The organism is Frigoribacterium sp. AP1 (genome assembly GCF_056680555.1).
Genome location: NZ_CM155288.1, coordinates 1,406,528 through 1,463,617, shown reverse-complemented (window position 1 = coordinate 1,463,617; position 57,090 = coordinate 1,406,528). Strand labels below are relative to the sequence as shown.

Sequence of the window (57,090 nt, the reverse complement as noted above, 5' to 3'; positions counted from 1 at the left end):
GAGGACAGCCACTTCGAGCCCGAGAGCGACGAGTACCTCGCCGAGCTCATCGCCGAAGACAAGCGACGCCGTCGCCGTCGCCGCATCACCTGGCTGACCGCCCTCGTCGTGGCGGTCGCCGCGCTCGTCGCCGGGCTCGTGCTGACCTACCAGTGGACCCAAGACCACTACTACGTGGGAGAAGAGCGGGGCACGGTCGTCATCTACAAGGGCGTCCAGCAGAGCCTCGGGCCGATCGGCCTCTCGAGCGTCTACGAGACCACCGACGTCCAGGTCGACGACCTGCCGAACTACACGCAGACCACCGTGGAAGACACCATCAACGCCGGCTCCCTCGCGGACGCCCGGGCGATCGTCGAGAGGTTGGCCGATGCCAGCAACCCCTGACGCACCCGGCGGTGACGCGACCGAGGTCATCGGTCGCGTAGGAGGCGCGCGCAAGCCGTCCGCGAAGGCGTCCCGTCCCACGAACATGACGCAGGCGATCACGTTGCGCCTGCGTGAACCTGCCCGTCTGCGCAACCTCGAACTGCTGATGCTGCTGATCGCCTGCGGCGTCGCCGCCGGAGCGATGGTGCTGGTCCAGCTCGGCGCGACCGGCGAGGTCGACCCGACGGTGCTGATCGCGGGCTCGATGGTGCTCGGCCTGGCCCTGATCTTCCACGTCGTCCTGCGCGTCGTCGCCCGCGAGGCCGACCCGTTCGTCATGCCGATCGCCGTCACCCTGAACGGCATCGGCATCGCCATGATCTACCGACTCGACCTGGCAGAGGGCCGCGAGGGCTGGGGTGCCCTGGGCATCAAGCAGATGGTCTGGACCGTCCTCGCCATGGTGATCTCCCTCGCCGTGCTGCTCGTGATCCGCAACTACCGGGTGCTGTCCCGCTACCGCTACATCGCGATGTTCGTGTCGATCGTGCTGCTGCTGCTGCCCCTGCTGCCGGGCATCGGGCGCGAGGGGCTGAACGCCCGCGTGTGGATCGACATCGGCCCGTTCTCCTTCCAGCCGGGTGAGATCGCCAAGATCACGCTGGCGATCTTCTTCGCCGGCTACCTCGTCACCGCCCGCGACAACCTCTCGCTGATGGGGCCGAAGATCCTCGGCATGCGGTTCCCGCGGCCCCGCGACCTCGGGCCGATCCTCATCGTCTGGCTCGTCGCCATGGGCGTCCTCATCTTCCAGCGCGACCTCGGCACCTCGCTGCTCTACTTCGGCCTCTTCCTGGTGATGATCTACGTCGGCACCGGCCGCGCGAGCTGGATCATCCTCGGGGTCGGGCTGTTCGTCGGCGGCGCCCTGGTCGCGAGCACCTTCCTGGGCTACGTGCAGGGCCGCTTCGCCGCCTGGCTCAACCCGTTCGCCCAGTCCGAGTACGACGCCGTCGGCGGGTCGTTCCAGCTCGTCCAAGGCCTGTTCGGCCTGGCGAACGGCGGGCTGATCGGCACGGGCCTCGGTCAAGGCCGTCCCCAGACGACCCCGCTCGCCGAGAGCGACTACATCTTCGCCTCGCTCGGCGAAGAACTCGGCCTGACCGGTCTCTTCGCCATCCTGGCGCTCTACCTCCTGCTCGTCTCCCGCGGGTTCCGCATCGGCTTCGTGGGTCAGGACGACTTCGGTCGGATGCTCGGGGTCGGCGTCGCCTTCGTCGTGGCCCTGCAGGTCTTCGTGGTCATGGGCGGCGTGACGAGGGTGATCCCGCTGACGGGCCTCACCGCTCCGTTCCTCGCCGCAGGCGGCTCGTCGCTCGTGGCCAACTGGATCATCGTGGCCCTGCTGCTGCGACTGTCCGACTCCGTGCGCAACCAACCGAGGCTGGTGATCGGCTGATGAACAAAGAACTCCGACGCGTGAGCTACGTGGTGCTCGCCATGTTCGTCGCGCTCTTCCTCTCGACGACCTACATCACGGCGTTCCAGGCCGACGCGCTCAACGCCGACGCCCGCAACTCGCGGGCGCTGCTCGCCAGCTACTCGGCCCAGCGCGGCCCCATCCTGGTCGGCGGCCAGGCGATCGCGCAGTCGACGCCCGTCGACGACCAGTACGAGTTCCAGCGGACGTACTCGCAGCCCGACCTGTACGCGCCCGTCACCGGCTACTACACCCTGGGCCAGGGATCCCGGGGCATCGAGGACGCCATGAACCGGTACCTCACGGGCAACGCGAACTCGCAGTTCTTCGACCAGGTCAACTCGCTGCTCACGGGTCAGGACCCCGAGGGCGCCACGGTCAACCTCACCCTCGACCCCACCGTGCAGCAGGCCGCGTACGACGCCCTCGGCTCGAACTCCGGCTCGGTCGTCGCGATGGACCCGAAGACCGGCAAGATCCTCGCCATGGTCTCGAAGCCCAGCTACGACCCCAACCCGCTCGCCAGCCACGACCGCCAGACCGTCACCGACGCCTACGACTCGCTGATCGCCGACCCCTCGGCCCCGCTGCAGAACCGGGCGATCCAGGGCGACCTCTACGCGCCGGGGTCGACCTTCAAGCTGATCACGACGGCGGCGGCGCTCGAGAGCGGCGACTACACGCCCGACAGCGCCTTCCCCAACCCGTCGACGCTGACGCTGCCCGGCACCAGCACCAACATCAACAACGCCGAGGGCGGAAGCTGCGGCGGCGGTGAGACGGCCACGATCGCGACGGCCCTCCGCCTGTCGTGCAACATCCCCATGGCTCAGCTCGGTCAGGCCCTCGGGGCGAAGGCCCTGCAAGAGCAGGCCGAGAAGTTCGGCTTCGGCGACAAGTCGATCGACGTCCCCCAGGCCGTCACGCCGAGCCAGTTCCCCATCGAGGACTCCAAGGGCCAGGCCATCAACGACGCGACCCTCATGCTCCAGTCGTTCGGGCAGGGGTCCGACCGCGTGACGCCCCTGCAGATGGCCATGGTCTCGGCCGCCATCGCCAACGGCGGCACCGAGATGAACCCGACGTTGATCGAGAGCGTCCTGAACCCCGACCTGAGTCCGGTCGAGGATTTCTCGCCCTCCGAGTACGGCAAGCCCATCAGCTCCCAGACTGCGGCCACGATGACCGACATGATGGTGCAGGACGTCGCGAACGGTGCGGCGAGCAATGCAAGAATTGACGGCGTCGACGTCGCCGGCAAGACAGGAACGGCCGAGAACGGCCCCGGCGAGCCGTACACCCTCTGGTTCACCGGGTTCGCGCCTGCTGCTGACCCCGAGGTCGCGGTCGCCGTCGTCGTCGAGAACGGCGGCGGACAGGGCCAGTCCGCATTCGGCAACAGTGTCGCGTCACCGATCGCGAAGAAAGTACTAGAGGCGGTGCTGAACAAATGAGACCATCCGGCGGAGTCACCTTCGGTGGGCGTTACCAGCTGTCGACCCGAGTCGCCATCGGCGGCATGGGCGAGGTCTGGGAAGCCACCGACCTCGTCATCGGCCGAACGGTCGCCATCAAGATCCTCAAGGACGAGTACCTGGGCGATCCGGGCTTCCTCGAGCGCTTCCGCGCCGAGGCCCGCCACGCGGCCCTCGTCAACCACGAGGGCATCGCGAACGTCTTCGACTACGGCGAGGAAGAGGGCAGCGCCTACCTGGTGATGGAGCTCGTCCCCGGCGAGGCCATGTCGACGGTCCTCGAGCGCGATCGGGTCCTGCCCACCGATAAGGTCCTCGACATCGTCGCGCAGACCGCGTCAGCCCTGCAGGCCGCCCACGCCGCAGGCCTCGTGCACCGCGACATCAAGCCCGGCAACCTGCTCGTCACCCCCGACGGCCGCGTGAAGATCACCGACTTCGGCATCGCACGCATCGCCGACCAGGTGCCGTTGACGGCCACGGGTCAGGTCATGGGCACCGTGCAGTACCTCTCGCCCGAGCAGGCGAGCGGTCACCCGGCCTCCCCGAGCACCGACATCTACTCGTTGGGCATCGTCGCCTACGAAGCCCTGGCCGGTCGTCGTCCGTTCACGGGCGAGTCCCAGGTCGCCATCGCCATGGCCCAGATCAACGAGCAGCCGCCCGACCTCCCGTCGACGGTGTCCGAGCCCGTCCGCCGTCTCGTCCTGTCGTGCATCGCGAAGAAGCCCGGTGAGCGCCCCGCGACGGCCTCGGCCCTCGCCCAGGCGGCTCGTGCCCTCCGCCGAGGCGACGTCGCCGCCGCGACCATCGCCGTGCCGGCGATCGGTGCGGCAGCGGCCACGCCCGCCGACGCCGCGACCCAGGCCTTCAACGCCCAGGACGCGACGACGCAGCTCTTCGATCCGATGGCCACGCGAGCCCAGAGCGCCGCAGGTGGTGCGGCCGCGGGCTACGTGGCCGGCTCGGCCGATCCCGACGCCCTCCGCGACGGCGACGACGAGCCCGCCGACGAGAAGAAGCGCAGCCCCTGGTTCTGGCCGTTGATCGTCCTCGCCGTCCTGGCCGTCGCCGCCCTCGTCGTCGGCATCGTCTTCGCGGTGGGCAACACCGACGACCCGGCGCCCGCGCCGACGACGTCGAGCTCCACGCCGTCACCGACCCGCACGACCCCGACCCCGACTCCGACCCCGACGTCGGTCACCGTGACCTCGGGCGACTACGTGGGGCTGACCGAGGCCGCGGCACGCGCAGCCCTCGAAGAGCTCGGCCTGCAGGTCGACTCGGCGGATGCCGGATCGAGTGCGCCGAGCCCCGACCAGGTCGGCACCGTCGCGAGCATCGACCCCACGGGTGCGCTCGAGAAGGGCTCCTCGGTGACGATCTACATCTACCGCGCGGCCCCGACCCCTGCCCAGCCGTCGACGCCCACGGCGACGCCGGGTCAGATCGCCGCAGGCGAGACCGCCACCATCAACTGGCCCGCCTACACCGGGTGCCCGACCGGCTACTCGCTCACCGGCTACTCGTACACGATCACCGGCGGGACCGACACCTCGGGTCAGTCGGCCGGGGGCCTCGGTGCCAATGCGACGTCCCTCACGGTGACGGCCTCGGCCGCCGGCAACCTGACGGTCAGCTACGTGGCCAACTGCGGTCAGATCGCGTCCGAGCCGTCGCCGGGTGTCACCATCACGGTGACGGCACCGCCTACGACGCCCGCTCCGAGCCCCTCGGACGGCTCCGACCCCCAGTAGGTTCCTCGTGACCCCGGCGGACGAGTCGACCGGGGTCATGAAGCCCTGACAATCATCCCTGCGGCCTAGGTCCGTACCCAGTCCGGGGGCAACCGCCCCGGTACACTGGCTCCGACCGTGTCGCCAGACAGGGGTGGGTCGTTGGGAGAACAGGCGTGGCTGAAGGTGTGAGAGAGAGCATCCATCTCCTCGCCAACCGGTACCAGATCGGTGACCTGATCGGCCGCGGTGGCATGGCCGACGTCCACGTCGGCACCGACGCCCGGCTCGGTCGCAAGATCGCCGTCAAGCTGATGAAGCCCAGCCTCGCCACCGATCCGGCCTTCCGCTCGAGGTTCCGACAAGAGGCCCAGGCCGCCGCCCGCATGGCCCATCCGACCATCGTCCGGGTCTTCGACGCCGGCGAAGAGGTCGTCCGCGACAGCCGTGGGCTCGACGTGGTCGTCCCGTTCATCGTCATGGAGTACGTCGAGGGGCGCCTGCTCAAGGACATCGTCGCCGAGGGCCCGCTCGACCCCGACGAGGCAGTCCGGGTCACGGCGGGCGTGCTGACGGCCCTCGAGTACTCGCACCGGGCGGGCGTGGTCCACCGTGACATCAAGCCCGGCAACGTCATGCTGACCAACTCCGGTCAGGTCAAGGTGATGGACTTCGGCATCGCCCGGGCCATCAGCGACTCCGCGGCCACCGTCGCGCAGACCACGGCCATCCTCGGCACCGCCCAGTACTTCAGCCCCGAGCAGGCGCGCGGTGAGACCGTCGACGCCCGCACCGACCTCTACTCGACCGGCGTCATGCTCTTCGAGTTGCTCACGGGCAAGCCGCCCTTCACCGGCGACAGCGCCGTGGCGGTCGCCTACCGTCACGTCAGCGAGCCTCCCGTCCCGCCGAGCACCGTCGAGCGCGGCGTCAGTCCGGCGCTCGACGCCGTCGTCCTGCACGCCCTCACGAAAGACCGCTTCGACCGCTTCCAGAGCGCCGCCGAGTTCCGTGACGACCTCGAGGCCGCCGGTGCCGGTCGCGCGCCGGCCCGCCGACCGCATGCCGTCGACGCCGGTTCCACGCTCTTCGGCGTCAACCCGCACTCGAGCGCCGGCAGCGAGGCCGCGTTGAAAGAGCTGCAGTCCGACGACACGGGACGACCCCAACGAACGCAGACCCGCCCACCCGTGGCCTGGATCTGGGCGGGCATCGTGCTCGTGGCCGTCGTCATCGTGGCCGTCGTCTTCTGGGTGGTCAACCTCACCCCTCCCACGGTCGACAACGCCCAGTCGTCCCGCATCCCCGACCTCGTCGGGGTCAGCTTCGAGACCGGGTCCGCCCGCCTCGACGACCTGGGGCTGACGGTCGTCCGCGCCGACGCGAGCAGCCCGACGATCGAGGCCGGCGACATCGTCTCGACCGATCCCCTGCCCGGCACGTCCGTCCCGAAAGAGTTCGCGGTCACGGTGACCGTCTCGTCCGGGCCGCAACTCGTCGCGATGCCCGCCGTCACCGGGCAGACCGTCGACGCCGCGTGGCAGGCCGTCACCGATGCCGGTCTCGAACGGGGTCAGCAGAGCACCGATTACTCGCCCACGGTGCCCGCAGGGTCCGTCCTCTCGTCCGATCCGGCAGCGGCCGCGCAGATCGCCCTCGGCTCGGATGTCGACCTCGTGGTGTCCAACGGCCTCGTGCAGCTTCCCGACGTCACCCGGCAACCCTCCGAAGAGGCCATCACGACCCTCCGTGACCAGCTGGGTCTGACGGTCACCCCGCAGTCCGACCCCGGTTGCACCGGTGAGACCGTGTCGGGCATGAGCGTTCCACCCGGCGACGTGGCTCAGGGCTCGGCCGTCACCCTGCGCATCTGCACCGGCTGATCCCCTCGGAGGTCAGAACTCGTCTCTGAGGGTTCGACGCCGGGTTCGACGCCGTGTCCGACGCCGCGAGGTCGACGCCGCGAGTCCGGTGCCCGGGGTTCGACTCCGCGAGGTCGACGCCGAGTCAGCGGCGATCAGCCGAGGTCGACGAGCGGGTCGAGCCCTCTGGCCGTCACGGACGCTTCCGGCAGGCCGGCGACCGACAACCAGTTCCCGATCATCTGGTATCCGCCCTGCGTCAGCACCGACTCGGGGTGGAACTGCACGCCGTACACCGGTGAGGAACGGTGGCGCAGGCCCATGATGACGCCACCCGTGGTGCGTGAGGTCACCTCGAGCGTCTCGGGCACCGTCTCGTCCACGACGGCGAGCGAGTGGTACCGCGTCGCGGTGAACGGCTGCGGAACACCCTCGTAGAAGGCACTGTCGTCGTGTTCGACCTTCGACGTCTTGCCGTGCATCAGCTCGTCGGCGTGGGTGATCGTGGCCCCCAGGGCCTCGGCGATGGCCTGGTGCCCGAGGCAGACGCCCAGCAACGGCTTGTCGGCGGCCAGGGCGGCGTGCACGACGTCGATCGAGACACCGGCAGCCGCGGGCGTCCCCGGGCCGGGCGACAGCAACACGGCGTCGTACTCGGCGATGTGGTCGGCGGTGTCGGCCGCCTCGAAGGCGTCGTTGCGTACGACGTCCGTCTCGGCCCCCAACTGCTGGAGGTAACCGTTCAGCGTGTAGACGAAGCTGTCGTAGTTGTCGAGGACCAGGATGCGCGTCATGGTTGCTCCACGGTGACGTCGGGGGTGGGCAGGAGTTCGTTGACGTAGGGGAAGACCCACTCGACGAGGGCGAACAGCACGGCGGCGATCAGGACGAGCACGAGCACGAGCCTCACCCACCAGGGGCCGGGCAGGATGCGCCAGAGGGCGGAGTACACGGTCAGCCTCCGATTCCGGCAGCGGCGAGCTCGGCGGGTGCACCGGCCGACAACGGCTGCCACGAGTCGAACACACCGTAGGCGACGATGCGTTCTTGAGCGGTGAACATCGGGTTGCAGCTCGTCAGGGTGATCAGGCGGTCACCCGAGGTCGCCGACACGTCGGGGGCGTCGGGCACCTGCTGCAGCACGGAGACCTGCGTGGCCTGGACGTACTGCAGGTTGCGGAACGAGTAGGTGAACCAGCCGTCCTGCGTCTGGACGTACATCTTGTCGCCTTCTTGCAGGTCGGCGATCTTGTTGAAGGGCGCCCCGTAGGTGGTCCGGTGGGCGGCGATGCCGAAGTTGCCGACCTGGCCGGGCATCTGGGTCTCGTCGTAGTGACCGATGCCGATCTTGTTGAGGGTGCGCACGGTGCTCGTGCCCCCGGCGATCGGGACGGCGTAGTCGGCGCCGAACCGTGGGACGTAGAAGTTGGCGAACGTCTCGGCCTCACCGGGCGCCGCCCCCACGGGCGGTTCGCCGTACGAGCCGTCGGTCGACGGCTGGGGAGCCGGCGTCGCCGCCTGGTCGAACTGTTCGCTCAGTCGTGCTGCGTCGCCCTTGTAGGCGTCGGCGACGACGAGGTCGTTGAACCACTGCTGCCACCCGATGAAGAGCAGCACCAGCACACCGGCGGTGATGAGCAGTTCTCCGAGGACACTGACGAAGGAGGCGCGTGATCGTGGCCGACGCGTCGTGCGTCTCGAGATCAGGGCCTCGCCCCCGTGGTCCGTCATGACTCGATTCTAGGCGGGCTTCCGTTCCCCTGAGACGGTGGGGACCAGCGGTGGACAACGTGTGGAGAGCATGTGGAGAACGCGGTCGTTCCCGTGGACGGCCGGGACGGCCCTCCCAGGACCGAAAAGGGCCTCACGGTACACTGTGCGCCATGGCCAAAGACACGAACCGCAGCACGAAGCCCGCCCGTACCGCAGAGGACGCACCGAACCCCGTCTGGTTCAAGCCGGTCATGTTCGGCTTCATGCTCGTCGGTCTCGTCTGGATCGTGGTCTTCTACGTCAGCCAGAGCACCCTGCCGGTGGCATCGCTCGGCTCGTGGAACATCTTGGTCGGCTTCGGCATCATGTTCATCGGATTCCTGATGACCACCCGGTGGCGCTAGAACGCACCTTCGAACTTACACGCCTGTAACTATCCCCATTGTGGGAAACCCTGTGGATAACTTTTCTGTGGATAACTCGGGCAGGTGAGATCGCGTCGGCCGACGAGAAGAGGCGGCTCCCCGATGGGGAGCCGCCTCTCGTCGTTCGTGGGCCGATCGCCTCAGAACAAGCCGACGAGTTGAGCAGATCTGGCCAGGAGCACCGCGACCACGATCACGCCGATCACCACGAGCCCGACGGTCTGCAGTGCGTGCTTCGAGCGGTGACGGGTCTTCGAGAACAGGAACGCGACGGCCCCGCCCACGACGATGCCCCCGAGGTGGGCCTGCCAGGCGATGCCGGGCACGATGAAACCGATCGCGAGGTTGATGCCCACGAGCACCAGGAGCTGGATGCTGCGGCCGCCGAGGCTGCGGGCGATGACGAAGAACGCCGCCATCAGACCGAAGATCGCCCCGGAGGCGCCGACCACGAAACTACCCGGTGCCAGCAGGGCGACCGCAGCCGATCCGCCGATGCCCGAGAGCAAGTAGAGGGCGGCGAACCGACCTCGCCCCAGCTGACGTTCGAGCTCTGCCCCGAAGATGTACAGCGAGTACATGTTGAAGAGGATGTGCAGGACGCTGCCGTGGACGAACATCGTCGTCACGGCACGCCAGGGCTGCACGAGTTCGAGCGGTGGGTAGAAGGCCAGGGCTCGCGTGACCACGCCGTTGCCCGTCCCGGTCACGAGCTGCAACAAGAACACCGCGACGGTGACGGCGATGATGCCGTAGGTCACGACGGGGGCTCCACGCCGGGAGGCGCTCCGGACGCGGCCGACGACCTGCGGTTGGAGGCGCGGTACGTTGCCCCGCGCCTCCTTCACGCACTCCGGGCAGTGCACGCCCACCGCGGCGGGCGTCTGGCACTCACCGCAGATGGTGCGACCGCACCGCTGGCAGAGCACGAAGCTCTGCCGATCGGGGTGCCGGTAGCAGTAGTTCGACCGATCGTGCGGATCGGTCACCTAGACCTCGTCGACGGTGACGCTCTCGAGCACCACGTCCTCGAGCGGCTTGTCGCGCGCGTCGGTCTTGACGGCCTCGATCGCGTCGACGACCTTCTTGGACTCGTCGTCGGCGACCTCGCCGAAGATGGTGTGCTTGCCCTGCAGCCACGGGGTCGGGACCGTCGTGATGAAGAACTGCGAACCGTTCGTTCCCTTGCCGCCACGCGTGCCGGCGTTGGCCATCGCGAAGATGTAGGGGGCGTTGAAGTTCAGCTCGGGGTGGATCTCGTCGTCGAACTGGTAGCCGGGACCGCCGACGCCCTGGCCGAGGGGGTCGCCGCCCTGGAGCATGAAGTCCTTGATGATGCGGTGGAAGACGACGCCGTCGTAGAGCTTGTCGGTGCTGACCTTGCCGGTGGCCGGGTGGGTCCACTCTTTGGTGCCGGTGGCGAGGCCGACGAAGTTGGCGACGGTCTTCGGGGCGTGGTCGCCGAAGAGGTTCACCTTGATGGTGCCGAGGTTGGTGGTGAGGGTGGCGACAGCGGTGTGCGTTGACATGTCGTCATTCTTCCACAGCCACCTCGGCGCACCAGCGACTCCCCAGGCACCGTTCCGTGACCTGTCAGGAACCTCCGTGCCACACTGGGACGGGCCAGCAACTCTGGCTCCACTGCCTACTCGTTGGAGGAACGTTCATGGCCCTGTCACGCAAGCAGAAGAAAGAACTCAAGAAGTTCAAGAAGCACGCTGCGGCGGTGTGGGGTGAGCAGCGCGGCGTGATCGACCACGCCGGCAAGGTCATCGGCGGCTACCGCGACGACGCCGTCAAGATCGCGAACAAGAAGGTCGTCCCCCAGATCAAGCACGCGGTGGACTCCAACGTCCGCCCCGTGGTCTCGCAGGGCCTTTCGACCGGGTCGCACTACGCGTCCGTCGCCCAAGACCGTCTGAAGCACGACGTGTACCCGGCGTTCTCGTCGGCCCTCGGCAACCTCGACCTCGCCAACGACCCCAAGGTCCAGAAGGCCGTCAAGAACGCCAAGAAGCAGGGCAAGAAGGCAGCGGCCAAGTACGTGCCGCGCCAGCAGAAGTCGGGCCCCGGTGTCGGCGGCGTCCTGCTGATCGGCGTGGGCGTCGTCGCTCTCGGTGCCCTGGTGTTCGCGGCCGTGCAGACGTTGCGTGCCGACGACGAACTCTGGGTCGCCGACGACGACGCCGACACCAAGGCCTAGTCCCCCGCACCCCCACGAAGGGCCCGCCTCCCCCGGAGGCGGGCCCTTCGTCGTCCACCGGCCTCGCGACTGCAACGACCGACGGCGGCCCCGACCGCACCCTGCACGAATCGTCGGCGAAGCCGACACGGGCCCGGAAGGCATCGGCCTGATCCCCCGCCGTACATCGCACGACACGTCGGCGAAGCCGACACGGGCCCGGAGGGCCCCCGAACCAGCACGCAGCAAAGAGCACAGAACGAGAATTGCCCCTGTCCGGTGACTCCGTCAGCGGACAGGGGCAAGGCAATCGAGTGGAGCCTGGGAGAATCGAACTCCCGACATCCTGCTTGCAAAGCAGGCGCTCTACCAACTGAGCTAAGGCCCCGACCCCCCGGTCACCGGGGGAACGAGCACGATCTCACCTTGTGCCCGTCGTGAGACGAACTCGAGATGAGACCGGTACTGCGTGGGGCTAATAGGACTTGAACCTATGACCTCTTCGTTATCAGCGAAGCGCTCTAACCGCCTGAGCTATAGCCCCCGGACCGTCGTAAAGCCTACAGCACCACGACGGCGAACTCGAATCGACGGATTCCGCCGACGCGAGTGATGGATCAGTTGTTGGTGAAACCGACGAGCAGGCCGCCGGTGATGCGCACGCTCAGGTTGTAGAGGACAGCGACGATGGCCCCGAGGACCGTGCCGACGACTACGTTGAGGATGGCGACGACGATCGAGAAGAGCATGATCTGACCGACGTTGAAGGTGTCCTGGATCGAGAAGCTCGAGTCGCCGAGGATGTCACGCAGCAAGGCGTCGAGGTCGTCGAAGATGCCCGTCTGGTTGAGGATGGCCCAGATCAGGAAGGTGGCGACGACGGTGATGATGCCGATCGCGACGGAGATCAGGAAGGCCAGCTTCACGACCGACCAGAAGTCGATGTAGACGAGCTTGAGGCGGACCTGCTTGGTGCCGGACGGTCGTTTCGCCTTCTTCTGCAGTCTCTCGGCGACACTACTCATTGTTCGTTTCCTCTCCGGCGGTTCCGGTGGCCTCGTCGTCGGTCGACTCGGCGTCGACCGACGTGGCGCCGGTCGTGGGGATCTCGGTGTCGGCGTCGACGGACTCGACGGACTCGACAGACACTACGGCCTCGGCCACGGCGTCCGCACTCTCGTCGACCTCGGCCGCGAGATTGCGCTCACTGTTGCGGGCCACCGCGATGATGCGATCGTCGCTCGCGAAGCGGGCGAAGACGACGCCCATCGTGTCGCGGCCCTTGGCCGGGACCTCGGAGACGGCCGATCGGACCACCTTGCCTCCGGACAGGACCACGAGCACCTCGTCGTCCTCGCCGACGATCAGGGCGCCGGCGAGGTCGCCCCGCGCCTCCGCGAGCTTGGCGACCTTGATGCCGAGGCCGCCACGGTTCTGGACCCGGTACTGGTCGGCGGCCGTGCGCTTGGCGTAGCCGCCCTCGGTGACGACGAAGACGTAACCCTCTTCACCGACGACGGAGGCGCTGAGCAGCGTGTCGTCGTCGCGGAAGGTCATGCCCTTCACGCCCGAGGTCGACCGGCCCATGGGGCGCAGCGACTCGTTGGTGGCCGTGAAGCGCAGGGACATGCCGTGACGGGACACGAGCAGGAGGTCGTCGTGCTCGTCGACCAGCAGGGCCGAGACGAGCTCGTCGTCGTCGCGCAGGTTGATGGCGATGATGCCACCGGTGCGGTTCGTGTCGTACTCGGTGAGCGAGGTCTTCTTGATCAGGCCGTCGCGGGTGGCGAGCACGAGATAGTCGGCCACTTCGTAGTCGCGGATGTCGAGCACCTGCGAGATCTGTTCGTCGGGCTGCATGGCGAGCAGGTTGGCCACGTGCTGGCCCTTGGCGTCACGACCCGCCTCTTGCAGCTCGTACGTCTTGGCGCGGTAGACCCGGCCCTTGTTCGTGAGGAAGAGCAACCAGTGGTGGGTGGTCGTGACGAAGAAGTGGTCCACGACGTCGTCCGCGCGCAGCTGTGCCCCGCGGACGCCCTTGCCGCCCCGGTGCTGGCTGCGGTAGTTGTCGCTGCGGGTGCGCTTGACGTAGCCACCCCGCGTGATGGTGACGACCATCTCTTCTTCGGGGATGAGGTCTTCGACGCTCATGTCGCCGTCGAAGCCGAACATGATCTCGGTGCGGCGGTCGTCGCCGTACTTGTCGGTGATCTCGGCGAGCTCGTCGCTGACGATCGTGCGCTGACGCTCGGGCTTGGCCAGGATGTCCTGGTAATCGGCGATCTCGCGCTCGAGCTTGTCGGCGTCGTCCTGGATCTTCTGACGCTCGAGGGCGGCCAGGCGACGCAGCTGCAGGTTGAGGATGGCCGAGGCCTGGATCTCGTCGACGTCGAGGAGGTCCATGAGACCCGCGCGCGCCTCCTCGACGGTCGGCGACCGGCGGATGAGCGCGATGACCTCGTCCAGGGCGTCGAGGGCCTTCAAGTAGCCGCGCAGGATGTGCGCGTCGGCTTCGGCTTTCTTCAGGCGGAACTGCGTCCGGCGGACGATGACCTCGATCTGGTGGTCGACCCATGCCGAGATGAAGCCGTCGAGCGCGAGGGTGCGGGGCACGCCGTCGACGATCGCGAGCATGTTCGCGCCGAAGTTCTCTTGCAGGCTGGTGTGCTTGTAGAGGTTGTTCAGCACGACCTTGGCGACGGCGTCGCGCTTGAGCACGATGACGAGTCGCTGGCCGGTACGACCCGAGGTCTCGTCGCGGATGTCCGCGATGCCGCCGATGCGACCGTCCTTGACGAGCTCGGCGATCTTGATCGCGAGGTTGTCGGGGTTGACCTGGTACGGCAACTCGGTGACGACGAGGCAGGTGCGCCCCTGGAGCTCTTCGACGTTCACGACCGCGCGCATCGTGATCGAGCCGCGACCCGTGCGGTAGGCGTCCTGGATGCCGCGGACGCCGAGGATCTGCGCACCCGTCGGGAAGTCGGGGCCCTTGACGCGCTGCATGAGCGCCTCGAGCAGCTCCTCGCGCGACGCGGTGGGGTTCTCGAGGTACCACTGGGCGCCCGACGCGACCTCGCGCAGGTTGTGCGGCGGGATGTTCGTCGCCATGCCGACGGCGATGCCGACCGAGCCGTTGACCAGCAGGTTGGGGAACCGGCTGGGCAGGATGGCGGGCTCGCGGGTGCGACCGTCGTAGTTGTCCTGGAAGTCGACGGTGTCCTCGTCGATGTCGCGGACCATCTCGAGCGCGAGCGGAGCCATCTTCGTCTCGGTGTACCGCGGGGCGGCGGCGCCGTCGTTGCCGGGCGAACCGAAGTTGCCCTGACCGAGCGCGAGCGGGTAGCGCAGGCTCCACGGCTGGACGAGGCGGACCAGCGCGTCGTAGATCGCCGTGTCGCCGTGCGGGTGGAACTGCCCCATGACGTCACCGACGACGCGCGAGCACTTCGAGAACGCGCGGTCGGGGCGGTAGCCGCCGTCGTACATCGCGTAGATGACGCGACGGTGCACGGGCTTGAGGCCGTCACGCACCTCGGGCAGGGCCCGGCCGACGATGACGCTCATCGCGTAGTCGAGGTACGAGCGCTGCATCTCGAGCTGCAGGTCGACCTGCTCGATGCTGTCGCGCTTGGGTGCCTCGGCGAAGGTCTGGGTTCCTTCGGCGTCGATGCCCTCGGGGGTGTCTGTCGGCTCGTCGGCCATGATTCTCCGTTTGTCGTGGTCTGCCCCGTGGTGCTCGTCGGGGCGCGGGCGTGCTCCGGATCAGCCGGAGGCGCGCATCAGATGTCGAGGAAGCGGACGTCTTTCGCGTTCTGCTGGATGAAGTTGCGTCGTGACTCGACGTTCTCGCCCATCAGGGTGTCGAAGATGGTGTCGGCGGCCACGGCGTCCTCGAGGGTGACCTGCAGCAGCGTGCGCGTGTCGGGGTCCATCGTGGTCTCCCACAGCTCTTTGTAATCCATCTCGCCGAGGCCCTTGTAGCGCTGGATCGCGTTCTCCTTCGGGATGCGCTTGCCGGCCGCGCGACCCGAGACGAGCACCGCATCGCGCTCGGCGTCGCTGTACACGTACTCGTGGGCGGCGTTGCTCCACTTGAGCTTGTAGAGCGGAGGCTGCGCAAGGTAGACGTAGCCGAGGTCGATGAGCGGGCGCATGTAGCGGAACAGCAAGGTGAGCAGCAGCGTCGTGATGTGCTGGCCGTCGACGTCGGCGTCGGCCATCAGGACGATCTTGTGGTACCTCGCCTTGTCGGGGTCGAAGTCTTCTCCGATGTCGGCGCCGAAGGCCTTGATCATGGCCTGGACCTCGTTGTTGCCGAGGGCACGGTCGAGACGGGCCTTCTCGACGTTGAGGATCTTGCCCCGCAGCGGCAGGATCGCCTGGGTCTCGGGGTTGCGCCCCTGCACCGCCGAACCGCCGGCCGAGTCACCCTCGACGATGAAGATCTCGCTTCGCGAGGGGTCTTTGCTCTGGCAGTCCTTGAGCTTGCCGGGCATGCCGTTCGACTCGAGCACGCCCTTGCGGCGGGTCTGCTCACGCGCCTTGCGCGCGGCGAGACGGGCCTGCGACGCGAGGATGCCCTTGCGGACGATCTCGGCGGCCTGCTTGGGGTTGCGGTCGAACCAGTCGTTCAGCTGCGAGCCGGCGACCTTCTGCACGAACGACTTGGCCTCGGTGTTGCCGAGCTTGGTCTTCGTCTGGCCCTCGAACTGCGGCTCGCCGAGCTTGATCGAGATGACGGCGGTCAGGCCTTCACGGACGTCGTCGCCCGAGAGGTTGTCGTCCTTCTCCTTGAGGAAGTTCTTCTCGCGCGCGTAGCGGTTGATCAACGTGGTCAGCGCCGCGCGGAAGCCCTCTTCGTGCGTGCCGCCCTCGTGCGTGTTGATCGTGTTCGCGTAGGTGTGGACGCTCTCTTGGTACGAGGTGTTCCACTGCATCGCGACCTCGAGCGAGATCTTCTTCTCGGTGTCTTCTTGCTCGAAGGCGATGATGTCGTCGTGGACCGTCTCGACCTTCTTGGTCGTGTTGAGGTACTCGACGTAGTCGACGAGGCCCTTCTCGTAGTGGAAGACGTCGTGGCGGGGCTCGGCGTCGTCTTCTTGCACGCGCTCGTCGCTGAGCTCGATGCGCAGGCCCTTGTTCAGGAAGGCCATCTGCTGGAACCGCGTGCGGAGCGTCTCGTAGTCGAACTCGACGGTCTCGAAGATCTCGGCGTTGGGCCAGAACGTGATCGTCGTGCCCGTGGTGTCGTCTTCTTCGCCCTTGGCCAGCGGCGCGACGGGGACGCCGTCGGTGAAGCTCTGACGGTAGACGTTGCCCTGTCGGCGCACCTCGACGTCGAGCTCGCTCGACAGGGCGTTGACGACCGAGCTGCCGACGCCGTGCAGACCACCCGAGACCGCGTAACCGCCGCCGCCGAACTTGCCGCCGGCGTGCAGCACGGTCAGGACGACCTCGACGGTCGACCGACCCTCGACGGGGTGCACGTCGACCGGGATGCCGCGGCCGTTGTCGACGACGCGCACGCCGCCGTCCTCGCGCATGGTGATCTCGATGTGGTCGCAGTGGCCGGCCAGGGCCTCGTCGACCGAGTTGTCGACGATCTCGTAGACCAGGTGGTGCAGACCACGGGGGCCCGTCGAGCCGATGTACATGCCGGGGCGCTTGCGGACGGCCTCGAGACCCTCGAGGACCTGGATCGCACTGGCGCCGTAGGTGTCGTCGGGCTGGGCGTCGGTGGGATCAGCTGACATGTGCGTAGGGGCTCCTGCCGGACGAGACGAAGGTGTGCCGACCGGTCGCGACCGCTGTCTGGGCGGCCCTCGGACGACCTTCCGAGTCTACCGCAGGCCCGTCCACCGCGGGGCGAAATCCGCCCTCAGACGGATTTTCCCACCGCACTTGGACGATTCACCCTCGTCAACCGTAAGTATCGCGAGGGCCCCGCCCTGGAACCGATCTGGGGCCGCGTTTCCAGGTCGGGGCGTTGGGTGCCAAGAAACGCACCGACTGGATGCCCGCGTCCGGGTACCTCTGCACGATGGTCGTCGTGACCTGCGTGCGCATCAACCGGAGCTGCGTCGCCCAGGCCGTCGAATCGCATTGAACGGTCAGGGTGCCGTCGTCGATCGACACCGGATCCGAGTGCGCGGCCAGCTCGGCGCCCACCATGTCGGGCCAGGCGGTCATCAGCTCGGACTGCGCCAACGGACTGTTCCAGCCGAGTTCGTTGGTGACGGCCGACAGCACGTCGGCGATCCCCCGGGGCTCGCGTCCGGTGCCGAACGGCTGGCTCGGGGATCCCAGCTTGATCGACTTGCGCTTCCGAGCGTCGCGCGACCGCGAGTTGGGGTCGCCGAACACCCGGCGGAACCGTAGGTAGACCCGTTGGGCCTCGCTGTCGGGCTGCGGCTCGGGTTCAGGAGGCGCGGGTGGCGTGGACGCCGGAGGCTGCGGTGCGTCGTCGACGCTCACCGCGCCTCCTCGGTGTCGGCCTCACGGGGTCGCTCGTCGCCACTCGCCTCGGGGACGACCGCGTCGTCCCCGGGACCGTCGGCGTCGGGGGCGTCGGCCACGGGGGCGTCGTCGACGATCGTCCCCTTGGCGATGCGGACCGTGTGGGCCTTGAGCCGTGCGGGGACGTCGCCCTCGACCGCCGCCGTGATCAGCACCTGCTCGTAGCCGGCGACCGCGTCGGCCAGGCGTTCACGACGGGATCCGTCGAGCTCGGCGAAGACGTCGTCGAGCACGATCACCGGGTCGCCCGTCGGCGAGTCGACCCGCACCACCGCGGCCGAGGCCAGTTTGAGCGCCAGGGCGAACGACCAGGACTCGCCGTGGCTCGCGTATCCGCGCGCGGGCAACCCGTTGAGCGAGAGGAAGAGGTCGTCTCGGTGCGGGCCCACGAGCGTCAGGCCCCGTTCGAGCTCGGTCGGTCGGACGCGGGCCAGCGCCTGGCGGAAGACCTCGGGCACCTCGTCGGCGGGTATCGACTCGGTCGGGCCCTCGGCCGCGGTCGTCTCGTCGTCGGGTGTCGCGCCCCTGATGCTCAGCACCGTCGACAACCGTGCAGCGTGGTCGGCGCCGGCCACCGCCGCGTAGGCACGAGCCACCTCGGGGGCCAGGTCGGCGGCGAGCCGGTCGCGCGCGACCACGAGTTCGCTGCCGAGGGACACGAGACGTTCGTCCCAGATGTCGAGCGTGCTGAGCTGACCGGCCTTCACCCCGGAGGCGCGGGCCGACTTCAGAAGCGTGTTGCGTTGCTTGAGCACCCGGTCGTAGTCGGTCTGCACGCCGGCGAACCGGGGCGACCGGGCCACCAGCAGCTCGTCGAGGAAGCGTCGACGACCGGAGGGCTCGCCCCGGACGAGCGCCAGGTCTTCCGGGGCGAAGAGGACGCTGGTGAAATAGCGCGGCAACTCGCGGGGCTTGATGGCCCCACGGTTGACCTGCGCCCGGTTCGGCGACGACCGGTTGATCTGCACCTCGGCCAGGAGTTCTCGATCGTCGGCGAGCAACCGGGCCCGGACGACGGCCGAGTCTCGTCCTTGGCGGATGAGCGCGGCATCGGACGACACCCGGTGGGATCCGAGACTCGAGAGGTAGCCGAGGGATTCGACCAGGTTCGTCTTCCCCTGGCCGTTGCTGCCGACGAAGAGGTTCGGCCCGCGCGCGAGGCTGACTTCGGCAGACGTGTAGTTGCGGAAGTCCGTCAGGCTGAGATGCAGTACTCGCACGCGGGCCGGTGGAGGCGCTAGGCCTTCTTGACGGCGTGGCCGCCGAACTGGTTGCGCAGTGCGGCGACGGCCTTCATGGTCGGCGAACCCTCGCCCTGACGCGAGACGAAGCGCGCGAAGATCGAGGCGCTGATCGTCGGCATCGGGACGGCGTGGTTGATCGCCTCTTCGAGGGTCCAGCGGCCCTCGCCGCTGTCTTCGACGTAACCCGAGATCTCGGCCAGCTTGGGGTCGGCCTCGAGGGCGAGCACCATGAGCTCGAGCAGCCAGGAGCGCACGACGGTGCCGCGCTGCCAGGCCTTGAAGGTGCCGGTGACGTCCTTGATCAGGTCGCTACGGGCCTCGAGCAGTTCGTAGCCCTCGCCGTAGGCCTGCATGATCGCGTACTCGATGCCGTTGTGGACCATCTTGGCGTAGTGACCCGCACCGGTGTCGCCGGCGTGGACGAAGCCTTCTTCGCGGGGACCTTCGGGACGCAGGGCGTCGAAGATCGGCTGCGCCAGGGCGACGTTCTCGGCGGAACCGCCGACCATGAGACCGTAGCCGTTGTCCTTGCCCCAGACACCGCCCGAGACGCCGGCGTCGACGTACTTGATGCCCTTGCCGCCGAGGAGCTTCTCGTTGGCGAAGTCGCTGGTGAACTTCGAGTTGCCACCGTCGATGACCAGGTCGCCTTCGGAGAGCTCCTTCGAGAGCTCTTCGATGACGCCGGCGGTGATGTCGCCCGCGGGCACCATGACCCAGACGATGCGGGGGGCGGGGAGCGTGTTGGCGAGTTCGGCGAGGCTGGCGACGTCGGAGACGGCGGGGTTCGCGTCGTAACCGGTCACCTCGATGCCGTTGTCGCGCAGGCGGGCGCGCATGTTGTTGCCCATTTTGCCGAGACCGACGAGGCCGATGTGCATGAGGATCCTTTGTTCGTGGCGGTGGGGCCCGGAGGCGGCACCGTTGCGTGCAGAGCGCTCTTAGCGCAGGAGGAGGTTGGGCTGCAGCAGGTACTTGTAGCTGTCAGCACCGGCCTGGTCCCTCGAGGACTGACTGGTGATCAGCACGGGACCGGGCTTGTTCGGGTTCTCCGTCTTGGTGAAGGAGATGCGGACGAACTCGGAATGAACCGCTCCGAGACCGTCGAGGAGGAACTGCGGTTTCAACGAGACCACCGTGTCCTCTCCCGTCAACAACGCATCGATCGACTCTGACGCCTGCGCTTGTTCGCTTCCGATGGCCTCGAGGGTGAGGCCGTCGATCGTGAACGTGAACCTGAGTGCCGCCTCGCGCTCGAGCACGAGCGAGACGCGGCGGACCGACTCGACGAGCTCGGCCGTGTTGATCACGGCGTAGTTCTCGACGGTGTCGGGGAAGAGACGCTTCACCGGGGGGAAGTTCCCCTTGATGAGCAACGAGGTGACGGTCTTGTTGTCCGCCTGGAACGCGATGAGCTCGCGCTCGTCGGATCCGGTGATCGAGACCGAGACGGTGCCGGCGTTGCCGAAGGTCTTGCCGACCTCTTGCAGGGTGCGTGCCGGGACGAGAGCGGTCGTCGTGGTCGTGCTGGCCACGGTGCCGGGGTCGAACTCGATGCCACGGACGGCGACTCGGTAGCGATCCGTGGCGACCAGCGACAAGGCGTTCTCGCTGACCTCGAGCTGGACGCCGGTGATGACCGGGGTGACGTCGTCGCGGGACGCGGCGACCGCGACCTGGGAGACCGCGAGGGCGAAGGAGTCGCCGGGGACGACACCCGAGCGGTCACCGACGGTCGGCAGGGTCGGGTACTCCTCGACCGGCATGCTCAGCAGGGAGAAGTTCGCGGATCCGCAGCTGACGGCGATGCGGTTCTCTTCTGTGGAGAAGGTGACCGGTGCGTTCGGCAGACGGCTGGCGATGTCGGCGAGGAGGCGGCCCGAGACCAGGATCGTGCCCGGTTCGTCGATCTCGGCGGGGATGCTCGTCTGGGCCGAGACCTCGTAGTCGAAGGAGGACAGGGTCAGTCCGTCGGCGTCGGCCTCGATCAGCACACCGCTGAGGATCGGCAAGGTGGTGCGCTGGGGCAGCAGCTTGACGGCGAAGGAGACCGCATCGCTGAAGACGTCACGGTTGACCTGGAACTTCACGCGGGGACCCCTATCGACTTCGCTCTCGTGGATGGCCGGTTAATAGTGGCACAGCATCGGGGTCCGCCCTTGCGTGGGTGAAAGCCGAGGGCCGGGGGCCCGATCGATCCACAAGGTTGTCTCTCCATCAATTTCTTGTAACCAGGATTAACAGTCTTAACCGTTGTGCACAGTGTGGATAACCTGTTTAAAACCCCGTGGCTCAACGGAACTACACGCGTGTGACTTGTGGACGGGGTGTGGAACGGAATGACAAGAATCCTGGTGGTCGGTCGTCGGCCCCGAGCGGGATCCCACAGGTCCCCCGGATCCGTGAACAACGTCGCCGAGGTTATCCACGAGTTTCCACAAGTTATCCACACTGTGTGGAACGTGCCTCCTCAGGGCCCGTCGAGACGCGACCGGTGCCCCCTGGAACGACGAACGGGCGCCGACACGTGGTCGACGCCCGGACGGGACGGTCGTGGCGGACGAGGCGGCCTGGCCCGTCGACCCGTCACTTGTAGCGGGTGTCCTGCTTGATGCGGCTGGTCAGCTCGGTCACCTGGTTGTAGATCGACCGGCGTTCCTTCATCAGCTCGCTGATCTTCTTGTTGGCGTACATGACCGTCGTGTGGTCGCGGTTGCCGAACAGCTGACCGATCTTGGGCAGCGACAGGCTCGTGAGTTCGCGGCACAGGTACATGGCGATCTGTCGGGCGGTGGCGATCGCCTGTGAGCGGGACGACCCGTACAGGTCGTCGACGGTGAGCTTGAAGTAGTCCGCCGTGTGGTTGATGATGTCGACCGGCGCGATGATGTTGTCCTCGTCGAGCGTGATGAGGTCCTTCAGGACGGTCTGCACGAGGGCCAGGTCGACGGCGGTCCGGTTGAGGCTGGCGAAGGCCGTGACCCTGATGAGGGTGCCCTCGAGTTCGCGGATGTTGCTCGACACCTTGGTCGCGATGAACTCGAGGACCTCGTCGCGGATCTGCAGCTTCTCGCTCTGGGCCTTCTTGCGCAGGATGGCGATGCGGGTCTCGAGGTCGGGAGCCTGCACGTCGGTGATCAGGCCCCACTCGAAGCGCGACCGCATGCGGTCCTCGAAGCCGGTGAGGTGCTTGGGCGGCAGGTCGCTGGTGATCACCAGCTGCTTGTCGTGGTCGTGCAGGGTGTTGAAGGTGTGGAAGAACGCCTCTTGGGTGCTGTCCTTGCCCTGGAGGAACTGGATGTCGTCGATCAGCAGGATGTCGATCTCTCGGTACCTCTGCTGGAAGAGGCTCGACCGGTTGTTGGCGATCGAGTTGATGAAGTCGTTCGTGAACTCTTCGCTGCTGACGTACCGGACTCGGATCCCCGGGTACATCGTCTCGGCGTAGTGCCCGATGGCGTGCAGCAGGTGGGTCTTGCCCAGCCCCGACTCGCCGTAGACGAAGAGCGGGTTGTAGGCCTTGGCCGGAGCCTCGGCGACGGCGACGGCCGCGGCGTGGGCGAACCGGTTCGACGCGCCGATGACGAAGTTGTCGAAGCTGTACTTCGGGTTGAGACGGGAGTCGTTGCGCTTGCCGCTCGCGCTCGTCTCGACCGGCGCCGGCACGAAGGGCGCCTCGATGTAGTGGACCGGCTCCGACTGCTCGACCTGCTGGGTGAGCGTGTCGGGGGTGATGTCGGGGTTGACGGTGATGGCGAAGCTCGAGACCGTGGTGTCGCCCAGCCCCGCGATGGACTCGAGCAGCGGCTCACGGATCCGTTGTTCGAGCATGCCCCGGGTCAGGTCGTTGGGCACCTCGAGGTAGAGGGTGCCGCCCAGCACGCCCTTCGGCTCGACGAGGCTGATGAAGCCGTGCAGCTGCGGCGTGATGCGGTCGTCGGTCGTCAGCGTCGCGAGGACGGAACGCCACAGGTCCTGGACCGGGTCGACGGTGTGCGCCACTGGGAGTCTCTTTCTCGCGGTTAGGCAGCGGACGGATCCGGCCGCCTCCGCGTGCGGGTCGCGTTCACCCGCCGGTGTTCGAAGGGTACGAGTGCGGGACGAGTTATGCACAGCTTTCTCCACCGATCGGTTGGCGCCGTTCGGGCCGGGATCGCTGCGTGTTCCCCGTCGTCACGCGGAAGTACCGCGAGAAGTACCCACCTTAGTTCGACCGGGTGTGGAGTCCGCAACCGGAGTTTTCAACACTGTGGACAAGCGCCTCCGGAAGACGCCGTTTGACCACGGCTCCGATCACGCGTACTTTTAATCAGTTGATTTCAGCCGCGTTGGCTGTACAAGACTTCTCGGATCGTGGCAACAGGCCTGGTCCGCTTTCCTGGAGGACCACCATGAGCAAGAGAACGTTCCAGCCGAACAACCGTCGTCGCGCCAAGAAGCACGGTTTCCGTGCCCGCATGCGCACCCGCGCCGGTCGCGCCATCCTCGCCGCCCGTCGTGGCAAGGGCCGCACCGAGCTCTCGGCGTAGCCAACTCCGTGTTGGCCCGGGCCAACCGGATCGTCCGCGCAGACGACTACCGAACCACCGTGCGCCGTGGCCGCAAGTCGGGCACGGCGCATTCGGTCGTCTACGTCCGTCGTCGTGACGACGACCTGGTCCGGTTCGGCTTCATCGTGGCCAAGACCGTGGGCAACGCGGTCGTCCGCAACACGGTCCGTCGTCGGCTCAAGGGTGTCTGTCACGAGATGTTGCCGACACTCCCCCGGGGGCTCGACATCGTGATCAGAGCCTTGCCAGGCAGCCCCGACGTTGCGTGGTCTACCCTGCTGTCGGACATCTCCGAGGTCGTCGACAGGGGCGTGAAAGCGTGACAAGAGCCGTGCAGTTCGTCGCGTTGCTTCCCCGCAACGCGTGCGTCCTCGTGCTCCGCGTCTACCGTGCCGTCGTCTCCCCGCTCTACGGCGACGTCTGCCGCTACTACCCGTCGTGTTCCCGCTACGCCCTCGAGGCCATCCAGCTGCACGGCGTGGTGCGGGGCGTGGCCATGGGCAGCTGGCGCATCGCCCGGTGTCACCCCTGGGCAGCCGGAGGCGTCGACGACGTCCCCGAGCCCCGCACACAGAAGTACCGCGTCACGAAGTCCGGCTTCGTGACACCGCGATCCGGCACCACGACCCCCGACCTCGTCGGGGCGGGCCGCATCGCCGCACAGAGCCACGGAAAGGGCTGACCCGAACACCATGGACTTCATCGGCACCATCCTCTGGCCCCTGAGATGGGTCGTCGAGGCGATCCTCGTCGGCTTCCACAACGTCCTCACGGCGTTCGGCATGGACACCGCGGCCGGCAGCACGTGGGTGCTCTCGATCGTCGGCCTGGTCCTCGTGGTGCGGGCCTGCCTCATCCCGATCTTCGTCCGGCAGATCAAGAGCCAGCGACGCATGATGGAGATCGCGCCCCGGCTCAAGAAGATCCAGGACAAGTACAAGGGCAAGCGCGACCAGTTCAGCCGCGAGGCGATGTCCCGCGAGACCATGGCGCTCTACAAGGACACCGGTACCAACCCGCTCAGCTCGTGCCTGCCTCTGCTGATCCAGATGCCGATCTTCTTCAGCCTCTACACCGTGCTGCACAACGCCCAGCAAGAGAAGGTGGGCATCGGCCTGCTGAACTCGGCGCTGTCGACCTCGTTCGGTGAGTCGGCGCTCTTCGGCGCTCCTCTGAAAGAGACCTTCCTCGGGGCCACCACCTGGGAGGTCCGCCTGATGGCCGGCGCCATGGTGGTCATCATGACGGCGTCGCAGTTCATCACCCAGCTGCAGATCGTCTCGAAGAACATGTCGCCCGAGACCAAGGCGAGCCCCATGTTCAAGCAGCAGCGCATGCTCCTGTACTTCCTCCCCCTCGTGTTCGTCTTCTCGGGTCTGTCCTTCCCCTTGGGCGTCATGTTCTACTGGCTCACCTCCAACGTCTGGACCATGGCCCAGCAGTTCCTCGTCATCCGCAACATGCCCACCCCCGGCAGCGAGGCGGCACTGGCGCGTGAAGAGCGCCTCGCGCGCAAGCAGCAGCGCAAGGGCCTGCCCAGCATCACCGTGACCGAGATCGAGTCGGCACCCTCCGTGCCGAAGACGACCCAGCGCACCCAGCCCGTCGGCAAGAACCGCTCCAAGAAGCAGAACGGCCCCAAGAAATGACCTCTGACGACTCCACGACCGACATCGTCGAGCCCGCCGCCGAGACCGACGGTGCCGTCGCCTCGAGTGACGACCAGGAGGCGCGGGTCGCCTCGGACGACACGGCCGACGTCCTCGACGAGGGCGACATCGCAGCCGACTACATCGAAGAACTGCTCGACATCTGCGACTTCGACGGCGACATCGACATCGAGGTCCGCGGCGGTCGCTCGTACATCTCGGTCGATTCGAGTGGCGAGCAGAAGCTGCGCGTCCTGTCGAAGCCCGACACGGTCAACGCCCTGCAAGAGCTGACCCGCATCGCGGTGCAGACCAAGACCGGCGAGTTCTCGCGTCTCATCCTCGACATCGGAGGCTCGCGCGCCACGCGTGAGACCGAGCTCGGCCGTCTGGTGGACGTCGCCGTCGCGAAGCTCGAGGACGGCGCCACCTCGGCCGCCCTGCCGCCCATGTCGTCCTACGAGCGCAAACTCGTCCACGACATCGTGGCCGCGCGGGGCTTCACCTCGGAGTCCGAGGGCGAAGGCCGCGACCGTCACACCGTCATCACTCGTCCCTGAGCCCACGGACATGACCGACACGTCGACCCTCGAGGTCGAGCCCGCCGTGGCGGCGACGATCTTCGGCGACCGGCTCGACGTCGTGCGCCGCTACGTCGCCGACCTAGCGCAGCACGGCGAAGAACTGGGTCTGATCGGACCGCTCGAGCTGCCGCGCCTCTGGACCCGCCACGTCATCAACTGTGGGCTGCTGGCGCCCCTGCTGGTCTCCGGTCGAGTCGGTGACATCGGGTCGGGTGCCGGCCTGCCGGGACTCGTGCTCGCGGCTGCTCGTCCGGACGCCACGCTCGTGCTGATCGAACCGATGGAGCGACGCGTCGACTGGCTGACGGCCGAAGCCGAGCGCATGGGTCTCGACAACGTCGAGGTCGTGCGTGCCCGCGCGGAAGACGTACAACTGGATGGCTGGCTCGACCAGGCGACCGCCCGTGCCGTGTCGGCACTGTCCAAGTTGATCCCGCTGACCGCTCCGCTGGTGAAGACCGGCGGGCAACTGCTCTTGATGAAGGGTGCGCGGGTCGACGACGAGATCGCCGCCGCACGCAAGGTCATCGCCCGCCACCACCTGATCGACGTCGAGGCTCGGGAGCTGGGCGTCGGACTCGTCGACGAGACGACCCGGGTCTTCGTCGCCACACTGGACTGACAAGACAGGCACTATCGCCAATAGCATCGTTTGATCAGGTATTATCCTCCCGCCGCTGCTCCGGGACGATCGTCAGGAGCGAGGTCTCGTCTGGCACGCGGACGCCGGTTCCCTGTCTTTGTCGGGGCCTGACGATAGACTCGGCCTTCGATCCCCGATGATCACCGAGTCGTTTCCGAGCGATGTGGTCAGACCTCCGGGCAGGTCGTTTCACGTGAAACATGGCGATACGGAGACCCCTTCAGTGAGTTCCTCGGCTGACGACGACAGAAGCACTCCCCTGGCTCGGGAGCTCGCCGACTTGAATCGACGCAAGCAGGCCCTGTCGCGCGAGCCCCTGCCATCCCCCGCCTCGACGCGAGTGATCACCGTCTCCAATCAGAAGGGTGGCGTCGGCAAGACCACGACCACCGTCAACCTCTCGGCTGCGCTGGCTCGCAGCGGAGCAAAGGTGTTGGTCATCGATCTCGATCCCCAGGGCAACGCCTCGACGGCCCTCGGCGTGGAACACCGGGCCGAGACGCCGAGCGTCTACGACGTCGTGGTGAACGACGGCGAGGTCGCGGACGTCGTCCAGAAGAGCCCGGAGTTCGACACGCTCTTCTGCATCCCGGCCACGATCCACCTCGCCGGAGCCGAGATCGAACTCGTCTCGCTCGTCGCTCGCGAGCAGCGACTGAGCAGAGCGCTGTCCGAGTACCTCAGCGCCACCGAGAAGGCCGGTGAACGATACGACTACGTCTTCATCGACTGCCCGCCGTCTCTCGGATTGCTCACGATCAACGCCTTCGTCGCCGCCAGTGAGGTGCTCATCCCCATCCAGTGCGAGTACTACGCGCTCGAAGGATTGAGCCAGCTGCTTCGCAACATCCAGCTCATCGAGAAGCACCTGAATCCCAAGCTCAAGGTGTCGAGCATCCTGCTCACGATGTACGACGGACGGACGAACCTGGCTCAGCAGGTCGTCGCCGACGTTCGCGAGCATTTCCCTGATGAGGCCCTGAACACGCTGATTCCCCGGTCGGTCAGGATCAGCGAGGCCCCCGGTTACGGGCAGACGGTCATCAGCTACGACACCAACTCCCCCGGGTCGATCTCGTACCTCGAGGCGGCCGCCGAACTAGCACGTCGAGGAGCACCCCAGTAATGGCAACCAAGCGAACCGGACTCGGGCGCGGCATCGGCGCCCTCATCCCCGTCTCCGACGAGAGCCAGGACCGCCCGGTCGACGTCTTCTTCCCGACGGCACAGCAGACAGCCGACGAGCTCATCGCCGTGCCGGGTGCGCGCCTGGCAAACCTCAATCCGTTGGACATCACCCCGAACGCTCAGCAGCCGCGGGCCGAATTCCGCGCCGAGGAGCTCGCCGAGCTGGTGACCTCCATCCGTGAAGTCGGTGTGCTGCAGCCCATCGTCGTCCGTCCGATCAAGAAGAGCGGCAAGGGGGCAGCACAGTACGAGCTCGTCATGGGCGAGCGACGCCTCCGGGCGACCAAAGAGCTGGGTCTCGCGACGATCCCTGCCATCGTCAAGGACACCGCGGACGACGCGATGTTGCGCGACGCCCTGCTCGAGAACCTCCACCGCGCCGAGCTCAACCCGCTCGAAGAAGCGTCCGCCTATCAGCAACTTCTCGCCGATTTCGGCATCACCCAGGACGAGTTGGCCACCCGCATCGGCCGCAGTCGTCCGCAGATCACCAACACCTTGAGGCTGCTGAGGCTGCCGGCGGCCGTCCAGCGACGGGTCGCCTCGGGCGTCCTGACGGCCGGCCACGCCCGAGCGATCCTGAGCACGGGTGACCCGGTGCTCATGGCTCGACTGGCGGATCGCATCGTCAACGAAGACCTCAGCGTCCGTGCCGCCGAGGCCATCGCCGCGGGTGGAAGCGCCAAGCCGAAGTCGACGCGCACGGCGACCCCGGGTAAGCACCAGGCGCACCTGGACGAGGTGGCCGAGAGTCTCGGTGACCGGTTCGAGACCCGGGTGAAGGTGTCGTTGGGTGCTCGCAAGGGGTCGATCACGATCGACTTCGCCTCGATGCAGGATCTCAACCGCATCCTCGGACAGTTGGGGCACGAACAGGAAGGCTGACTCCCCGATCGTTCGACCCGCGTCATACGGTTTCAGGTGAAACATCGGCTGCCCTTGCTCGTCTGAGTGGGGGCAGTTGTTGTTGGGATGTCCTGCGGGCAGCCGAACCGGCGGGCCCGCAGGGTTTCACGTGAAACTTCCCGCATCCCGGACGGTCGCTCCCGTGCGCGAGTCGATCATCGGAGTGATCCACTCGCGGGTGCGGTGAGCCTTTGGTGCTCACGGCGACGCTCACGGCATGACAGAGAGCTGGCGGGCGGTGCCCCGTCAGCTGCATCCATCGTGCGGGAAAGTCCAGTCCCCTGCCTCTTACGCGGATGGACACCGGGTCACGGGCGGAGACAGCGTCGGCTCGACTCGTCTAGCTCTGACGCGGCCCGACCCCAATACGTGGTGGGCTCGAGCCCGGACGGTCGTCGTCGACCGGCAGAAATGAAGCGGTCATGGGTTTGTCGCGTCGCGAGGACCGTTCGCACAGGTTCACGATCCCCGAGACCATCAGCTGTTCGAGCCCGAGCGTCTCGTCGGTAGCACGACACGCTCGAAGAGGATGTCGCGCACTTCGGTCTCGCGCAGTCATCGCCTCGCACGCTGAGACGGAACGACCTCACACTGCTTCGATGGACGCACTGGGCCACCACGGGCGCAGCACTGGACGCGCGGTCTGGTCGTGGTCCCTACTCCCGAAGGGCCCACGTTTCACGTGAAACGTCGACAAGCGCGGACGTCTGTCAGCGACGGTGGTCGGCGACGGCCTTCTCGGCGAGGGCGGCGTAGAACATGCCCAGTTCGTAACCGGCCGACTCCAGAGCCATCGGGACGAGTGACGTCTCGGTCAACCCGGGCAGCACGTTCACTTCGAGGAACCACGGCGTCCCGGCGGCATCGACGATGAGGTCGACCCGCGAGAGGTGACGGAGCCCGAGGGCTTCGTGCACGGCCACGGCGGCCCGGGCAACAGCGTCGGAGGCTGAGGAGTCGAGTCGTGCCGGCGTGAAGAAGGTCGTCTCCCCCGCGTTGTAGCGAGCCTCGAACCCGTAGAAACCCTGACGGGGCACGATCTCGACCGCGGGGAGGGCGAGCGGGCCGTCACCGGTGTCGATGACCCCGATCGCGATCTCGGTGCCCGTGATCTTTTGCTCGACGATGACGTCGTCGCAGTACGTGTACGCGTCGACCATGGCCCGCGGTAGGGCACCGATGTCGTCGACGACCGTTACCCCCTGGGCGGAGCCTCCCCGTGCCGGCTTCACGACGACGGGCACGGGGTGCTCCTCAGCGATGGCCGCCAGCACACCGACGGCACCGAGCTCGCGGAAGGCGTCGTGAGACAGGGTGATGCCCCGCGGGGTGGAGACCCCGGCGCGTCGGGCGAGCTCTTTCGCGGTCGGCTTGTCCCAAGCCAGCCGGGCCGCTGCCGCCGTGCTGCCGACGAAGGGGACGTCGAGTGCTTCGAGCAGACCGCGCAGCGCGCCGTCCTCACCACTGGCCCCGTGCAGGGCCGGCCACACGACGTCGGGACGCGATTCGGTCAGATGTCCGAGCAAGGAGGCGTCGGGATCGCGGAGCTCGACCTGGATGCCGTGGGTGACGAGGCTGTCGACCACGCGCCTCCCCGATCGAAGGGAGACGTCGCGTTCGTGCGAAATGCCTCCGGCGAGGATGGTGACGGTGCGCAGCTCACTCGATGCCATGGGGGTCTCTTCCTTGTGTCACGACGGAGGCCGGTCTCGGGGGCGGAAGACTCACGAGACGCGGAAAATGCTGGTCAGTTGGTGTTCGGCGGCGGAACGACGACGCTCTGCGGGCGAGCGGCCGGGTTCGACAGGCTCGCGGGCGAGAACGTGCGCAGCAGGTCGAGTTCGCCGTTGACGACGTTCGCCAGACGGGCCACGCCGGTGCGGATCGATTCGGGCGTCGGGTAGCAGAACGACAGGCGGATGTTCTGCCGACCGTCGCCGTCGGCGAAGAACGCCGTGCCGGGCGTGTAGGCCACGAGCTCCTTGACCGCTCGGGGCAGCATGGCTTTCGAGTCGAGCTCTGCAGGCAGCCCGACCCAGACGAAGAAGCCCCCGTCGGGCACGTTCCACGTGAGCGACGGCAGGTACTCCCCCAGCGCCGAGATCATCGCGTCGCGCCGCTCGCGGTACAGGTCACGGAAGGTCTCGATCTGCCCCCGCCAGTCGGCCTGGTCGAGGTATTCGGTGATGACGAACTGTCCGAACGAGTTGGGCGAGAGCGTGGCGGACTCGTTGGCGAGGATGAGCTTCTCGCGGATGGCGTGCGGGGCGAGCGCCCAGCCCACCCGGAAGCCGGGCGCGAGCGTCTTCGAGAACGACCCGAGGTAGATCACGCCTTCGTCGTCGATGGAGCGCATCGCCTGGGGGGCCGGCTGGTCGAAGTAGAGCAAGCCGTAAGGGTTGTCCTCGAGGACGAGGATGCCGGCCGAGCGGCAGATCTCGAGGATCTCGACGCGGCGGGCCCAGGTGAGCGTGACACCGGCCGGGTTGTGGAAGTTCGGGATCGTGTACAGGAACTTGATCCGCCCCCCACGGGCCGTGACCGTCGCGATGGCCTCGCGCAGCGCCTCGGGCACGAGTCCGTGCTCGTCCATCGGGACGTGCACGACGTCGGCCTGGTACGCCTTGAAGACACCCAACGCACCCACGTAGCTCGGCGACTCGGCGAGCACGACGTCGCCAGGGTTTACGAAGAGGCGGGTGACGAGGTCGAGGGCCTGCTGAGAGCCCGTGGTGACGACGACGTCGTCGGCACTGCCGCGGATGCCCTCCATCGCCATGATCTGCATGATGTGCTCGCGGATCGCCGGGGTGCCCTGGCCGCTGCCGTACTGCATGGCCATCGCTCCCCCGTCGGCCATGACGCGGTCGATGGCGCCGGTGACGAGCTCGCGGGGCAGGGCGGAGACGTACGGCATGCCGCCGGCCAGCGAGACGACCTCGGGGCGCGAGGCGACGGCGAACAGGGCTCGGACCTCGGAGGCGCTGAGGCCGGCCGTACGGTCGGCGTACGAGTCGTACCACGGGTCGAGGTTGGTGCCCTTGTCGCTCATCGATGTCCCTGTTCTGTCAGAGGGTGATTCGGTCAAGACTATGCCCGTGCGGGCGGGGGACGACGAGAGCCCGCCCAGCGTGTGCTGGGCGGGCTCTCGTCGTGGTGTCGGCGTCGACTAGGCGATGAACTCCGCCAGGTCGGCCTCGAGGGCCGGCTTGGGCTTGGCGCCGATGACGGTCTTGACGACCTCGCCGCCGCGGTAGACCTTCATGGCCGGGATCGAGGTGATCTGGTACTTCATGGCGGTCTGCGGGTTGTCGTCGACGTTGAGCTTGACGATCTCGATCTTGTCGCCGTGCTCGGCGGCGATCTGGTCGAGGATCGGCGAGACGGCGCGGCACGGGCCGCACCACTCGGCCCAGAAGTCGACGAGGATCGTCTTGTCGGAGTTGAGGACGTCGGCCTCGAAGGACGCGTCGGTCACTGCTTTGGCGCTGCTCATGGTGTTCCTTTCGTCAGGGTGATCTGGGTTGGCTTCAGGAGGCGCGGGTCAGGCGACCACGGACTCGGACGTCTCGACGCCCTCGGCCGACCCGACGGTCTGCTCGGCCAGGAAGGTCTGGTCGAGCGAGGCCAGGTAGTGCTCGACGTCGAGCGCCGCGACGGTGCCCGAGGCCGCGGCGGTGGCCGCCTGCCGGTAGGTCGCGTCGATGACGTCGCCCGCGGCGAAGACGCCGGTCAGGTTGGTCTTCGAGCTGCGCCCCTGCACGGCGATGGTGCCGTCCGAGGTCAGGTCGACCTGACCGTGCACGAGGTGCACGCGGGGGTCGTTGCCGATGGCGATGAACAGGCCGTCGAGGTCGAGGTCGGTCGTGCTGCCGTCGACCGTGTCGGTCAGGGTGACGCCGGTGGCCTTCTCGCCGCCGAGGATGGCCGTGACCTGCTTGTCGAACAGGAACTCGATCTTCTCGTTGGCGTGGGCCCGGTCTTGCATGATCTTCGACGCGCGCAGGCTGCTCGAGCGGTGGATCACGTAGACCTTCGAGGCGAAGCGGGTCAGGAACGTCGCTTCTTCCATGGCCGAGTCGCCGCCGCCGACGACGGCGATCGCCTTCTCCTTGAAGAAGAAGCCGTCGCAGGTGGCGCACCAGCTGACGCCGCGGCCGCTCAGGCGCTCTTCGTCGGCGAGGCCGAGCTTGCGGTAGGCGCTGCCCGTCGCGAAGATCACCGTGAGGCTCTCTTCGACGGTGCCGTTGCCCAGCGTGACCTTCTTGACGTCGCCGGTCAGGTCGACGGCGGTGACGTCGTCGAGCAGCACCTCGGCGCCGAACTTCTCCGCCTGCTCTTGCATCTTGAACATGAGCTCGGGGCCCTGGATGCCCTCGGGGAAGCCGGGGAAGTTCTCGACCTCGGTGGTCTTCATGAGCTCGCCGCCGGCCTCGACCGAGCTCGCGACGATGAGGGGGCGCAGACCGGCCCGGGCGGCGTAGATGCCGGCCGTGTAGCCGGCGGGGCCGGAACCGATGATGATGACCTGGCGCATGGGCACCTTCCTGGGGGGAGAACTTCACGAGCGGGAAGACGACTGCGAGCGGTGGCTCGGGCGGTCGGATCCCTCGATCGTCTGGTGGAACGCATCCTACCGACGGGGCATTCCCGCGGGCCTGGCAGTGCGGCGCCCGGCCGTGCCCTGCAGCGCCCGGCATCGCTCCGTAGTGTCCGGCAGTGCCCGGTAGCCCCCGCAGTGTCTGCCAGCGGCGGTCAGCGACGCAGGAGGCGCGAGACGGTCGGTGCGAGACGTGCGGTCACCGGCGTGGTCAGCACCCGCAGCTCGGGGATCCGCGCGAACCAGAGCAGTGCGCCGTAGACCAGGCCCATGACGGCCCCGGCCACGACGACCGTCAGGACGCCCGGCACACGCCCGGATTGCGCGAAGCCGTCGGCGGAGAAACCACCCAGGACGGTCACGACGACGACGCCCACCGCCCCGGCGACGAGCGAGAAGACGAAGAACTGGACGTAGCGGCGCAGCACCCAGCGGCCGTCGATGCCGCCCAGCCGCCTCTTGACGACGACGAGCGCGACCACGGCCTGGCTGGAGCCCGCGATCGAGGTCGTGATGGCGATGGCCATCGCGATGTGCTCGGGCGACACGACGGCGGCCGAGATCGCCACCCCCGCGACGAAGATGCCCGACTGGACGAGCTGCAGGAAGAACGGCGTGCGCTGGTCGTGCATCGAGTAGAACACCCGCTGCACGATGAACAGCACGCTGAACAGGACGAGTCCGGGCATGTAGCCGAGGATCACCTCGGCCGTGCGGGTCGACCCGGCGAAGTCGACCTCGAAGAACCGGGCGAACGGGTAGGCCACGACGCACATGGCGACGGCGGCGAACACCATGAACATGCCGATGGCCCGGAGGGACTGCGACATGTCGGTGCGGACGGCCCGCAGGTCGCCGCGCGAGGCGTGGCCGCTCATGCGCGTGAAATAGGCGGTGCCGATCGACACGGCGATGATGCCGTGCGGCAGCATGAAGAGCAGCCAGGCGTTGGCGAGCACCGCGTTGGAGGCACCCACCTCGCTGCCCAGGGTGGCGACGCGGCTCTGCACCAGCCCGGCCAGCTGGGTGACGAGCACCATGCCGAACAGCCACCCGGCGGCCTTGCCCGTGGCGCCGAGGCCGACGCCGCGCCAGCGGAAGTCGGGGCGGAAGGTCAGACCCGCACGGCGCCAGAACAGCAACAGGAACGCCGCTTGCGCGAGGACGCCCAGGGTGGCCGTGGCCGCGATGACGAAGATGCGGTCGCCGGTCCAGACGTCGACCGCCGAGTTCTCGACGGCGCCGCCGAACATCACCATGAAGACCACGAGACCGGCGATGGACACGACGTTGTTGAGCACCGGTGCCCAGGTGAAGGGCCCGAACACCTGTCGGGCGTTGAGCACCTCGCTCAGCAGCGAGTACATGGCGTAGAAGAAGATCTGCGGCAGACACCAGTAGGCGAAGGCGGTCGCGAGGGCGAGTTGGTCCGAGGTGAATCCCGCCCCGCCGTCCGAGCTCTGCTGCGCGTAGAGCCGCACGAGCACGGGGGCGAGCAACGTGCCGGCCAGGCCCACGGCTGCGAAGACGATGGTGCCGAGGGTCACGATCTTGTTGATGAACCGCTGCCCCCCGTCGTCGGAGGTCGCCGCCCGCACGATCTGGGGCACGAGCACGGCGCTGAGCAGGCCACCCGCGATCAGCGCGTAGATGTTGTTCGGCAGCTGGTTCGCGAGGGCGAACGAGTCGGCCGCCCGGCTGGCCGACTGCCCGATCGCGGCAGCCAGGACGGCCGCCTTCACGAAGCCGAGGACGCGCGAGACCATCGTCCCGGACGCGAGGAGGATGCTGGCGCGACCGAGACCGCCCTGGTTGCTCACATGGACTCCTGGACGGGCGGCGAGGCGGCCGCATCGGGTGACGGGGCCGCACCGGCCGACGGGCCGTCGCCGGACGATCGGGCCTCGTCGCGCGCCCTGCGGCGCTTGCGGAAGGTGCGGTAGAGGCCGCCGACGAACAGCGCGGCGAAGGCGACGCCGAAGATCCAGGTGATGGCGGTCTCCCACCCGGCCTGCACCGAGAGCGGGACGTCGACCGGGGTGGCGATCGCCACGCCCGAGAGGCTGACCAGCTGGAGCTGCACCGAGACCGTCCCGTTGGCGACGGACTGCACCGGCACGCTGACCCGGGTCTGGGACTGCGGCTGGATCGTCACCTCGATGGGGCTGCGCTCGATCGAGAGGATGGAGTTCGACGGCGTCAGGTTCAGCATCACCGTCGCGACCGAGTCGGTCTTGTTCTCGAGGTAGAGAGGGAGGGCCGAGCGGTCGCCGAGGATGGAGATCGGTGAGCCCTGGACGACGGCCACGAGACCCGACGTCGCGGTCGCGTCGGCCACGGCCGAGGCCACCTCGGCGGGGAAGCCGTCGACGTTGTCGCGCCAGGCGTGCGAGGCCAGGGCCATCGTGCGCAGTCGGGCCGACTCGGTGACGAGCTGCGGTTCGGCGAGGGCGGTCGAGAAGTCGACGACCCTCTCGTCGGCGGACACCAGGTCGCGCAGCTGGTCGAGGCGGGCGTCGCTCTCGGGGCTGTCGACGACGGTCGCCGTCGACGGGGTGCTCGCCAGGGCGTCGGTCAGGGTGGCGCCGCTGACCCAGGGCAGGCCGTCGACGGCCTGCAGCGTGCGGGTGAGGAACTGCCCGGTCGACGGCCACTCGCGCTCGAGCGTGGTCAGCAGGGTGCGGGCGTCGCTGGGCCGCTCGTAGGCGATGGTCGCGACGGTGGCGGAGAGCCGGGCCATCGTGGCCTGCCACTCGGCCAGGCTCGTCGCCTCGGCCGCCTGGGTGACCAGGTCGGACAACGGGTCGTCCGAGACGACGGCCGGGACGTCACCGATCGTGACCGCGGCGTTCTCGGTCGAGTCGCCGTCGACGTCGACGTTGCTGCTCGAGACGATGGTGGACGTGTACGAGCCGCCCGCGAACGCGGTCAGGTCGGCGGACACGACGGACGACTCGCGCGGCCAGACGACGTCGCGCTGCGTCCACGGGAAGTCGAGCAGTTGGGCGGTGGTGGGCAGGACCACGCTGTCGCCGGGCGTCTCGTCGGGCGACGGCTCGCCGGTCGGCTGGTCGGTGGCCCCGTCGCTCGGCAGGGCGGAGGGGTCGGATCCGGCGACGCCGGTGCCCGAGCCGTCGTCCGTGCCCTGACCCGGCGCACCGGTGGGTGTGTCGGTCGGCGCGGGCATGTCCTCGAAGCGGTCGGGGTCGACCAGGGTGTCGAGCGAGGTCACGGTCGGGACGGTCGTCGCGCCGGCCTGTCGCAGCCCGGCGACGTCGGCGTCGGCGTACGCCAACGGGAACATGTCGTTGGGCAGGGCCTGCAGCTCGGTGAGCCAGTCGACGGCCGATTGCGGGGCCTCGCTGCCGAGCAGGCGGATCGACGCGACGATCATCGGGTCGACGCCCAGGGTCGCGCCCGTGCCGGCCACGGCGTCGAGCTCGCGTCGCAGCACCCCGCCGTCCGAGGTGTAGGCGGCGAGGGCGGAGGCGTCGAGGACGCCCGTCTCGCTCTCGGGCGTCGTGATCGGCACGGCGACCGCGACGCGGGTCGGCTGGAAGCTGTCGGCGGGGTACCAGACCACGCTGCTGCGGGTCTGCGCCACCTGGCTGCCCGACGCGTCGAGCACGCGGGCCCCGAGCGCGCGCGCCCCGAAGGCGCGGCCGGTCAGGCCGAGGCGGTCGGCGGACACGACGACGGTGTCGAGGGCGACGGACGACCCGGCGGAGACCGCGGGCACGTCGACCTGGACGAGCTGTCGCCCGAGGTAGTCGTCGCCCGAGACGTCGTCGGGGTCGAGCCACGAGGCGAGCTTGGACCGCGTGGTGAACGGTTCGCGGTCGAGGTAGACCCGGGCCGTGGACGCCGCGAGGTCGGCGTCGCCGTCGTTCGTCACGGTGACCCCGAGGGTGAGGTCGTCGTCGGGTCGCAGCACGCCGTCGGAGGCCGGCTCGACGGTCATCGTGACGCCGTCGCCGGTGGGGGCGGACGCCGCCCGGGCCGTGGTCGCCGGCAGCCCCGCCGACACGACGAACACCGCCAACAGGGCGGCGATCACGGCGAAGAAGAGTCTCATAGGCGTCAGGTGTCGACGGCGACAGGGGCCGTTCGAGCATGCCGAGTCTAGGCAACGCCGACCAAGAAGGAGCGGCGAAGCGCCTGCGAGGTGGGACGACGGGGTCGTGAGGCGCCGTCGGGGACTCAGCCCGCGCCTCCTCGGCTGTGGCAAGCTGTTTCGTCATGGACAGCGTCGCACGGGCCCTGCAGCGACTGGACGATCTGGCCGCCACCCCCCGCATCGAGAAGCTCGCCGCCGCGTTCGCCGCGGCCGGTCACGAGCTCGCCCTCGTCGGCGGTCCGGTGCGTGACGCCTTCATCGGCCGCCCGGTCAACGACCTCGACTTCACGACCGACGCCGACCCCGACCAGATCCTGGCGATCGTCGTCCCCCTGGCCGAGGCGCACTGGGACGTCGGCCGCGCGTTCGGCACGATCGCCGCCCGCGTCGACGGCGAGACCGTCGAGATCACCACGTACCGCAGCGACGTCTACGACGGCGAGACCCGCAAGCCCGTCGTCGAGTTCGGCGACACCCTCGAGGGCGACCTGGTCCGTCGCGACTTCACGGTCAACTCGATGGCGCTGCGCCTGCCCCAGCGCGTGCTCGTCGACCCGTCCGGCGGCGTCGACGACCTGCTGCAGGAGCGGCTCGCCACCCCGGGCACCGCGGTCGACTCGTTCCGTGACGACCCCCTGCGCATGATGCGGGCCGCCCGGTTCACCGCCCAGCTCGGCTTCACGGTGTCCGACGAGGTGCGCGAGGCGATGACCGCCCGGGCCGGGACCCTGTCGATCGTCTCGGTCGAGCGGGTCGCCGACGAGCTGTCGAAGCTCCTGAAGACCGAAACCCCCCGAGACGGTGTCCGGCTCCTGGTCGACACCGGGCTGGCCGACCACGTGATGCCCGAACTCGCCGCCATGCGCCTCGAGATCGACGAGCACCACCACCACAAGGACGTGTACGAGCACAGCCTCACCGTGCTCGACCAGGCCATCGGCTACGAGCGCGAGCGGCACCCGGGCGAGGCACCCGACCTCACCCTGCGCCTCGCGGCCCTGCTGCACGACTGCGGCAAGCCCGCCACGCGCCGCCTCGAGCCGGGCGGGGTCGTCACCTTCCACCACCACGACGTCGTCGGCGCCAAGCTCGCCAAGAAGCGGTTGAAGGCGCTGCGCTTCGACAACGACACGATCGCCGCCGTCTCGCGCCTGATCGAGCTGCACCTCCGCTTCTTCGGCTACACCGAGGGCGGCTGGACCGACTCGGCCGTGCGCCGGTACGTCCGCGACGCCGGTGACCAGCTCGAGCGGTTGCACATGCTGACCCGCGCCGACGTGACCACGCGCAACCGTCGCAAGGCCGACCGCCTCGGCTTCGCCTACGACGACCTCGAGGCGCGGATCGCCGAGCTGCGCGAACGCGAAGAGATCGACTCGCTGCGGCCCGACCTCGACGGCGACGAGATCCAACGCGTCCTCGGCATCGGCCCGAGCCGCGAGGTCGGCGAGGCCTACCGCTTCCTCCTCGAGCTGCGCACCGAAGAAGGGCCGCTGGGGGCTGAAGTCGCCACCGAGCGCCTGCTCGCCTGGTGGAACGCACGCGAGGGTGCTGGGGCGTAACCCGTCCTGCGGGTGTCGACCCGCGCCTCCTCTGCTTTCGGCGGCCGGCGGCCGCTGCGGCGGCATTGATTCAGGAGGCGCGCTCGGCTACGCTGGGAAGGTTGCGTCTGCTTCACGGCCGACGCCGCGACATGAATACCCTCCTGTCACAGACCGTCTGTGGCCGTCAAGTCCGAAGGAGGTGGGTTAGTCATGCACCAGTACGAACTGATGGTCATCCTGGACCCCGAGATCGATGAGCGCACCGTCGCCCCGAGCTTGGACAAGTTCCTCAACGTCATCCGCAACGATGGCGGAACGATCGACAACGTGGACATCTGGGGACGTCGTCGCCTGGCCTACGAGATCAACAAGAAGACCGAGGGCATCTACGCCGTCGTCAACCTGACCTCGGACTCGGCCGCCACGGTCGAGCTCGACCGCCAGCTGGGTCTCTCCGAGGCCGTGCTGCGCACCAAGGTCCTGCGTGCCGAAGAGGCGATCGCCATGGTCGCCGCCGCCAAGAAGGTCAGCGACGAGAAGGCCGCCCGCAAGGCCGCCAACGCCGCTGCTGCTCCTGCCGCTGCCCCGGCTGCTCCCGCCGCCGAGAAGGCTGCCGAGTAGTCCGATGGCTGGCGAGACCGTCATCACAGTGGTGGGAAACCTCACCAGTGACCCCGAGCTGCGCTACACGCAGAACGGGCTCGCGGTCGCGAACTTCACCATCGCGTCGACCCCCCGCACGTTCGACCGCGCGTCGAACGAGTGGAAGGACGGCGAGGCGCTCTTCCTCCGTGCCAGCGTGTGGCGCGAGTTCGGCGAGCACGTGGCCAGCAGCCTCACCAAGGGCAGCCGGGTCATCGCTCAGGGCCGACTCAAGCAGCGCTCGTACGAGACCAAAGAGGGCGAGAAGCGCACCAGCATGGAGCTCGAGATCGACGAGATCGGCCCCTCGCTGCGTTACGCGACCGCTCAGGTGACGCGCGCCGCGTCGTCCCGCGACGGCGCTGCCGGTGGCGGCTCCTTCGGGGGCGGCAACGGCGGTGGCAACCGTGGTGGCCAGCCGGCTCAGGTCGGCGGCGGTCAGGCGCAAGAGCCGTGGGGTCAGCCCGCCGGCGGCCAGCAGGGTGGCAACACCTCTGGCGGCGACGTGTGGAACACCCCCGGTGGCAACGGCACCTACAACGACGAGACGCCCTTCTAAGCGTCGCCGTTCCCTTTTAGTACTTCTTCATTCATCGAAAGTAGAAACCAATGGCTGGAAAGAGCAGCGGCGACCGCCGCAAGCCCCTCCGCGGCAAGGGTGGCAAGAACGCCGCTCCCGCGAAGTCGATCCGCGTCGGTGTCATCGACTACAAAGACGTCGCGACCCTGCGCAAGTTCATCTCGGAGCGTGGAAAGATCCGCGCCCGTCGCATCACCGGCGTCTCCGTCCAGGAGCAGCGCCTCATCGCCCGTGCCGTGAAGAACGCCCGTGAGATGGCGCTCCTCCCCTACGCCGGCTCCGGCCGCTGATCGGAAGGACCACCATGTCGAAGGTAATCCTGACCCACGAGGTCTCCGGCCTCGGTTCCGCCGGTGACGTCGTCGACGTCAAGAACGGCTACGCCCGCAACTACCTGGTGCCCCAGGGCTTCGCCGTGGCGTGGAGCCGCGGTGGCGAGAAGCAGGTCGCTCAGATCCGTACGGCCCGCGAGACCCGCGAGCTCAAGACGATCGAAGAGGCCCACGACCTCAAGCAGCGCCTCGAGGCCCAGAAGATCCGTCTCACGGTGAAGACCGGTGCCGACGGTCGTCTGTTCGGCTCGGTTCGCCCGGGCGACGTCGCTGACGCGGTCAACGCCCAGGGCGTCGCGACGATCGACAAGCGCAAGGTCGAGATCCCCTCGGCCATCAAGGTGACGGGTGAGCACGAAGCCACCCTCCGCCTGCGCGAGGACGTCATCGCGACGATCACGCTGACGGTCGTCTCGGCCAAGTAGCACCCCGGGTGCTCCGGCACCCCGGCGCCTCGGCGCCTGCTGTACGCGAGAGCGGCGGTCCCCTTCGGGGGGCCGCCGCTCTTCTGCGTGCCGGGGGCGGGACGCTCTCGAACCCCGTTCCGTGCGATGAACCACGAAGCGTCGTGGTTCATCGCACGGAACGGGGTTCGTCGTGCATCGACTCGGGCGGGGGGCGAGGAGACGTGGGTGAGGGGGCGCGGGCAGGGGAAGCGGGGGGACGAGGAGGCGCGGGGCGGCTGGGACGGGCACCGCGCCTCCTCGCCGGGTCGGCCCCGTGTCGCGATGCACCCGGTTTCGAACGATGCACCCGGTTGCAACCGGGTGTTCGGTTCGAAATCGGGTTCATGGGCAGGGGTGATGCGATCGGGACGAGGAGGCGCGCGAGGGCTGGGACGGGCACCGCGCCTCCTCGAGGGCTGGCGTTGACAGGAGGGGGCGGCTCGTCTACTGTCGTGGAATCGGTTCCATGGAATCGATTCCATGCAGCGGACACGCCCTGCGACCCGCACCACTACGACGAGGTAGAGCCCGATGAACACCGTGACGATCAGGGACGTGGCGCAGCGCGCCGGCGTCTCGGCCGCGACGGCATCACGCGTCCTGTCGGGCAACCCGGCCACCTCCGCCGAGTCGAGGGCCCAGGTCGAGCAGGCCGTGCGCGAGCTCGACTTCCGCCCGAACGCCCAGGCCCGGGCGCTGCGCTCGACCCGCTCCGACACCGTCGGCCTGCTCGTGTCCGACGTCCGCAACCCGTTCTTCGCCGATCTCGCCCACACCATCGAGCAGTCGCTGCTCGAGCTCGGCTACGTCACCCTCCTCGGCAACGCCAACGAGAACCGCGAGCAGCAGGACCGCTACCTCGACACCCTCATCTCGCGTCGCGTGGACGGCGTCATCGTCGCCCCGCAGGGCACCGACTCGGCCAGCATCGTCTCGCTGCTCGCCCGCGAGGTGCCGACGGTGTTCGTCGACCGCACGATCCCCGGCGTCGACGTTCCGAGCGTGACGACCGACAGCGTCCCCGGCATCCGCGCCGCCGTGCAGCACCTCGTCGACCTCGGCCACGAGCGCGTCGGCTACGTCGCGGGCCCGCAGAGCGTGTCCACTGGGCGCGAGCGACTCGAGGCGTGGACCGCCGCTGCCGCCGAGCTGGGCCTCAGCACCGACCCCGACCTGGTCTACGTCGGCGACTTCCAGTCCGCCAGCGGGTCGGCCGCCGTGCACGCCCTGTTCGAGCTCGACGAGCCGCCGACCGCCCTGCTCGCAGCCGACAGCCTCATGGCCGTCGGAGCCATCGCCATGCTCAACCGACTCGGCATGCGCATGGGCACCGACGTCTCGGTCATCGCGTTCGACGACATCGAGTGGTTCTCGCTCCTCGACCCGGCCCTCACCGTCATCGCGCACAGCGTCGAGGAGATGGGCCGCATCGCCGTCCAGCTGCTGCACGAGGTCATCGACGGGCGCACGCCCGACTCCGTCGTGCTGCCCAGCGAACTGATCGTGCGCGAGTCGACGACCCGCGCCTCCGGGGGGACCGCAGGAGGCGCGGGTCGCGGATCCGCGAGCGGCACCTCGGCGACGCGCGAGTCCACCGCGACCCGCGCCTCCTCGTCCCTGACGGACCTGACGGACCCCACCCACCACCGACCCCTCGGCAGGAACTGACCCATGCCCCACTCGATCGACGACGATCGCCCCCTGCTCACGCTCGAGAACGTCAGCAAGTCGTTCGGCCCCGTGCGGGTCATCGACGACGTCACCGTGCACGTCCGGCCCGGCCGCGTGCAGGTGCTGCTCGGCGAGAACGGCGCGGGCAAGTCCACCCTGATCAAGATGATGTCGGGCGTGTACCAGCCCGACGCCGGCCGCGTGCTGGTCGACGGCGAGGCCGTCCACCTGCCGAACACGCACGCCGCCGAGAAGCTCGGCATCGCGACGATCCACCAAGAGCTGAACCTCGTCGCCTCGCTCAGCGTCGCCGAGAACGTGATGATGGGGCGGTTCCCGACCCGCTTCGGACTCGTCGACCGTCGCGAGCTGAAAAAGCGCGCCCGCGCCGCCCTTGACCTGATCGGGCTCGACGTCGACGTCGACCAGAAGGTCGGCGAGCTCGGCATCGCCCGCCAGCAGCTGGTCGAGATCGCGAAGGCGCTGAGCATCGACGCACGCATCCTGATCCTCGACGAGCCGACCGCGGCGCTGACCCGGCACGAGACCGAAATCCTCTTCCGCGTCGTCGAGCAGCTGCGTGCCCGCGGCGTCGGCATGCTGTTCATCAGCCACCACCTCGACGAGATCGCCGAGATCGGCGACACCGTGGCCGTCCTGCGCGACGGTGCGTTCGTCGCCGAGGTGCCCGCGTCGACCGACGAGGACGAGCTCGTCCGCCTGATGGTCGGCCGCGACATCGCGCACCAGTACCCGCGCACCCCCGGCAGCGAGAGCGACTCCCCCGTCGTCCTTCAGGTCGAGGGCCTGACGTCGAAGACCTTCCGCGACGTCTCGTTCGACGTGCGGGCGGGCGAGGTGCTCGGCATCGCCGGGCTCGTCGGCGCCGGTCGCACCGAGGTCGTCCGCGCGATCGCCGGCGTCGACAAGTACGACTCGGGCTCCGTGACCGTGCGCGGCAAGCGCCTCAAGAAGGGCGACGTCGCCGGGGCGATCGCCGCGGGCGTCGGCCACGTGCCGGAGGACCGCAAGGCGCAGGGGCTCGTGCTGGGCGCCTCCGTCAACGACAACCTCGGCTACGCGACGCTCGCCAGCAGCGCGAAGGCCGGCCTGGTCGACTTCGCCGGCCAGCGCGCGAAGGCCGACGAGGTCGCCTCGACCCTGCGGATCCGCATGCGCGACATCGACCAGGAGATCGGCTCGCTGTCGGGTGGCAACCAGCAGAAGGCCGTGTTCGGCCGCTGGATCATCGCCGGTTCGACGGTGCTGCTGCTCGACGAGCCGACCCGCGGCGTCGACGTCGGCGCGAAGGTCGAGATCTACGAGCTGGTGAACCGGATCACCGACGCAGGAGGCGCGGTCGTGATGGTCAGCAGCGAACTGCCCGAGGTGATGGGCATGAGCGACCGCGTCCTCGTGATGCGCGACGGAGTCGTCGCCGGCGAGGTCGCCGCGGCCGACGCCACCCAGGACACGCTGATGACGCTCGCGGCACGCGACGTCCCCCCGACGAACTGACCCGAGAAGCACGGACCCGAGGACGACACCCATGACCACCACCACCGTGAAGGCGCAGCGACGCTCCTTCGACATCAAGACCTTCCTGGCCGCGAACGGAGCCCTCGTCGGGCTCGTCGTGCTGTGCCTGGCCCTCTTCATCGCGACGCCGGACTTCCTGACCGGCCGCAACCTGCTGAACATCGGCATCCAGGTGTCGACCGTCGCCGTGTTGGCGTTCGGCATGACCTTCGTCATCGTCGCGGGCGGCATCGACCTCTCGGTCGGCTCGGTCGCCGCGCTGTCCGCGATGGTCTCGGGCTGGTTCTTCGCCACGGCAGGGCTGCCCGGCGGCCTGGCGCTCGCGCTCGGACTCGGCACGGGCCTCGTGGCCGGCCTGGTCAACGGGTTCGCCAGCGCGTACGGCAAGCTGCCGTCGTTCATCGCGACGCTCGCCATGCTCAGCGTGGCGCGGGGCCTGACCCTCGTCGTCTCGGACGGTCGCCCGATCGCGACTCCCCCGGCCGTGTCGTTCCTCGGTGGCAACATCGGGCCGGTGCCCGTGCCGATCATCGTGCTCGTGCTGGCCGCGATCGTCGCGTCGTTCATCCTCAACCGCACCGTCATCGGCCGGTCGATGTACGCCGTCGGTGGCAACGCCGAGGCCGCGCGCCTCTCGGGCCTGCCGGTCAAGCGCATCGTCGTCACCGTCTTCGGCCTGGCCGGGCTGTTCGCGGCCCTCGCCGGTCTGCTGCTCGCCGGTCGTCTCGACTCGGCCCAGCCGCAGGCGGCCTCGGGCTACGAGCTCGACGCCATCGCTGCGGTCGTCATCGGCGGCGCGAGCCTGGCCGGCGGCGTCGGCCGCATCTCGGGCACCATCATCGGCGCCCTCGTGCTCGTCGTCATCCGCAACGGCCTGAACCTGCTGAACGTCACGTCGTTCTGGCAGCAGGTCGTCATCGGCCTCGTCATCGCCCTCGCCGTCGGCGTCGACGTGCTGCGGCGCAAGACACGCAGCAGCTAGGCAAGCGCGCCGCCAGCCTCAGAGCCGAGGAGGCGCGGTGCGGCCCGGACGGGCGGCGTCGCGTCTCAGCGGAGCGGCGGCAGCTGCGGGGCCCGGCCCTGGGGCTGCGGCGCAGCCCAGGCGACGGGCGCTCACCAGGTGACCCGCGCCTCCTTGTTTTCCTGTTCCAACCACACCCAACCCGAAGGACACACGATGAAGTTGACCTCGTTCCGCAAGGCCGCCACCGTCACGGCGATCGCCGCCCTGGTCGCGACCGGCACCGCCGGCTGCAACCGCACTCCCGCCGGAGAAGCGGACCGCCCCACGGTGGTCCTGTCGCTCAGCACCCTGAACAACCCGTTCTTCGTCGAGCTGCGTGACGGCGCGACCGCCGAGGCGAAGAAGCAGAACGTCGACCTCGAGATCGTCGACGCCCAGAACGACTCGGCCACCCAGGCCAACCAGCTGGCGACCGCGGCCTCGACCGCCGACGCCGTGATCCTCAACGCGGTCGACAGCGACGCCGCCGGCCCCGCCGCGAAGGCGCTCAACGAGGCCGACGTGCCGATCGTCGCCGTCGACCGCGCGGTCAACGGTGCCGACGTGGCCTCGTTCGTCGCGAGCGACAACGTCGCCGGTGGCGAGCAGGCCGCCAAGGCACTCGCCGAGGCGATCGGCGAGAAGGGCGAGGTCATCGTGCTGCAGGGCGTCGCGGGCACCTCGGCCAGCCGCGACCGCGGTGAGGGCTTCACCAAGGGCATCTCGGCCTACCCGGACATCACCGTCGTCGCGCAGCAGACCGCGAACTTCGACCGCGCCACCGCGCTCGACGTGACCACCAACCTGCTGCAGGCGCACCCGAACGCCGTGGGCGTCTTCGCCGAGAACGACGAGATGGGCCTCGGAGCGATCCAGGCGCTCGGCTCGCGCGCCGGCACCGACGTCAAGGTGGCCGCGTTCGACGGCACCGAGGACGGCCTCAAGGCCATCGAGGCCGGTACGCTCTCGAGCACGATCGCGCAGCAGCCCGCCGAGCTCGGCGCCCTCGCGGTCGACCAGGCGGTCAAGGCCGTCAACGGTGGCAGCGGCGACGAGGGCCCCTCGGACCAGGCCGTCGAGGTCATCACCGTCACGAAGGAGAACGTGGGTGACTTCACCGAATGAGTGGTTCTGAATCGCAGGGCGCCGGCGGAGTCGGCGCAGCCGGCACGGTCGTCGTGGTCGGGTCGATCAACGTCGACCAGGTCGTGACCGTCGACCGCCTCCCCCTGCCCGGCGAGACGCTCATCGGCTCGTCGATGACCCTCTCCCCCGGCGGCAAGGGCGCGAACCAGGCCGTCGCCGCCGCCCGTCGCGGCGCCCGAACCGTGATGATCGGTGCGGTCGGCGACGACGGACGTGCCGACGACGCCCTGCCCTACCTCCGCTCGAGCGGTGTCGACGTCAGCGGCGTCGACACCGTCCCCGGGCCCACCGGCCTGGCGATCGTCAGCGTCGGAGGCGACAGCGAGAACACGATCGTCGTCGTCCCCGGCGCGAACGGTGCCGTCGGTGCGGCGGCGGTCGGGTCGCACGCTGCTGCTCTGTCCGAGGCTGCGGTCGTCGTCCTGCAGGGAGAGATCCCCGTGGACGGCATCGCCGCCGCGGTGCAGCACGCCGGAGGGCGCGTGGTGTTCAACCTCGCCCCGGTGATCGACGTGCCGGCGGACGTGGTGAAGGCCGCGGATCCGCTGGTCGTCAACGAGCACGAGGGTCGGCTGCTGCTGGCCGCGTGGGGCGCTTCTGCTTCCGATTCGCAGGCAACGGACGAGGAGGCGCGGGTCGACGACGAGTCGGTCGTCGCCTCCCTGCGCGCCCAGGGAGTCACCTCGGTCGTCATGACCCGCGGTGCCGCCGGCGCGATCGTCTCCGATGCGTCGGGCACCGTGCTGGTGGCCTCGCCTAAGGTGGCGGCCGTCGACTCGTCCGGAGCCGGGGACGCCTTCGTCGGCGCCCTCGCCGCCGGGCTGGCCGCGGGTGCGTCGCTGCTCGAGGCCGCCCAGGACGCCGTGCGCGTCGGGGCGTTCTCGGTGACGGGTGTGGGCACCCAGGCGTCGTACCCGACGCTCGAGGACGAGCTGCCTGCCGCTGCCGCGTCATCGGCTGAGGTCGCCTCGTGAAGCGCGGCGGTCTACTGAACGCCCAGCTGAACCACGCGGTGAGCGGCCTCGGCCACGGCGACCTTGTCGTCGTCGCCGACTGCGGACTCCCCCTGCCTCCCGGAGTCCCCGTGGTGGACCTCGCCGTCGTCCACGGCCTACCCGCCTTCGCCGACGTGCTGGACGCCCTGACCACCGACGTGGTGTTCGAGGCCTGCACGGCCGCGGACGAGAGCCAGGGCCGCCCGGCCGGCGACTGGATCACGTCCCGCTTCGACGACGTGGCCTACGTCTCGCACGACGAGCTCAAGCGGCTCTCGGGTGGGGCGCGCCTCCTCGTCCGGACGGGCGAGGCGACCCCGTACGCCAACGTCGTCCTGCGCTGCGGCGTCCCCTTCTGAGGCACTTGCTCCCCACGAACCCCGTTCCGTGCGATGAACCCCGAAGCTTCGTGGTTCATCGCACGGAACGGGGTTCTTCGTCGTCCGCGACCGAGCAGGAGGCGCGGTGCCGAACTCCGATACCGTCCTGACCAGGCCCTTCCTGGGGCCCGCCTTCGGGGGTTACCAGAACCTGAACGCAGGCTGCGTCGCTACCGGTCCTGAGGCCCCGAAGTCAAATCCCTTGTGCACAAGCAGATGTCAAATCGGATGTCTCAACCCCCGGTTTAGACAATTTTCTCCACACGGGTGTGGAATCACTAAACCCCTGGTCAAACGCCCCTAAACCGACTGAAGTATCTCGTTGTCCACAGCGTGATCCACAGTTCTCCCCAGGGTTGTCCGGCGTTGCTCACCGGTTCTCCCCAGAGTTATCCACAGGTGCATTTGCTGTGGAGAACTCGGTGTCCATAAGGTGTACCCGCGCCCGTCAGGGGTGGATCACGGCGGTTCGGCAGGGGGATGTCGGGGGTCTGTCGTACAACTGCCTTGAGCGTCTTCGGTGCTGCCCCGCACCCACCCGATTCTCGCTGGAGGACCCATGTCGATCGCCCATCTCGGTCTCGCTCCCGATGCGTCGAACAACCGCGATCGCGACCGTGGTGGCCCCGTCAACATGGACCGCGTCCCGCCGCACGACCTGCTCGCCGAGCAGAGCGCGCTGGGGGGCATGCTGCTCAGCAAGGACGCCGTGGCCGACGTCATCGAGACGGTCCGCGGCATGGACTTCTACGTGCCCAAACACGAGGTCATCTACGACGCGATCCTGGGGCTGTACTCGCACGGCGAGCCCACCGACGTCATCACGGTCAGCGACGAGCTGATGAAGTCGGGCGACCTGTCGAGGGCAGGAGGCGCGGAGTACCTCCATACCCTCACCGGCGTCGTGCCCACTGCGGCGAACGCGGGGTACTACGCGTCGATCGTCGCCGAGAAGGCGGTGCTGCGCCGTCTGGTCGAGGCCGGCACGCGCATCGTGCAGATGGGTTACGCGAGCGAGGGCGAGGTCGTCGACCTGGTCAACAACGCGCAGGCCGAGGTCTACAACGTGGCCGGTGGCGTGCAGACCGAAGACTACGTGCCGCTGAACGAGGCGGTGACGGTCGCGATCGACGAGATCGAGGCGGCCAAGGGTCGTGACGGTCAGATGACGGGTGTGCCGACGGGGTTCGCGCAGCTCGACGCGCTGACGAACGGGTTCCACCCGGGTCAGCTGATCATCGTGGCGGCGCGACCGGCGCTCGGTAAGTCGACGTTGGCGCTCGACCTGGCGCGGGCGGCGTCGATCAAGCACGGGCAGGCGTCGGTGTTCTTCTCCCTCGAGATGGGGCGCAGCGAGATCGCGATGCGTCTGATGTCGGCGGAGTCGAGTGTGCCGCTGCAGAACATGCGCAAGGGAACGGTCGACGCGCGTGACTGGACGAACATCGCGCAGGTGCGTGGGCGGATCAACGATGCGCCGTTGTTCATCGACGACTCCCCCAACATGACGTTGGTCGAGATCCGGGCGAAGTGCCGTCGGCTGAAGCAGCAGCACAACCTGAAGCTCGTGGTGATCGACTACCTGCAGCTGATGACGTCGGGCAAGCGGGTCGAGAGCCGTCAGCAAGAGGTGTCGGAGTTCTCGCGTGCTTTGAAGCTGATGGCGAAAGAGCTGCAGGTGCCGGTGATCGCGTTGTCGCAGCTGAACCGTGGTCCCGAGCAGCGTGCCGACAAGAAGCCCGCGATCAGCGACCTGCGTGAGTCCGGTTCGCTCGAGCAGGACGCCGACATGGTCATCCTGCTGCACCGCGAGTCCGCCTACGAGAAGGACAACCCCCGCCAGGGCGAGGCCGACTTCATCGTCGCCAAGCACCGTAACGGCCCGACGGACACCATCACGGTCGCCTTCCACGGCATGTTCTCGCGGTTCGTCGACATGCCTAGTTAGCGGCCGTCCCCGATTCGAGCCTCGAGAAGAAACGCTGTGGTGGGAAGTGCTCCAGAGATACGAGAATCACCTTGGACGAGGTCCTGACAGGCTCTTTCGCTCAAGGTCGAGAATTTTGACAGAAATTCGATCGTGGAATCCTTCTGCTGTGAGCGAGCCAAAGGTGCGTCGTTCAGGTTTGTGATCTAGTCTTAGGGAGAATTCAGCGCCTATCGGCGCTGAATCTATCGAGGCTTCAGGCGCTGAGCCCGCGTATGCGAATCAGCGCCTTTCTCACGCCCGCAACTTAGCTAGACAATCTGATTGACTCCAAGCAGGTGCTTTCATGATTTTTGTATAGCTATTATCAGCGACAAAACATGTGACAAAGCGGCCTCGAAGAGAGCCGGTACGCGTGAGTCCAATACGAAGGACAATTACAAACTCGTCGGCAGCGGCGACCGCTACTAGGCGAGTCGCGTCATGCCTCCCGGCGCTTTTATCCCAGCCCACGAGCCGGGTAGACGTTGGATCTTCGAGAATGCCAGCCATAGAGGCCATCTGCGCCGCCCGGATTGATGAGAACTCGTCCTTGACACCGTTGCGTCGGGTGGACTCGAAGAAGGCGTGGTCAAAGGTCTGTCGGTTGAAGTAGACGGGCATAACCGTACCGCCGCCTAGTGGCATCAATATTGGCTTCTGGCAGTACTTCTCGTAGAAAAATGACCGGTAGTCGGCTTCATTGGTCAAAGACGTCACTGAGGCGCAAGTCCGTTCGACAATTTGATCTTGAACACATTGAATTGCCGCTCGCTTTGGAATGTCGCCGCAATGGGATGGCCAATCCGTTTCTCGATGTGAGTAAGAAGATCAATCTTCGCCTGTGATGAAACGATGGATTTATTGAATTTAGCCTGGACTGCTCCCAAGAGAACATCGCACAATTGGACAATGACGGATTCGCGAGACTCGACCGAGTGAATACTCTCAACACAGGGATTGTCAAACTTACGGTTGAGAACCCTCTCGAGTGTTTGCAATCGACCCAAATCCCTATTGACTTTGGCGTCACAAAAGATCCGCGCTGTACTTCCTTCCACCGTCCAATGGTGCAGAACCTGGTAGTAAAATTTGTAGAAACCGAGTTCAGCGTCGGCCTGATGGAAGCGCGCAAGGTCGAGCTTGTGTGCCTCGATGACTATTGCTCGAAAACGGATGTTTGGGTCCAAGAGCAGAAGATCAACGAGGTCGCGATAGAAGGTCAAGGACTTTGTGCCTACCTTCGTCCACTTCATCTCTCCCCATATTCCGTAGGTTGAACGGAGCTGGGAAACACTTTCCTTGAGAGAGTCTCGTATTTCGGCAGCAAGCCAGACGGAGCCGATTGCGGCGTGAGCCGTAATGGTAGACGTAGGGCCTGCGACAAAAAGTTCTGGCCTGCTCTCATCGCAATAAATTTCGTAGTCGTGCATGGGTGGAGTCTCGATGCAACGCAGTCGGCTTTGACTGCTCCTTGCCGGACACGCTCCCCTCAGGCTTGTGGTGGTGGTTAAGGTGCCGGAGTTCGAAGCCGGCTAAACCTCTTTGCTTCCTCATTTTAGGTGTGCTGTCGAACTATTCTTCTGGGACGCGCGTCACTCTCCGCATTCCGGGCTTCCAATAATTCCAGGCTCCCGACAGAATTCCTTCACCATGACCGCTGTTTGTCCTCAGCTGGTCTTCTCGTAACTCGTGACTTCAGTAGAACCAACAATGGGCACTTCTTGGCCGCGGGTACTGCATTCGCTCATGGTGCATCTATCTGGCCTCAATCTCGAGCGGTCACGGGATTGGCGTCATGAGAATGGAAATGAATTCCAATGGACAAATCAGGACCTGTGTGCCGTGGTGTGCTTCCCAAGCGCGACGGTCGGTCAAAGGAGCCCGTTATCCTTCGCGTTCCATTGGCTAGTCTCTCTCTATGACTGCAAATGTCGCGATAGATGCGTGGGCGCCTCTACCAGGATCTCTTCCCTCAAAAGTCGAGCCGGAAACCATATATGTAGTGCCAACGCATCCTGCAGGCAGCCCAGTCGGTGACAGCTTCCCGGCGTACAAGGAGAATGTTCACTACTTGCCCAAGGCTGGGCGACTAGCAGGAGTGCCTCTCGAGTTCTCCATGCCGGAAGGTTCTCGGCGCTACGTGCAAGAGTTCAGCATTGATCCAGAGACTTGGAGTGTCGCGCTCGCGGGACTAAGTCTGGCCAGTGACTGGCTAATTCTAGCCATTAGTCTTTTCATCGATTCACGGTCAAAGGCTCAGGGGTGGTCACCCGAGCAGGTCAAACAACTTCCACTCAAAGTGTCCTTCGCTGAGACGGATGCATCGGGTCAACTTCGCAAAACTTACACTTTCGAAGGCAGCGGAGACGACGTCATAGCGGCAATTCGTGTAGTTCAAGAGGGCGAAAATGACCACGAAAGAAGCTGTGGTGATTGATAGGGGTATGCGTTTTACAGCGGGAATTATGGACTACGGACCTATTCCTCCTTCCGGCGGTCCAAGTCGAGAGAAGTTTCTCGAAGAGAATGGGCGGGAAGTCCTCCAAGCCTCGCAAGACGCGTACGAGCGGGCGTCTCGCCTCCTCGGCGCACGAAATGCGGATATGCCTCTGAGGAGCCGCCCCACCGTAGTGAACGATGATTCCATTCGTCGGGAGATACAACTTGCTAAGCGAACCGAATGGAAGCAATTTACTGAATCATGTGTGGGCCTTGATCTCGCCGAAATCGAAGCTGCCGTCCGGTCGGCTGAGAAGCTAGCCGTCGAGGCACTGAACTACCTCGAAGACCACGAACTGGCTGAAGATGCGCACGAAGCCATTCATCAAGCGGGATTTCTTCGCGGCGGAATGTTTGGCTGCCTTATCACCCTCCGTGACGGCCAACTTTGGACTACCTGCCCGGTGAGCTTGTCGCATGCCAGGTTTGGATTCTCCCCTGGACTCTCAAGCGAGTTTGATTGCTCTGTTTGCGGCGAATCCGTTGAGGACTGCAACCATGAGCTGGGCAAGTTCTATCCCAAACGCGTAAGCCGAGACATCGAAGGTACTTGCTCGATATGTCTCACCCCTGATTGTGATCACATTGCAGGCGAGATGGTAGGCGTCCAAGCGTCGGCGATTGCGCGAAATGTCGTTGCCAGGGAAGTCTCGATGGTTCGCCGACCCCGCTATCCGCTGGCCCGAATAATCGAAAAGACTCTTAGTCAGTACGAAGACGAGGAACTCGGGTGGATGGTGAAAGTTGCACGCGTTAGTGCCCTGACGTGCGACGTTTGCGTCGGACCTTGCAACGACTTATTTGATCCCTGGTCCTAGCGGGAATTTATAGGCAGAATTTCGACGTGTGGCTGGAAGCGAGCCGAACGACTCCCTGGCCCTTGCAATTCCAGCCTCATGCCGATCTCTGCCGGTCGTTACATTGTGTGCATAATCAGCATTTAGCACATAGCAAGCAGCGATCAATACCAACACCCGGACGGGATTTGCGTTGCCATTCACGTAGTTGTGAATCATCTCTGTCTGCCATTTTCATGCCCAGCGGCTTGAGTGGATTCAGCGGCGGTTGGATCGACTTGCTGGCGGCCAGCTATCTACGGATTGGAAAAATTCTGTTGCATCTGCCGTCTCCCTAAACTCGAGGAGGTTGCCGACCTTGCTGGCGAGGACGTCTCGTACCTCGGCCGGCGTTGCAAAGAAGAACTCCTTGCGGCTGTTGGCCTGGTTAAGGGCCCGCGTCGCGAAGTGTCGGTGGAGTTCCGTCTCGAGTGTGACGGCGTCCTCGGAGAAGTAGATTGTGTGGATGTCGAAGCGGAAGGGGACCGAGGCTCCGCCGAGCTCGTGCACTCGGTCGGCGGGTTCGAGGCGGCGCGTGAGACCGATCTTGACGACACCTTCGCCGAAGGCTCCTCGGTTCGAGATGACGTAGACGTAGCCGGCGCGGATGTTCGCCGCTCGGTAGTCGTTGTCGACGATGGCCTGGTCGATGGCAGCAAGTCGTAGCTCGAGGTCGGCATCTGACGAGCCACTGGCTTGCAGCTGGCCGATCGTCTGCATCAGCAGGGTGCGTTCCTTGTCGAGCTGGGCGCGCTGCTCTTTCAGTTCTCTCTCGACCCGCGCCTCCTCACGAAGGCGTGCCCGCTCTTCGCGCTGCTCCTCTTTCTCTTCCTGCTTCTTCATCAGCCAATCGGCCGTCAGCTCGATCTCCTCGATCCTCAGGCCGTGGTAGGCGTCGCTGATGTGCATCGCCATCATGCTGCCGAGCTTGGCGATCGCTGCTCGCGATGCCTCGAGCCGCTTCTTGGCGGTGTGCACGTTGCCCAACTTGAGGGTGCGGATGCTGTTCTCCGCCTCGGCGTTGTACGCACGCAACATGAGCTTGGCGAGGTCGTCGCTCATCTTGCGACCCTTGGCGAGAGAGTTGTCGAAGGTGAAGAGGTTCGACTTCTCGATGGCATGCCCGTCGCGGACGAGGCTTGCCGACCTTGCTTCGACGTCCTTCAATCTCGGCAGGTAGGCCGTCGCATCCTCAAGGGGGTGGTGGTACCTGTAGATGCCGACTTCCTGCAGCACCTGCTCGTCGTCGAGCTCAACAGTGACTGAAGTGACGGACTTTGCTGCGGCTTGTTCGGCCACTCGCAGGTCGGCGGTCTGCCTGCTTTCGGCCAGTTGCCGAGCCAGCTCAGCCTTTTCCGCGAGCAACGTCGCGACGAGGTCCGATGGGGCTGAGTCACTTGGGGCAGGCGGGTCGTTGTGTGTCTCGGGTTCACTCAGCCGTTCAGGCGCGAGACTCTCGAAGATCGGGCTGGTCGCGACCGGGGCCACACCGACGGGTTCTGACGCTGGTGTCACCTCGTCGAGCCAGAGTTGCCAGCCGTCGGGGACCGGAGGCCAGTCAACAGGAGGCACCCATCCGGCGGGGGGCTTCCAGCCCGACGGTACGGGCGGCCAGCCCGGGGGAGGGTTGAACTGACGCTCGTCGCCGCTCACGACCGACGCACGCCCGCCGTGTCGATGGCGATGAGCGCCGACGGGTTCTTCGCCACAGCGGCACCGAGGTGCTGCAAGGTGGCGAGAGGGACGACGCCGCTGAGGTCGATCTCCATGAACGTGTCACGAGGTGCAGCGACAGCGACCAGAGGGATAAATTTCTGGCGCCCGGTGGCCGGGTCGTTCGCCTCAGGACCGATCTGAGCGGAGATGGCCTTGATCAGCCCCCTCCGGTCCGCCTCGAAGATCTCGTGAAGGGATCGGAGGGCCACTTGGTGCAACGCACTCGCGTAACGCTCGTTGGCGGCCGTCTTGGAGAGCTGGGTCTCGACGACCTCATCACTGGCCTTGACGTAGCGGAATCCCTTGATGGTCCTCAGGGCGTCCGGGGCGGGCACGGTCACACGCAGCGTCAACTCGGCGGTCGCGGGATCGAACTCGGCCTCGTGCTCGACGGGGAAGGCATCCGGGTAGAGCGAGTTCGCCAGCACGATGCCGACGTACTCCTGCACTGCGTCGACTGCACCGTAGCCGAGGCCGGCGATCAGGGTGTCGATCGAAGAGTTCTGCTCGGCAACCTCGGCCTCTCGGACCGCGCAGGCCGCGTCGTAGCGTTCCCGCTCCGCCGCCAGGAGCTTGATGCGTCCCTCTTCGAGGGTGGCGTGTTCCTGAGCCTGTTGAGCGTCCTGGGTGGGAATCCAGTCGCGGTAAGCGGCCCACTGACCCCAGGCCTGTTCGTACTCCGCCCGAGCCCGCTGCTGCGCCTCCTCGAACTTCTTCTTCTTGCCGAAGAGGCCTGTGGGTGCCGGCGGTTCGATGAACACCGGGGCCTCGGGGACCGGGGTCGGGAGCGGCGCCGGGCGAGGGGTCTCGAGGTCCCAGCGAGGGAAGGGCGGGTGCACCGCTCGAACCTTGAGGCCCTCCAGGTCGACGTAGTCGTCCAGGTCGAGGGTCAGGGCGAGCAATCCGTCGATCTCGCCGTACTCGAGGGCCAAGTCCTCGTTGAGTTCGTCGACCTCGGCCTGCCGCATCTCGACGTACGCGGCTTTCGCCTCGCGCTCGTACCGCTTACGTTCGGCCTCGTCGGCACGGGCCATTGCGGCGTTCGCCCGCTCTTGCTGAGCCCGCGCACGCACTGCTTGCGCGCGAGCCTGCGTCTGTGCTCGAGCGGCCGCGTTGGCTCGGGCCTGCGCCAAACGCTGTTGGTGCTGCACTTCTGCCAGGAATCCGCGTCGGCTCGCCATGTTCTTTCCCCATCGCTAATTGAACGAATCTCACTGTACTAAACGTGATTCGTTTTCGAGTGTGAGCTGATCGTGAAGGAGGCCGAGGCTGAGGTGCAATCTAGGGCTTAGTCTCCCTACTTCGGGGTCTTGATCCGACGGGTCGGTACTGCTTCCATAAGGAGCCTCTACGGCGGTACGAGAGCCTTTTGCTACGGTCGGCGCTGTGTGCCGGTGAAAAGCACTGGAAAACCTCATAGCCGTAAAGAAAATCCAAGTTGGGGACGCGGCAGGAGCCGCATATCGGGGGACTAAATTGTCATCGTCATTGCCTGGGAAATCATCTGCGAGTACCACCGTCGGTCTCACAAAGGTTGCTCTCCGACTCCTTCATCTAGGCGACGTTGCCGATGCTGTAGGTGACTTGACAGGCTTGGGGCGGGCCAACATCGAGTCGTTTGTACGCTCGTCTGAAAAGGACCTCTTGAATCGACCTTCAGCCGAGTTCGAGACCGTCGCCACGGCGGATCGCGAATGGGTTGAAGATTTAATCAGACGCGCGTACATCGCATTGGTAAACAATCCCAACCACGCGGTGATGGGTGAGAGTCTCGTTGGTCCAGAGGCTGTCGTGCATCTGGCTCACGAAGCGATGTCGGCAGATGACCGACGCGAAATCGAGAAGGCCTCCGAGGATGTCCGGGCTTACCTACGCGCGGTGTCTGAATCGATCGCCTACCTTATATGCGGCTGGTACGTGACGAATGTGGAGGCAAATCGCGCGGCGATGTCCAAGGCGACTGGCGAGACCCTGAAGATTGTTCGAACCTTTCCCCATCAAGTGGAAGATCTCAAAACACATCTTGACTCCACCTTCGCGCCGGTTCTAGAACGGCTTGAGCGGGCGATGTCAGAAGCACGACCCTCGATAGAAATTGAGCAGGAGCAGGAGCAGGAGCCGGAGCAAGAGCGTCTTATCTTCGAAGTCGACTTCAATTTTGTTCCCCTCGCAGAGGACCCAGTAATCACAGAGCTCGTAAGCACTGCGGTCGTAGCAAGTCTAAATAACCAGCCTGTAAAAATTGAGGTCCTACTGCCCTCCCTCGACGAAGATGTGAAGCAGTTCGGCGATGCAGTCCTCGAGGCTCAAATAAAGCGCGGGCGGACGGATTCCGCCCTTCGACTGCAGCTTGTTCTCGAAGCGTTCTTTTCTCGCCAGGTCGAAACCGCATGGGCTGACTACTTTGATGGAGTGCCCGACCGCGTCAAGGTTGTTCGCGCGATCTTTGCGGGGCAGAAGCCGGTTGGCGCGAAGCTGGATGTCTGGCGAACGACGCCCCCTCTCGCCTCGGCACCTATCTGGCTGACGCCGGAGGAGATTCAGGCGACT

The 57,090-nt window shown here is 67.0% G+C and carries 52 protein-coding genes and 2 tRNA genes (2 of these 54 only partly in view); 29 read left to right on the top strand and 25 right to left on the bottom strand.

All coding sequences use genetic code 11. The annotated features are described in order from the left end of the window. The 5 genes from AC1MBW_RS06985 to pknB all read left to right on the top strand — a co-directional run. On the top strand, positions 1–387 hold the end of the coding sequence (locus AC1MBW_RS06985; RefSeq protein ID WP_480025940.1) for a PP2C family protein-serine/threonine phosphatase. The gene continues 861 nt to the left of window position 1, outside the view; the window shows 387 of its 1,248 coding nt (coding positions 862–1,248); its start codon lies beyond the left edge, outside the window; it ends in the stop codon at positions 385–387. Positions 388–472: 85 nt separating this feature from the next. Continuing rightward, positions 473–1,828 carry an FtsW/RodA/SpoVE family cell cycle protein gene (locus AC1MBW_RS06980; RefSeq protein WP_054145704.1) on the top strand — a complete coding sequence of 452 codons (1,356 nt, stop codon included), beginning with the start codon at positions 473–475 and terminating at the stop codon, positions 1,826–1,828. Continuing rightward, positions 1,828–3,303, top strand: a complete 1,476-nt coding sequence (locus tag AC1MBW_RS06975) for a peptidoglycan D,D-transpeptidase FtsI family protein (protein WP_480025939.1) — start codon at positions 1,828–1,830, stop codon at positions 3,301–3,303. The genes AC1MBW_RS06980 and AC1MBW_RS06975 overlap by 1 nt, the downstream gene beginning before the upstream one ends. Next, a complete protein-coding gene (locus AC1MBW_RS06970; RefSeq protein WP_480025938.1) occupies positions 3,300–5,081 on the top strand; it encodes a protein kinase domain-containing protein in 1,782 nt (593 codons plus the stop codon). The genes AC1MBW_RS06975 and AC1MBW_RS06970 overlap by 4 nt, the downstream gene beginning before the upstream one ends. A 155-nt stretch (positions 5,082–5,236) precedes the next feature. After that, a complete protein-coding gene (pknB, locus tag AC1MBW_RS06965; RefSeq protein WP_480025937.1) occupies positions 5,237–6,943 on the top strand; it encodes a Stk1 family PASTA domain-containing Ser/Thr kinase in 1,707 nt (568 codons plus the stop codon). Between the two features lie 134 nt (positions 6,944–7,077). Here pknB and AC1MBW_RS06960 read toward each other — a convergent pair whose 3' ends face one another. The 3 genes from AC1MBW_RS06960 to AC1MBW_RS06950 are packed head-to-tail and all read right to left on the bottom strand — an operon-like array spanning position 7,078 to position 8,653. After that, on the bottom strand, positions 7,078–7,716 hold the full coding sequence (locus AC1MBW_RS06960) for an anthranilate synthase component II (RefSeq protein WP_480025936.1): 639 nt from the start codon (positions 7,714–7,716) through the stop codon (positions 7,078–7,080). After that, positions 7,713–7,874, bottom strand: coding sequence for a hypothetical protein (locus AC1MBW_RS06955; RefSeq protein WP_043595285.1), 162 nt, complete (start codon positions 7,872–7,874; stop codon positions 7,713–7,715). The genes AC1MBW_RS06960 and AC1MBW_RS06955 overlap by 4 nt, the downstream gene beginning before the upstream one ends. 2 nt (positions 7,875–7,876) lie before the next feature. After that, complete coding sequence (locus AC1MBW_RS06950) at positions 7,877–8,653, bottom strand: class E sortase (protein WP_054145709.1); 777 nt, start codon at positions 8,651–8,653, stop codon at positions 7,877–7,879. Positions 8,654–8,805: 152 nt separating this feature from the next. On the opposite strand from AC1MBW_RS06950, the gene AC1MBW_RS06945 reads away from it, so the two are divergent. Next, positions 8,806–9,039, top strand: coding sequence for a cell division protein CrgA (locus tag AC1MBW_RS06945; protein WP_054145710.1), 234 nt, complete (start codon positions 8,806–8,808; stop codon positions 9,037–9,039). 161 nt (positions 9,040–9,200) lie between these two features. Here AC1MBW_RS06945 and AC1MBW_RS06940 read toward each other — a convergent pair whose 3' ends face one another. Together AC1MBW_RS06940 and AC1MBW_RS06935 are read right to left on the bottom strand one after the other, a co-directional pair. Beyond that, a complete protein-coding gene (locus AC1MBW_RS06940) occupies positions 9,201–10,049 on the bottom strand; it encodes a rhomboid family intramembrane serine protease (RefSeq protein WP_480025935.1) in 849 nt (282 codons plus the stop codon). After that, the gene (locus AC1MBW_RS06935; RefSeq protein ID WP_480025934.1) at positions 10,050–10,589 is read right to left on the bottom strand and encodes a peptidylprolyl isomerase; all 540 of its coding nucleotides are present in this window, start codon (positions 10,587–10,589) and stop codon (positions 10,050–10,052) included. Positions 10,590–10,726: 137 nt separating this feature from the next. Here AC1MBW_RS06935 and AC1MBW_RS06930 point away from each other — a divergent pair, with 137 nt between their 5' ends. Beyond that, a complete protein-coding gene (locus AC1MBW_RS06930; RefSeq protein ID WP_054145713.1) occupies positions 10,727–11,263 on the top strand; it encodes a hypothetical protein in 537 nt (178 codons plus the stop codon). A gap of 294 nt (positions 11,264–11,557) precedes the next feature. Here AC1MBW_RS06930 and AC1MBW_RS06925 read toward each other — a convergent pair. The 10 genes from AC1MBW_RS06925 to dnaA form a co-directional block, all read right to left on the bottom strand. Further along, positions 11,558–11,630, bottom strand: a tRNA-Ala gene (locus tag AC1MBW_RS06925). 82 nt (positions 11,631–11,712) lie between these two features. Then, positions 11,713–11,786 (bottom strand) — tRNA-Ile (locus AC1MBW_RS06920). Between the two features lie 73 nt (positions 11,787–11,859). Next, positions 11,860–12,267, bottom strand: a complete 408-nt coding sequence (locus AC1MBW_RS06915) for a DUF3566 domain-containing protein (protein ID WP_043595295.1) — start codon at positions 12,265–12,267, stop codon at positions 11,860–11,862. After that, positions 12,260–14,947 (bottom strand): DNA gyrase subunit A, encoded by a 2,688-nt coding sequence (gene gyrA, locus AC1MBW_RS06910; protein WP_480025933.1) that lies wholly within the window; start codon positions 14,945–14,947, stop codon positions 12,260–12,262. The genes AC1MBW_RS06915 and gyrA overlap by 8 nt, the downstream gene beginning before the upstream one ends. A gap of 77 nt (positions 14,948–15,024) precedes the next feature. Continuing rightward, positions 15,025–16,998: a DNA topoisomerase (ATP-hydrolyzing) subunit B gene (gene gyrB / locus AC1MBW_RS06905; protein WP_071257475.1), complete on the bottom strand. Its 1,974-nt coding sequence runs from the start codon at positions 16,996–16,998 to the stop codon at positions 15,025–15,027. 166 nt (positions 16,999–17,164) lie between these two features. Then, the gene (locus AC1MBW_RS06900; protein WP_054145715.1) at positions 17,165–17,719 is read right to left on the bottom strand and encodes a DciA family protein; all 555 of its coding nucleotides are present in this window, start codon (positions 17,717–17,719) and stop codon (positions 17,165–17,167) included. Next, positions 17,716–18,981 carry a DNA replication/repair protein RecF gene (recF, locus tag AC1MBW_RS06895; RefSeq protein WP_480025932.1) on the bottom strand — a complete coding sequence of 422 codons (1,266 nt, stop codon included), beginning with the start codon at positions 18,979–18,981 and terminating at the stop codon, positions 17,716–17,718. The genes AC1MBW_RS06900 and recF overlap by 4 nt, the downstream gene beginning before the upstream one ends. A 17-nt stretch (positions 18,982–18,998) precedes the next feature. Continuing rightward, positions 18,999–19,886, bottom strand: coding sequence for a phosphogluconate dehydrogenase (NAD(+)-dependent, decarboxylating) (gene gnd, locus AC1MBW_RS06890; RefSeq protein ID WP_480025931.1), 888 nt, complete (start codon positions 19,884–19,886; stop codon positions 18,999–19,001). 60 nt (positions 19,887–19,946) lie between these two features. Further along, on the bottom strand, positions 19,947–21,095 hold the full coding sequence (gene dnaN / locus AC1MBW_RS06885) for a DNA polymerase III subunit beta (RefSeq protein WP_043595299.1): 1,149 nt from the start codon (positions 21,093–21,095) through the stop codon (positions 19,947–19,949). A 496-nt stretch (positions 21,096–21,591) separates the two neighbouring features. After that, positions 21,592–23,007, bottom strand: a complete 1,416-nt coding sequence (dnaA, locus tag AC1MBW_RS06880) for a chromosomal replication initiator protein DnaA (protein ID WP_043595301.1) — start codon at positions 23,005–23,007, stop codon at positions 21,592–21,594. A 389-nt stretch (positions 23,008–23,396) separates the two neighbouring features. Here dnaA and rpmH point away from each other — a divergent pair, with 389 nt between their 5' ends. The 8 genes from rpmH to AC1MBW_RS06840 all read left to right on the top strand — a co-directional run bounded on the left by rpmH (position 23,397) and on the right by AC1MBW_RS06840 (position 28,504). Beyond that, the gene (gene rpmH, locus AC1MBW_RS06875; RefSeq protein ID WP_043595303.1) at positions 23,397–23,534 is read left to right on the top strand and encodes a 50S ribosomal protein L34; all 138 of its coding nucleotides are present in this window, start codon (positions 23,397–23,399) and stop codon (positions 23,532–23,534) included. Positions 23,535–23,542: 8 nt separating this feature from the next. After that, complete coding sequence (rnpA, locus tag AC1MBW_RS06870; protein ID WP_054145717.1) at positions 23,543–23,878, top strand: ribonuclease P protein component; 336 nt, start codon at positions 23,543–23,545, stop codon at positions 23,876–23,878. Further along, the gene (gene yidD / locus AC1MBW_RS06865) at positions 23,875–24,237 is read left to right on the top strand and encodes a membrane protein insertion efficiency factor YidD (protein WP_054145718.1); all 363 of its coding nucleotides are present in this window, start codon (positions 23,875–23,877) and stop codon (positions 24,235–24,237) included. The genes rnpA and yidD overlap by 4 nt, the downstream gene beginning before the upstream one ends. Positions 24,238–24,247: 10 nt before the next feature. Continuing rightward, complete coding sequence (gene yidC / locus AC1MBW_RS06860) at positions 24,248–25,204, top strand: membrane protein insertase YidC (protein ID WP_480025930.1); 957 nt, start codon at positions 24,248–24,250, stop codon at positions 25,202–25,204. Continuing rightward, positions 25,201–25,764, top strand: a complete 564-nt coding sequence (locus tag AC1MBW_RS06855) for a Jag family protein (RefSeq protein WP_054145720.1) — start codon at positions 25,201–25,203, stop codon at positions 25,762–25,764. The genes yidC and AC1MBW_RS06855 overlap by 4 nt, the downstream gene beginning before the upstream one ends. 10 nt (positions 25,765–25,774) lie before the next feature. After that, complete coding sequence (gene rsmG, locus AC1MBW_RS06850; protein ID WP_480025929.1) at positions 25,775–26,410, top strand: 16S rRNA (guanine(527)-N(7))-methyltransferase RsmG; 636 nt, start codon at positions 25,775–25,777, stop codon at positions 26,408–26,410. A 214-nt stretch (positions 26,411–26,624) separates the two neighbouring features. Further along, entirely contained in the window at positions 26,625–27,557 is a 933-nt protein-coding gene (locus AC1MBW_RS06845) for a ParA family protein (RefSeq protein WP_480026085.1), read from the top strand. Further along, a complete protein-coding gene (locus AC1MBW_RS06840) occupies positions 27,557–28,504 on the top strand; it encodes a ParB/RepB/Spo0J family partition protein (protein WP_054145723.1) in 948 nt (315 codons plus the stop codon). Before AC1MBW_RS06845 ends, AC1MBW_RS06840 begins: the two co-directional genes overlap by 1 nt. Before the next feature lie 731 nt (positions 28,505–29,235). Here the strand turns inward: AC1MBW_RS06840 and AC1MBW_RS06835 are convergent. The 6 genes from AC1MBW_RS06835 to AC1MBW_RS06810 all read right to left on the bottom strand — a co-directional run bounded on the left by AC1MBW_RS06835 (position 29,236) and on the right by AC1MBW_RS06810 (position 37,200). Continuing rightward, positions 29,236–30,198: a D-alanine--D-alanine ligase family protein gene (locus AC1MBW_RS06835; RefSeq protein WP_480025928.1), complete on the bottom strand. Its 963-nt coding sequence runs from the start codon at positions 30,196–30,198 to the stop codon at positions 29,236–29,238. Between the two features lie 74 nt (positions 30,199–30,272). After that, positions 30,273–31,577: an aminotransferase-like domain-containing protein gene (locus tag AC1MBW_RS06830; protein WP_480025927.1), complete on the bottom strand. Its 1,305-nt coding sequence runs from the start codon at positions 31,575–31,577 to the stop codon at positions 30,273–30,275. Positions 31,578–31,694: 117 nt separating this feature from the next. Continuing rightward, the gene (gene trxA, locus AC1MBW_RS06825; RefSeq protein ID WP_043595317.1) at positions 31,695–32,021 is read right to left on the bottom strand and encodes a thioredoxin; all 327 of its coding nucleotides are present in this window, start codon (positions 32,019–32,021) and stop codon (positions 31,695–31,697) included. A gap of 48 nt (positions 32,022–32,069) precedes the next feature. Next, a complete protein-coding gene (gene trxB / locus AC1MBW_RS06820) occupies positions 32,070–33,062 on the bottom strand; it encodes a thioredoxin-disulfide reductase (protein WP_055975793.1) in 993 nt (330 codons plus the stop codon). A gap of 218 nt (positions 33,063–33,280) precedes the next feature. Continuing rightward, a complete protein-coding gene (gene murJ, locus AC1MBW_RS06815; protein WP_152970182.1) occupies positions 33,281–34,945 on the bottom strand; it encodes a murein biosynthesis integral membrane protein MurJ in 1,665 nt (554 codons plus the stop codon). Beyond that, positions 34,942–37,200, bottom strand: coding sequence for a DUF6049 family protein (locus AC1MBW_RS06810; protein ID WP_480025926.1), 2,259 nt, complete (start codon positions 37,198–37,200; stop codon positions 34,942–34,944). Before AC1MBW_RS06810 ends, murJ begins: the two co-directional genes overlap by 4 nt. Before the next feature lie 164 nt (positions 37,201–37,364). On the opposite strand from AC1MBW_RS06810, the gene AC1MBW_RS06805 reads away from it, so the two are divergent. From AC1MBW_RS06805 to dnaB, 12 genes are all read left to right on the top strand, one after another. Beyond that, the gene (locus tag AC1MBW_RS06805; RefSeq protein ID WP_480025925.1) at positions 37,365–38,804 is read left to right on the top strand and encodes a CCA tRNA nucleotidyltransferase; all 1,440 of its coding nucleotides are present in this window, start codon (positions 37,365–37,367) and stop codon (positions 38,802–38,804) included. A gap of 192 nt (positions 38,805–38,996) precedes the next feature. Then, on the top strand, positions 38,997–39,407 hold the full coding sequence (rpsF, locus tag AC1MBW_RS06800) for a 30S ribosomal protein S6 (protein ID WP_480025924.1): 411 nt from the start codon (positions 38,997–38,999) through the stop codon (positions 39,405–39,407). 4 nt (positions 39,408–39,411) lie between these two features. After that, the gene (locus AC1MBW_RS06795) at positions 39,412–39,987 is read left to right on the top strand and encodes a single-stranded DNA-binding protein (protein WP_043595325.1); all 576 of its coding nucleotides are present in this window, start codon (positions 39,412–39,414) and stop codon (positions 39,985–39,987) included. Between the two features lie 50 nt (positions 39,988–40,037). Further along, positions 40,038–40,298 (top strand): 30S ribosomal protein S18, encoded by a 261-nt coding sequence (gene rpsR, locus AC1MBW_RS06790; protein WP_043595327.1) that lies wholly within the window; start codon positions 40,038–40,040, stop codon positions 40,296–40,298. A gap of 14 nt (positions 40,299–40,312) precedes the next feature. Further along, on the top strand, positions 40,313–40,765 hold the full coding sequence (gene rplI, locus AC1MBW_RS06785) for a 50S ribosomal protein L9 (protein WP_054145730.1): 453 nt from the start codon (positions 40,313–40,315) through the stop codon (positions 40,763–40,765). Positions 40,766–41,317: 552 nt separating this feature from the next. Next, entirely contained in the window at positions 41,318–42,454 is a 1,137-nt protein-coding gene (locus tag AC1MBW_RS06780) for a LacI family DNA-binding transcriptional regulator (protein ID WP_480025923.1), read from the top strand. A 3-nt stretch (positions 42,455–42,457) separates the two neighbouring features. Beyond that, the gene (locus tag AC1MBW_RS06775; RefSeq protein ID WP_480025922.1) at positions 42,458–43,975 is read left to right on the top strand and encodes a sugar ABC transporter ATP-binding protein; all 1,518 of its coding nucleotides are present in this window, start codon (positions 42,458–42,460) and stop codon (positions 43,973–43,975) included. A gap of 31 nt (positions 43,976–44,006) precedes the next feature. After that, positions 44,007–44,978, top strand: a complete 972-nt coding sequence (locus AC1MBW_RS06770; protein WP_043595333.1) for an ABC transporter permease — start codon at positions 44,007–44,009, stop codon at positions 44,976–44,978. Positions 44,979–45,173: 195 nt separating this feature from the next. Continuing rightward, positions 45,174–46,124 (top strand): substrate-binding domain-containing protein, encoded by a 951-nt coding sequence (locus AC1MBW_RS06765; protein ID WP_480025921.1) that lies wholly within the window; start codon positions 45,174–45,176, stop codon positions 46,122–46,124. Then, entirely contained in the window at positions 46,121–47,119 is a 999-nt protein-coding gene (locus AC1MBW_RS06760; protein WP_480025920.1) for a ribokinase, read from the top strand. The genes AC1MBW_RS06765 and AC1MBW_RS06760 overlap by 4 nt, the downstream gene beginning before the upstream one ends. Beyond that, positions 47,116–47,499, top strand: coding sequence for a D-ribose pyranase (gene rbsD, locus AC1MBW_RS06755; protein WP_480025919.1), 384 nt, complete (start codon positions 47,116–47,118; stop codon positions 47,497–47,499). The genes AC1MBW_RS06760 and rbsD overlap by 4 nt, the downstream gene beginning before the upstream one ends. A gap of 580 nt (positions 47,500–48,079) precedes the next feature. Next, positions 48,080–49,468, top strand: a complete 1,389-nt coding sequence (gene dnaB, locus AC1MBW_RS06750) for a replicative DNA helicase (RefSeq protein ID WP_480025918.1) — start codon at positions 48,080–48,082, stop codon at positions 49,466–49,468. A 273-nt stretch (positions 49,469–49,741) separates the two neighbouring features. Here the strand turns inward: dnaB and AC1MBW_RS06745 are convergent, their stop codons facing one another. Further along, on the bottom strand, positions 49,742–50,197 hold the full coding sequence (locus AC1MBW_RS06745; RefSeq protein WP_480025917.1) for a hypothetical protein: 456 nt from the start codon (positions 50,195–50,197) through the stop codon (positions 49,742–49,744). A 5-nt stretch (positions 50,198–50,202) separates the two neighbouring features. After that, a complete protein-coding gene (locus tag AC1MBW_RS06740) occupies positions 50,203–50,919 on the bottom strand; it encodes a DUF3800 domain-containing protein (protein WP_480025916.1) in 717 nt (238 codons plus the stop codon). 978 nt (positions 50,920–51,897) lie between these two features. Here AC1MBW_RS06740 and AC1MBW_RS06735 point away from each other — a divergent pair. Further along, complete coding sequence (locus tag AC1MBW_RS06735) at positions 51,898–52,806, top strand: hypothetical protein (protein WP_480025915.1); 909 nt, start codon at positions 51,898–51,900, stop codon at positions 52,804–52,806. A 237-nt stretch (positions 52,807–53,043) separates the two neighbouring features. On the opposite strand, the gene AC1MBW_RS06730 is transcribed toward AC1MBW_RS06735, so the two are convergent. Next, positions 53,044–54,477: an SNIPE associated domain-containing protein gene (locus tag AC1MBW_RS06730; protein WP_480025914.1), complete on the bottom strand. Its 1,434-nt coding sequence runs from the start codon at positions 54,475–54,477 to the stop codon at positions 53,044–53,046. After that, positions 54,474–55,574 carry a hypothetical protein gene (locus tag AC1MBW_RS06725; RefSeq protein WP_480025913.1) on the bottom strand — a complete coding sequence of 367 codons (1,101 nt, stop codon included), beginning with the start codon at positions 55,572–55,574 and terminating at the stop codon, positions 54,474–54,476. The genes AC1MBW_RS06730 and AC1MBW_RS06725 overlap by 4 nt, the downstream gene beginning before the upstream one ends. Before the next feature lie 559 nt (positions 55,575–56,133). Here AC1MBW_RS06725 and AC1MBW_RS06720 point away from each other — a divergent pair. After that, a protein-coding gene (locus tag AC1MBW_RS06720; protein WP_480025912.1) for a hypothetical protein crosses the window boundary here: on the top strand, positions 56,134–57,090 show its 5' portion. The gene runs 204 nt beyond the window's last position; 957 of the gene's 1,161 nt are visible here — the first part of the coding sequence; its start codon is at positions 56,134–56,136; the stop codon falls past the right edge of the window.

Bases quoted from the DNA above. Each gene is read 5' to 3' on its own strand.
- gnd (WP_480025931.1), bottom strand. From the start codon at position 19,886: ATGCACATCGGCCTCGTCGGTCTCGGCAAAATGGGCAACAACATGCGC.
- gyrB (WP_071257475.1), bottom strand. From the start codon at position 16,998: ATGTCAGCTGATCCCACCGACGCCCAGCCCGACGACACCTACGGCGCC.
- AC1MBW_RS06735 (WP_480025915.1), top strand. From the start codon at position 51,898: ATGACCACGAAAGAAGCTGTGGTGATTGATAGGGGTATGCGTTTTACA.
- AC1MBW_RS06765 (WP_480025921.1), top strand. From the start codon at position 45,174: ATGAAGTTGACCTCGTTCCGCAAGGCCGCCACCGTCACGGCGATCGCC.
- AC1MBW_RS06725 (WP_480025913.1), bottom strand. From the start codon at position 55,574: ATGGCCCGTGCCGACGAGGCCGAACGTAAGCGGTACGAGCGCGAGGCG.
- rplI (WP_054145730.1), top strand. From the start codon at position 40,313: ATGTCGAAGGTAATCCTGACCCACGAGGTCTCCGGCCTCGGTTCCGCC.
- dnaB (WP_480025918.1), top strand. From the start codon at position 48,080: ATGTCGATCGCCCATCTCGGTCTCGCTCCCGATGCGTCGAACAACCGC.
- trxB (WP_055975793.1), bottom strand. From the start codon at position 33,062: ATGCGCCAGGTCATCATCATCGGTTCCGGCCCCGCCGGCTACACGGCC.
- AC1MBW_RS06740 (WP_480025916.1), bottom strand. From the start codon at position 50,919: ATGCACGACTACGAAATTTATTGCGATGAGAGCAGGCCAGAACTTTTT.
- AC1MBW_RS06770 (WP_043595333.1), top strand. From the start codon at position 44,007: ATGACCACCACCACCGTGAAGGCGCAGCGACGCTCCTTCGACATCAAG.
- AC1MBW_RS06810 (WP_480025926.1), bottom strand. From the start codon at position 37,200: ATGAGACTCTTCTTCGCCGTGATCGCCGCCCTGTTGGCGGTGTTCGTC.
- AC1MBW_RS06855 (WP_054145720.1), top strand. From the start codon at position 25,201: ATGACCTCTGACGACTCCACGACCGACATCGTCGAGCCCGCCGCCGAG.
- AC1MBW_RS06835 (WP_480025928.1), bottom strand. From the start codon at position 30,198: ATGGCATCGAGTGAGCTGCGCACCGTCACCATCCTCGCCGGAGGCATT.
- yidC (WP_480025930.1), top strand. From the start codon at position 24,248: ATGGACTTCATCGGCACCATCCTCTGGCCCCTGAGATGGGTCGTCGAG.
- AC1MBW_RS06795 (WP_043595325.1), top strand. From the start codon at position 39,412: ATGGCTGGCGAGACCGTCATCACAGTGGTGGGAAACCTCACCAGTGAC.
- rpmH (WP_043595303.1), top strand. From the start codon at position 23,397: ATGAGCAAGAGAACGTTCCAGCCGAACAACCGTCGTCGCGCCAAGAAG.
- AC1MBW_RS06780 (WP_480025923.1), top strand. From the start codon at position 41,318: ATGAACACCGTGACGATCAGGGACGTGGCGCAGCGCGCCGGCGTCTCG.
- AC1MBW_RS06830 (WP_480025927.1), bottom strand. From the start codon at position 31,577: ATGAGCGACAAGGGCACCAACCTCGACCCGTGGTACGACTCGTACGCC.
- AC1MBW_RS06775 (WP_480025922.1), top strand. From the start codon at position 42,458: ATGCCCCACTCGATCGACGACGATCGCCCCCTGCTCACGCTCGAGAAC.
- AC1MBW_RS06760 (WP_480025920.1), top strand. From the start codon at position 46,121: ATGAGTGGTTCTGAATCGCAGGGCGCCGGCGGAGTCGGCGCAGCCGGC.
- AC1MBW_RS06805 (WP_480025925.1), top strand. From the start codon at position 37,365: ATGGACAGCGTCGCACGGGCCCTGCAGCGACTGGACGATCTGGCCGCC.
- trxA (WP_043595317.1), bottom strand. From the start codon at position 32,021: ATGAGCAGCGCCAAAGCAGTGACCGACGCGTCCTTCGAGGCCGACGTC.
- AC1MBW_RS06915 (WP_043595295.1), bottom strand. From the start codon at position 12,267: ATGAGTAGTGTCGCCGAGAGACTGCAGAAGAAGGCGAAACGACCGTCC.
- AC1MBW_RS06950 (WP_054145709.1), bottom strand. From the start codon at position 8,653: ATGACGGACCACGGGGGCGAGGCCCTGATCTCGAGACGCACGACGCGT.
- AC1MBW_RS06840 (WP_054145723.1), top strand. From the start codon at position 27,557: ATGGCAACCAAGCGAACCGGACTCGGGCGCGGCATCGGCGCCCTCATC.
- AC1MBW_RS06960 (WP_480025936.1), bottom strand. From the start codon at position 7,716: ATGACGCGCATCCTGGTCCTCGACAACTACGACAGCTTCGTCTACACG.
- AC1MBW_RS06945 (WP_054145710.1), top strand. From the start codon at position 8,806: ATGGCCAAAGACACGAACCGCAGCACGAAGCCCGCCCGTACCGCAGAG.
- AC1MBW_RS06970 (WP_480025938.1), top strand. From the start codon at position 3,300: ATGAGACCATCCGGCGGAGTCACCTTCGGTGGGCGTTACCAGCTGTCG.
- rsmG (WP_480025929.1), top strand. From the start codon at position 25,775: ATGACCGACACGTCGACCCTCGAGGTCGAGCCCGCCGTGGCGGCGACG.
- gyrA (WP_480025933.1), bottom strand. From the start codon at position 14,947: ATGGCCGACGAGCCGACAGACACCCCCGAGGGCATCGACGCCGAAGGA.
- rpsR (WP_043595327.1), top strand. From the start codon at position 40,038: ATGGCTGGAAAGAGCAGCGGCGACCGCCGCAAGCCCCTCCGCGGCAAG.
- AC1MBW_RS06930 (WP_054145713.1), top strand. From the start codon at position 10,727: ATGGCCCTGTCACGCAAGCAGAAGAAAGAACTCAAGAAGTTCAAGAAG.
- AC1MBW_RS06935 (WP_480025934.1), bottom strand. From the start codon at position 10,589: ATGTCAACGCACACCGCTGTCGCCACCCTCACCACCAACCTCGGCACC.
- rpsF (WP_480025924.1), top strand. From the start codon at position 38,997: ATGCACCAGTACGAACTGATGGTCATCCTGGACCCCGAGATCGATGAG.
- AC1MBW_RS06975 (WP_480025939.1), top strand. From the start codon at position 1,828: ATGAACAAAGAACTCCGACGCGTGAGCTACGTGGTGCTCGCCATGTTC.
- AC1MBW_RS06980 (WP_054145704.1), top strand. From the start codon at position 473: ATGACGCAGGCGATCACGTTGCGCCTGCGTGAACCTGCCCGTCTGCGC.